Annotated in this window: 47 protein-coding genes and 1 riboswitch; of the genes, 27 read left to right on the top strand and 20 right to left on the bottom strand. The window is 67.6% G+C overall.

Annotated elements, in window-relative coordinates; genetic code table 11:
• Window positions 1-183 precede the first annotated feature (183 nt).
• Window positions 184-762, bottom strand: coding sequence for a M23 family metallopeptidase (locus tag RIF23_RS09925; RefSeq protein WP_310912175.1), 579 nt, complete (start codon window positions 760-762; stop codon window positions 184-186).
• A gap of 421 nt (window positions 763-1,183) precedes the next feature.
• Here RIF23_RS09925 and rpsB point away from each other — a divergent pair, with 421 nt between their 5' ends.
• From rpsB to RIF23_RS09900, 5 genes are all read left to right on the top strand, one after another.
• A complete protein-coding gene (gene rpsB / locus RIF23_RS09920; protein ID WP_310912174.1) occupies window positions 1,184-2,065 on the top strand; it encodes a 30S ribosomal protein S2 in 882 nt (293 codons plus the stop codon).
• Window positions 2,066-2,129: 64 nt separating this feature from the next.
• A complete protein-coding gene (gene tsf, locus RIF23_RS09915) occupies window positions 2,130-2,966 on the top strand; it encodes a translation elongation factor Ts (protein WP_310912173.1) in 837 nt (278 codons plus the stop codon).
• Between the two features lie 194 nt (window positions 2,967-3,160).
• Window positions 3,161-3,886, top strand: coding sequence for a UMP kinase (gene pyrH / locus RIF23_RS09910; protein ID WP_310912389.1), 726 nt, complete (start codon window positions 3,161-3,163; stop codon window positions 3,884-3,886).
• A gap of 77 nt (window positions 3,887-3,963) precedes the next feature.
• The gene (gene frr, locus RIF23_RS09905; protein ID WP_310912172.1) at window positions 3,964-4,521 is read left to right on the top strand and encodes a ribosome recycling factor; all 558 of its coding nucleotides are present in this window, start codon (window positions 3,964-3,966) and stop codon (window positions 4,519-4,521) included.
• Window positions 4,522-4,525: 4 nt separating this feature from the next.
• Complete coding sequence (locus RIF23_RS09900; RefSeq protein WP_310912171.1) at window positions 4,526-5,449, top strand: phosphatidate cytidylyltransferase; 924 nt, start codon at window positions 4,526-4,528, stop codon at window positions 5,447-5,449.
• A 133-nt stretch (window positions 5,450-5,582) separates the two neighbouring features.
• On the opposite strand, the gene RIF23_RS09895 is transcribed toward RIF23_RS09900, so the two are convergent.
• Window positions 5,583-6,662 carry a suppressor of fused domain protein gene (locus tag RIF23_RS09895; RefSeq protein WP_310912170.1) on the bottom strand — a complete coding sequence of 360 codons (1,080 nt, stop codon included), beginning with the start codon at window positions 6,660-6,662 and terminating at the stop codon, window positions 5,583-5,585.
• Between the two features lie 188 nt (window positions 6,663-6,850).
• On the opposite strand from RIF23_RS09895, the gene rlmN reads away from it, so the two are divergent.
• A complete protein-coding gene (gene rlmN, locus RIF23_RS09890; RefSeq protein ID WP_310912169.1) occupies window positions 6,851-7,966 on the top strand; it encodes a 23S rRNA (adenine(2503)-C(2))-methyltransferase RlmN in 1,116 nt (371 codons plus the stop codon).
• A 48-nt stretch (window positions 7,967-8,014) separates the two neighbouring features.
• Here the strand turns inward: rlmN and RIF23_RS09885 are convergent, their stop codons facing one another.
• Window positions 8,015-8,659: a TetR/AcrR family transcriptional regulator gene (locus tag RIF23_RS09885; RefSeq protein ID WP_310912168.1), complete on the bottom strand. Its 645-nt coding sequence runs from the start codon at window positions 8,657-8,659 to the stop codon at window positions 8,015-8,017.
• An 88-nt stretch (window positions 8,660-8,747) separates the two neighbouring features.
• Here RIF23_RS09885 and RIF23_RS09880 point away from each other — a divergent pair, with 88 nt between their 5' ends.
• From RIF23_RS09880 to RIF23_RS09870, 3 genes are all read left to right on the top strand, one after another.
• Complete coding sequence (locus tag RIF23_RS09880) at window positions 8,748-9,446, top strand: GAP family protein (protein WP_310912167.1); 699 nt, start codon at window positions 8,748-8,750, stop codon at window positions 9,444-9,446.
• Window positions 9,447-9,579: 133 nt separating this feature from the next.
• The gene (locus RIF23_RS09875; protein WP_310912166.1) at window positions 9,580-10,818 is read left to right on the top strand and encodes an FAD-dependent oxidoreductase; all 1,239 of its coding nucleotides are present in this window, start codon (window positions 9,580-9,582) and stop codon (window positions 10,816-10,818) included.
• 3 nt (window positions 10,819-10,821) lie between these two features.
• On the top strand, window positions 10,822-11,301 hold the full coding sequence (locus RIF23_RS09870; protein WP_310912165.1) for a VTT domain-containing protein: 480 nt from the start codon (window positions 10,822-10,824) through the stop codon (window positions 11,299-11,301).
• Between the two features lie 189 nt (window positions 11,302-11,490).
• Here RIF23_RS09870 and RIF23_RS09865 read toward each other — a convergent pair whose 3' ends face one another.
• Window positions 11,491-13,203 (bottom strand): PucR family transcriptional regulator, encoded by a 1,713-nt coding sequence (locus tag RIF23_RS09865; RefSeq protein WP_310912164.1) that lies wholly within the window; start codon window positions 13,201-13,203, stop codon window positions 11,491-11,493.
• Window positions 13,204-13,352: 149 nt separating this feature from the next.
• On the opposite strand from RIF23_RS09865, the gene RIF23_RS09860 reads away from it, so the two are divergent.
• Window positions 13,353-14,648, top strand: coding sequence for an aspartate aminotransferase family protein (locus tag RIF23_RS09860; protein ID WP_310912163.1), 1,296 nt, complete (start codon window positions 13,353-13,355; stop codon window positions 14,646-14,648).
• Between the two features lie 127 nt (window positions 14,649-14,775).
• Window positions 14,776-16,272 carry a CoA-acylating methylmalonate-semialdehyde dehydrogenase gene (locus tag RIF23_RS09855; RefSeq protein WP_310912161.1) on the top strand — a complete coding sequence of 499 codons (1,497 nt, stop codon included), beginning with the start codon at window positions 14,776-14,778 and terminating at the stop codon, window positions 16,270-16,272.
• A gap of 239 nt (window positions 16,273-16,511) precedes the next feature.
• Here the strand turns inward: RIF23_RS09855 and RIF23_RS09850 are convergent, their stop codons facing one another.
• The 6 genes from RIF23_RS09850 to RIF23_RS09825 all read right to left on the bottom strand — a co-directional run bounded on the left by RIF23_RS09850 (window position 16,512) and on the right by RIF23_RS09825 (window position 22,047).
• Window positions 16,512-16,760, bottom strand: a complete 249-nt coding sequence (locus tag RIF23_RS09850) for a hypothetical protein (protein WP_310912160.1) — start codon at window positions 16,758-16,760, stop codon at window positions 16,512-16,514.
• Window positions 16,761-17,060: 300 nt separating this feature from the next.
• Complete coding sequence (locus RIF23_RS09845; RefSeq protein WP_310912159.1) at window positions 17,061-17,891, bottom strand: carbon-nitrogen hydrolase family protein; 831 nt, start codon at window positions 17,889-17,891, stop codon at window positions 17,061-17,063.
• A 71-nt stretch (window positions 17,892-17,962) separates the two neighbouring features.
• The gene (locus RIF23_RS09840; protein WP_310912158.1) at window positions 17,963-18,787 is read right to left on the bottom strand and encodes an ABC transporter ATP-binding protein; all 825 of its coding nucleotides are present in this window, start codon (window positions 18,785-18,787) and stop codon (window positions 17,963-17,965) included.
• A 17-nt stretch (window positions 18,788-18,804) separates the two neighbouring features.
• Entirely contained in the window at window positions 18,805-19,866 is a 1,062-nt protein-coding gene (locus RIF23_RS09835; protein ID WP_310912388.1) for a FecCD family ABC transporter permease, read from the bottom strand.
• A 20-nt stretch (window positions 19,867-19,886) separates the two neighbouring features.
• Window positions 19,887-20,981 carry a FecCD family ABC transporter permease gene (locus RIF23_RS09830; RefSeq protein WP_310912157.1) on the bottom strand — a complete coding sequence of 365 codons (1,095 nt, stop codon included), beginning with the start codon at window positions 20,979-20,981 and terminating at the stop codon, window positions 19,887-19,889.
• Window positions 20,982-20,985: 4 nt separating this feature from the next.
• The gene (locus tag RIF23_RS09825; protein ID WP_310912156.1) at window positions 20,986-22,047 is read right to left on the bottom strand and encodes an ABC transporter substrate-binding protein; all 1,062 of its coding nucleotides are present in this window, start codon (window positions 22,045-22,047) and stop codon (window positions 20,986-20,988) included.
• Between the two features lie 26 nt (window positions 22,048-22,073).
• Window positions 22,074-22,255, bottom strand: a riboswitch (cobalamin riboswitch).
• Between the two features lie 209 nt (window positions 22,256-22,464).
• Here RIF23_RS09825 and RIF23_RS09820 point away from each other — a divergent pair.
• Together RIF23_RS09820 and RIF23_RS09815 are read left to right on the top strand one after the other, a co-directional pair.
• Window positions 22,465-23,136: a hypothetical protein gene (locus RIF23_RS09820; protein WP_310912155.1), complete on the top strand. Its 672-nt coding sequence runs from the start codon at window positions 22,465-22,467 to the stop codon at window positions 23,134-23,136.
• Window positions 23,137-23,268: 132 nt separating this feature from the next.
• Entirely contained in the window at window positions 23,269-24,855 is a 1,587-nt protein-coding gene (locus tag RIF23_RS09815; protein ID WP_310912154.1) for a serine/threonine-protein kinase, read from the top strand.
• 630 nt (window positions 24,856-25,485) lie between these two features.
• On the opposite strand, the gene RIF23_RS09810 is transcribed toward RIF23_RS09815, so the two are convergent.
• On the bottom strand, window positions 25,486-26,451 hold the full coding sequence (locus RIF23_RS09810) for a 3-methyladenine DNA glycosylase (RefSeq protein ID WP_310912153.1): 966 nt from the start codon (window positions 26,449-26,451) through the stop codon (window positions 25,486-25,488).
• Between the two features lie 488 nt (window positions 26,452-26,939).
• Between RIF23_RS09810 and RIF23_RS09805 the strand changes: the two genes are divergently transcribed.
• The 8 genes from RIF23_RS09805 to RIF23_RS09770 all read left to right on the top strand — a co-directional run bounded on the left by RIF23_RS09805 (window position 26,940) and on the right by RIF23_RS09770 (window position 38,162).
• Window positions 26,940-28,649 (top strand): ABC transporter substrate-binding protein, encoded by a 1,710-nt coding sequence (locus tag RIF23_RS09805; protein ID WP_310912152.1) that lies wholly within the window; start codon window positions 26,940-26,942, stop codon window positions 28,647-28,649.
• A 77-nt stretch (window positions 28,650-28,726) separates the two neighbouring features.
• Complete coding sequence (locus RIF23_RS09800; protein ID WP_310912151.1) at window positions 28,727-29,731, top strand: ABC transporter permease; 1,005 nt, start codon at window positions 28,727-28,729, stop codon at window positions 29,729-29,731.
• Window positions 29,731-30,687, top strand: coding sequence for an ABC transporter permease (locus tag RIF23_RS09795; RefSeq protein WP_310912150.1), 957 nt, complete (start codon window positions 29,731-29,733; stop codon window positions 30,685-30,687). The genes RIF23_RS09800 and RIF23_RS09795 overlap by 1 nt, the downstream gene beginning before the upstream one ends.
• Window positions 30,688-30,692: 5 nt before the next feature.
• Window positions 30,693-31,793 carry an ABC transporter ATP-binding protein gene (locus RIF23_RS09790; RefSeq protein ID WP_310912149.1) on the top strand — a complete coding sequence of 367 codons (1,101 nt, stop codon included), beginning with the start codon at window positions 30,693-30,695 and terminating at the stop codon, window positions 31,791-31,793.
• Window positions 31,790-32,851 (top strand): ABC transporter ATP-binding protein, encoded by a 1,062-nt coding sequence (locus RIF23_RS09785; RefSeq protein WP_310912148.1) that lies wholly within the window; start codon window positions 31,790-31,792, stop codon window positions 32,849-32,851. Before RIF23_RS09790 ends, RIF23_RS09785 begins: the two co-directional genes overlap by 4 nt.
• Before the next feature lie 562 nt (window positions 32,852-33,413).
• Complete coding sequence (locus RIF23_RS09780; RefSeq protein WP_310912147.1) at window positions 33,414-35,438, top strand: acyltransferase family protein; 2,025 nt, start codon at window positions 33,414-33,416, stop codon at window positions 35,436-35,438.
• 469 nt (window positions 35,439-35,907) lie between these two features.
• Window positions 35,908-36,954, top strand: coding sequence for a C40 family peptidase (locus RIF23_RS09775; protein ID WP_310912146.1), 1,047 nt, complete (start codon window positions 35,908-35,910; stop codon window positions 36,952-36,954).
• A gap of 167 nt (window positions 36,955-37,121) precedes the next feature.
• Complete coding sequence (locus tag RIF23_RS09770) at window positions 37,122-38,162, top strand: iron-siderophore ABC transporter substrate-binding protein (protein ID WP_310912145.1); 1,041 nt, start codon at window positions 37,122-37,124, stop codon at window positions 38,160-38,162.
• A gap of 243 nt (window positions 38,163-38,405) precedes the next feature.
• Here the strand turns inward: RIF23_RS09770 and RIF23_RS09765 are convergent, their stop codons facing one another.
• A complete protein-coding gene (locus tag RIF23_RS09765; protein ID WP_310912144.1) occupies window positions 38,406-38,882 on the bottom strand; it encodes an Hsp20/alpha crystallin family protein in 477 nt (158 codons plus the stop codon).
• A 128-nt stretch (window positions 38,883-39,010) separates the two neighbouring features.
• Here RIF23_RS09765 and RIF23_RS09760 point away from each other — a divergent pair, with 128 nt between their 5' ends.
• Window positions 39,011-39,970, top strand: coding sequence for a phosphotriesterase family protein (locus RIF23_RS09760; protein ID WP_310912143.1), 960 nt, complete (start codon window positions 39,011-39,013; stop codon window positions 39,968-39,970).
• Here the strand turns inward: RIF23_RS09760 and hrpA are convergent.
• The 4 genes from hrpA to RIF23_RS09740 form a co-directional block, all read right to left on the bottom strand.
• Window positions 39,967-43,974, bottom strand: a complete 4,008-nt coding sequence (gene hrpA, locus RIF23_RS09755) for an ATP-dependent RNA helicase HrpA (RefSeq protein WP_310912142.1) — start codon at window positions 43,972-43,974, stop codon at window positions 39,967-39,969. The two genes, RIF23_RS09760 and hrpA, sit on opposite strands and share 4 nt — an antisense overlap.
• A gap of 199 nt (window positions 43,975-44,173) precedes the next feature.
• Complete coding sequence (locus RIF23_RS09750; RefSeq protein WP_310912141.1) at window positions 44,174-46,273, bottom strand: TRAP transporter permease; 2,100 nt, start codon at window positions 46,271-46,273, stop codon at window positions 44,174-44,176.
• Window positions 46,270-46,860 carry a DUF1850 domain-containing protein gene (locus RIF23_RS09745; RefSeq protein ID WP_310912140.1) on the bottom strand — a complete coding sequence of 197 codons (591 nt, stop codon included), beginning with the start codon at window positions 46,858-46,860 and terminating at the stop codon, window positions 46,270-46,272. Before RIF23_RS09745 ends, RIF23_RS09750 begins: the two co-directional genes overlap by 4 nt.
• The gene (locus RIF23_RS09740) at window positions 46,835-47,851 is read right to left on the bottom strand and encodes a TAXI family TRAP transporter solute-binding subunit (protein ID WP_310912139.1); all 1,017 of its coding nucleotides are present in this window, start codon (window positions 47,849-47,851) and stop codon (window positions 46,835-46,837) included. Before RIF23_RS09740 ends, RIF23_RS09745 begins: the two co-directional genes overlap by 26 nt.
• A 236-nt stretch (window positions 47,852-48,087) precedes the next feature.
• Here RIF23_RS09740 and RIF23_RS09735 point away from each other — a divergent pair, with 236 nt between their 5' ends.
• Window positions 48,088-49,038 (top strand): TAXI family TRAP transporter solute-binding subunit, encoded by a 951-nt coding sequence (locus RIF23_RS09735; protein ID WP_310912138.1) that lies wholly within the window; start codon window positions 48,088-48,090, stop codon window positions 49,036-49,038.
• Between the two features lie 460 nt (window positions 49,039-49,498).
• Here the strand turns inward: RIF23_RS09735 and RIF23_RS09730 are convergent, their stop codons facing one another.
• Together RIF23_RS09730 and RIF23_RS09725 are read right to left on the bottom strand one after the other, a co-directional pair.
• On the bottom strand, window positions 49,499-50,908 hold the full coding sequence (locus RIF23_RS09730; RefSeq protein ID WP_310912137.1) for a sensor histidine kinase: 1,410 nt from the start codon (window positions 50,906-50,908) through the stop codon (window positions 49,499-49,501).
• 4 nt (window positions 50,909-50,912) lie between these two features.
• A complete protein-coding gene (locus tag RIF23_RS09725) occupies window positions 50,913-51,593 on the bottom strand; it encodes a response regulator transcription factor (RefSeq protein WP_310912136.1) in 681 nt (226 codons plus the stop codon).
• A 67-nt stretch (window positions 51,594-51,660) separates the two neighbouring features.
• On the opposite strand from RIF23_RS09725, the gene RIF23_RS09720 reads away from it, so the two are divergent.
• Both RIF23_RS09720 and RIF23_RS09715 read left to right on the top strand, forming a co-directional pair.
• Entirely contained in the window at window positions 51,661-52,641 is a 981-nt protein-coding gene (locus tag RIF23_RS09720) for a glutathione S-transferase family protein (RefSeq protein ID WP_310912135.1), read from the top strand.
• A 295-nt stretch (window positions 52,642-52,936) separates the two neighbouring features.
• Window positions 52,937-54,505, top strand: a complete 1,569-nt coding sequence (locus RIF23_RS09715; protein ID WP_310912134.1) for a hypothetical protein — start codon at window positions 52,937-52,939, stop codon at window positions 54,503-54,505.
• A 27-nt stretch (window positions 54,506-54,532) separates the two neighbouring features.
• Here RIF23_RS09715 and RIF23_RS09710 read toward each other — a convergent pair whose 3' ends face one another.
• Window positions 54,533-54,958, bottom strand: coding sequence for an SWIM zinc finger family protein (locus RIF23_RS09710; protein WP_310912133.1), 426 nt, complete (start codon window positions 54,956-54,958; stop codon window positions 54,533-54,535).
• A gap of 120 nt (window positions 54,959-55,078) precedes the next feature.
• Entirely contained in the window at window positions 55,079-56,494 is a 1,416-nt protein-coding gene (locus tag RIF23_RS09705) for a serine/threonine-protein kinase (RefSeq protein WP_310912132.1), read from the bottom strand.
• A 114-nt stretch (window positions 56,495-56,608) separates the two neighbouring features.
• Between RIF23_RS09705 and RIF23_RS09700 the strand changes: the two genes are divergently transcribed.
• Together RIF23_RS09700 and RIF23_RS09695 are read left to right on the top strand one after the other, a co-directional pair.
• Complete coding sequence (locus RIF23_RS09700) at window positions 56,609-56,944, top strand: nucleotide pyrophosphohydrolase (protein WP_310912131.1); 336 nt, start codon at window positions 56,609-56,611, stop codon at window positions 56,942-56,944.
• 81 nt (window positions 56,945-57,025) lie between these two features.
• Window positions 57,026-57,553, top strand: a complete 528-nt coding sequence (locus RIF23_RS09695; protein ID WP_310912130.1) for an O-acetyl-ADP-ribose deacetylase — start codon at window positions 57,026-57,028, stop codon at window positions 57,551-57,553.
• The last annotated feature ends 118 nt before the right edge of the window (window positions 57,554-57,671 follow it).

Raw genomic sequence — 57,671 nt, 5'->3', positions numbered from 1 at the left:
CGAACCAGCTCTGTTGGCGTTGGGTCCTGTTTCTTGAACCATTTCGGGCTCGCGTCTCCCAGGACGACGCCCGCTGCGCCGATGCGCGCACACAGCCAAACCAGGATGCCTTGCGCACATCGGCTTGCGAGACCTCGCCCTGGAGAGCCACTCCCTCATCCGAAAGTGTTCAAGAAACACTCCCTAGTGGTCCGGGACGGTCGTGGCTCGGGGCATGACGCCGGCCGAGCCGTGCGGAAGTGGCAACAGCCGCACCTCACCGTGGCCGAGCAGAACGAGCGGATCCAGGTAGATCCGCCCCCGCAGCAGCCCCCAGTGCAGGCAATTGGTCTCGGGACAGTGCCGCGGTCCGGCGGCGAGGGTCCCCAGCTGGTCTCCGGCGGCGACACGGTCGCCGCGGTTCAGCTCGGCCGCAGCCTCGACGGGCAGGTAGGTGGTACGCAGTTCCCCGTGCGTCACGGCAACCACCGGAGTCTCCGCGACCTGGCCCACATAGCTCACCCGGCCCGCGCCGGATGCACGGATCGCCGTCCCCGGAGAGGCGGCGAGATCAACGCCGCGGTGCCCCGTCAGCCACGGCTGCTGAGGCGGATCGAACGCACGCAGGATCTCGGGATCGCCCGGTACCGGCCAGACCCAGGTGTGGGACTCGGCGGCGGACCGCGTCGGGGTGAGGATGAGTACCGCGGACAGGACCAGCGTGAGGGCTCGTGGGGCGGCCCGGTCCCGGATTCGTAGGAGGATGGGAGACCACTTCACCATGAGGTGAGTCTGCGGTTCCGTCGAGGGTTGGGCCACCCGGATTCGGGTCGCTGTGGACGGGCGGTGGCACGCTCCGTCGCCGCACGTGGGCGCCTGCACACCGGGCGGGGCGGATGTGGGAAGGGTAGAGCAGGGCGCGCGCGGTGCCCACTGTGGCCCACAGTGGCCTTGTGTGGCCTTGTGTGGCCTTGACAGGTGCGCTGTTGCGCGCTAGTACGGCGCAGTCGCGCCGTTGATGCGGCTAGAATCTGGGGGTGGCCCTCAGGGGCGACACATCTCGCACGTCTCCACGCTTCCCCACGGGGTTGGGTCGGGCCTGCGGTCCACCGTGCCGCTGGCGGTACTGGTGGCGGCTCGGTCGGGACGTCAGGCAATAACCGGGGCGGGACACGCTCCCGCCGAACCAAGGAGGACAACTGTCATGGCCGCAGTCGTGACGATCCGGCAGCTGCTGGAGAGCGGTGTGCACTTCGGGCACCAGACCCGGCGTTGGAACCCGAAGATGCGGCGCTTCATCTTCACGGAGCGCAACGGCATCTACATCATCGATTTGCAGAAGTCGCTCGACTTCATTGACCGCGCCTACGAGTTCGTGAAGGAGACGGTGGCCCACGGCGGGACCATCCTCTTCGTCGGTACGAAGAAGCAGGCGCAGGAGGCGATTCACGAGCAGGCTCTGCGTTGTGGGATGCCCTACGTGAACCAGCGCTGGCTGGGTGGGATGCTCACGAACTTCACCACGGTGCACAAGCGGCTCCAGCGTCTCAAGGAGCTCGAGGAGATCGACTTCGACGACGTCGCCGCTTCCGGGATGACGAAGAAGGAGTTGCTCGGGCTGCGTCGCGAGAAGGACAAGCTGGAGCGCACCCTCGGCGGTATCCGCGACATGTCCAAGGTGCCCAGCGCCGTGTGGATCGTGGACACCAAGAAGGAGCACATCGCGATCAGCGAGGCCCGCAAGCTCAACATCCCGGTGGTCGCGATTCTCGACACCAACTGTGACCCGGACGAGGTCGACTACCCGATTCCGGGCAACGACGACGCCATCCGTAGCGTCAGCCTGCTGACCCGGGTCGTCGCCGATGCGGTCGCTGACGGTCTGCTCGCCCGGTCCGGGGCCGCAACCGGCAGTGAGTCCGACGCCGGTGCAAGCGCCGAGGAGCCGCTGGCGGAGTGGGAGCGCGAGCTGCTGGAGGGCGGTACTGCCGAGAGCACCGCTGGTGCGGAGGCCAGCGCTACCAGCACGGCACCCGAGACGCAGAGCGGAACCGAGTCCGCGGCAGAGCCCGCCACCGAGGCCTGACCGGGGCACACGCACCTCGTGGTGCCACAGACCTGCACACCCCAGACACGAGAAGACACGGAACATGGCGAACTTTACCGCCGCCGACGTCAAGAAGCTGCGTGAGCTCACCGGCGCCGGCATGATGGATTGTAAGAAGGCTCTCACCGAGGCCGAGGGCGATTTCGACAAGGCCGTGGAGTTCCTCCGCGTCAAGGGAGCCAAGGACGTTGGCAAGCGCCAGGAGCGTACCGCCGCCAACGGGCTCGTGGCCCTGCACACGGAGGGGGACACCTCCGCGGTGCTGCTGGAGCTGAACTGCGAGACGGACTTCGTCGCGAAGAACGACCAGTTCCAGCAACTGGCCGCCGAGCTGGCTTCGTTCGTGTCCCGCACGGACCCCGCGGACGTGGAGACCCTGCTCAGCGCCGATCACGGGGACGGCAAGACGGTTCAGCAGCTGATCGACGAGAACAGCGCGGTGATCGGGGAGAAGCTGGAGCTGCGCCGCTTCGCTCGGGTCGCCGGCCCCTACGTTGTCAGCTACCTGCACAAGTCGGACCCGGACCTGCCGCCGACCCTGGGCGTGCTCGTCGAACTCGACCAGGCCAACTCCGAGGTCGGTAGGGACGTTGCCCAGCAGGTCGCGGCGCTGGCTCCCAGGTACGTGAGTAAAGACGACGTGCCCGAGGACGTCGTTGCCAACGAGCGTCGGATCGCCGAGGCGACCGCCCGGGAGGAGGGCAAGCCGGAGCAGGCCCTGCCCAAGATCATCGAGGGGCGGGTCAACGGCTTCTTCAAGGACGCCACACTGCTCGGTCAGCCGTTCGTGAAGGACAATAAGCAGACGGTGCAGCAGGTTGTCGACGAGGCCGGGGTCACGGTCCGCCGGTTCGTCCGGTTCAAGGTCGGGGCCTCGTGATCCTCTGACATGATGGAGGTGCCGGGCGATCCCCGGCACCTCCGGTGGATCGGGCGCGTGCCGCGGCAGTTCTCGTCCCGGGCGCGCCGTGTCCGAGCTCGTCCGTACCGGGCGCCAATATGAGGAGGCCGACCACCGTGCCGGAGACTGACAAACCCACGGCACCTGTGCCCACCGCCGACACCGATTCCGGGATGCACGACGCCGGATGGCATCGTGTGGTGCTGAAGCTCTCCGGTGAGGCGTTCGCCGGTGGCGACGAGTTCGGTATTGACGGAGAGACGGTCGCTGGTATCGCCGAGTCCGTTGCCGCGGCTGTGGCCGAGGGAAACGAGGTCGCCGTCGTGGTGGGCGGCGGCAACATCGTGCGTGGCGCCGCTCTCTCCGGAGCGGGGATGGAGCGCGGCCGAGCCGACTATATGGGGATGCTCGGCACCGTCATCAACTGTCTGGCGCTGCAAGACTTTCTGGAGAACCTCGGGATCGACACCCGGGTACAGACCTCCATCCACATGAGTCAGGTCGCCGAACCGTATGTTCCCCGGCGTGCGATCCGACACCTGGAGAAGGGGCGGGTCGTGATCTTCGGTGCCGGCCTGGGAGCCCCGTTCTTCTCCACGGACACGACCGCCGCGCAGCGAGCACTGGAGATCGGGGCGCGCGCCGTACTCAAGGCGACGCAGGTGGACGGTGTCTACGACTCCGACCCGAGGCGAAACGCCAGCGCGGTCAAGTTCGACCGACTCAACTACAACGAGGTGCTCACCCGTGGACTCCAGGTCATGGACGCCACCGCTGTGAGCCTGTGCATGGACAACCATCTGCCCATCGTCGTGTTCGACCTGATGGGAACGGGCAACATCGTGCGCGCGGTACGTGGTGAGAAAATCGGCACATTGGTATCCACCGCGGAGAGCTGACGCGTCCTGACCTGTGCGCTCGGGTAGCACCCACGACAGCCCTCCACACCAGACCACGCCAAGTATGGGAGCCCGAAATGACCGAAGAGACCCTCCTCGAGGCAGCGGAAAAGATGGAGAAGGCTGTCGGGGTCGCCAAGGAGGACTTCGCCGGCATCCGTACCGGGCGTCCCTCCCCGGCCACCTTCAATCGGATCGTCGCCGAGTACTACGGCACCCCCACCCCGATCAACCAGCTGGCTTCCTTCCAGGTGCCCGAGCCGCGGATGGTGGTGATCTCGCCGTTCGACAAGTCCTCACTCCAGGCGATCGAACGCGCGATCCGCGACAGCGACCTCGGGGTGAATCCGGCCAATGATGGCAACATCATTCGGGTCGTGTTCCCGGAGCTGTCCGAGGACCGGCGTAAGGAGTACGTCAAGGTCGTGCGGAGCAAGGCCGAGGACGGGCGGGTATCCATCCGCAACATTCGCCGGCACGCCAAGGACACCATCGACAAGGCCGTAAAGGCCGGCGATATCAGTGAGGACGAGGGCCGGCGGGCGCAGGACGAGCTTGAGGAGCTCACGCATAAGCACGTCGCCGAGATCGACGAGCTTCTGCGGCACAAGGAGTCGGAACTCCTCGAGGTCTGATCCCGTGACGCACACCGACCCGACCTCCGGTAACGAGCCGGAGAGTTCTGAAGACACCCACGCCGGCCCGAGCGAGGGGGGCCAGCAGGATCGTAGGTTCGTCCTGCACAAGCCCGGTGGTGAGCCGGTGCGCGCGGGGAGGAACCTTCCCCTGGCCGTTGGCACGGGCCTGGCCCTGGGTGCCCTGGTGCTGGCATCTCTGTTCACCTACAAGGCCACGTTCGTCGCGATTCTCGTAGCGGCCCTCGCGGTGGGGCTGCGGGAACTGAACCGCGCCTTCTCCGCGCAGGGAACCCGCATCGCGCTGGTTCCCCTGGCGGTGGGTGGGACCGCCATGTTGGTGGGGGCCTACTTCGAGGGAACCGAATGGTTGTTCGGGGCCTTGGCCCTGACCGCGATCGCCGCGCTCACCTGGCGTTTGGGTGGGGGCGCGGACGGCTACGTGCGGGACGTGGGCGCGAGTCTGTTCACGATCGTCTACGTCCCATTGATGCTCGGGTTCTGGCTGCTCCTGCTGAACACGCCGGATGATGGGCGGGCCCGGCTGATCGCGTTCATCATCGTCACGATCGCCAGTGACATCGGCGGTTACTTCGCCGGAATCCTGTTCGGCCGACACAAGATGGCCCCTACCATCAGTCCGAACAAGACCTGGGAAGGTTTCGGCGGCTCACTGCTCGCGTGTGTACTGGCCGGGGTGCTGACCGTCATGCTGCTGTTGGACGGGCCCTCCTGGGTTGGCATGCTGTTGGGGGCCGCGGTGTGTCTCGCCGCGATTGTGGGCGATCTGATCGAGTCGTTGATCAAGCGGGACACCGGAGTCAAGGACATGGGCAGTTTCCTGCCCGGGCACGGCGGGCTGTTGGACCGTCTGGACTCGCTGTTGATCGCCGGTCCCGTGGCATGGCTGGTGCTGCTGTTGGTGTGAGCGGTCGACGTGGCGCGGCGGCGAGGATCACCGGGCACCGGTTCGTGGGGCCTGCTGGGTTGGTGTGTTGCCCCGACTACTGGGGGCCGGGGCCTCGGCGGCGATGTTTTCCGGAGCGCGGGGCCTGGCAGCACTACTCCAGGATCCAGCTGCGGCCTTCGGCGGCGAGTTTGTCGATCAGGGTCGCCGTGTCGTGCTCCCGGGCGAACTGGCGTTCCGGTTGCGTGATCGGCACTACCCACAACCAGCGGACCGGGTCACCGTGGAACCTCAGCCCGGAGACGTCTGGAGCTGGGGGACCGGCCAGGGCGTTCGGCTCCGCGACGAGGAGTACCGCGGCATAGTGCTCGTCCAGGGTGGAGCCGTCCGATCCCTGAAACCATTTCACACTGTGTCCCGGACCGAACCACGTCACCGCGCGCCATGGGAAGGCACCCAGCCAGCGGAACACCCGTGCGGCGATGTGTGCCTCCCGGGTGGTGGCCATGGCCAGCTCGATGCGGGCGTAGTCACTGACGTCGGCCATGTACCGGTCCAGGGTGGGCATGCGCTGGCCGGACATGCCCACGGTGCTGATCACGTTGTACGGGCGGTCGGGCGTAGCCGGCCGTTCGGAGACTCGCAGTAACGGGGGGTGGCCGTCGGACACGTCCCAGTAGTGTCCTCCCGCACCGACGGTCCTGGTGAGATGGTTGAATACCGTGCGCTGTACGGTCTTCCAGGCGCCCTCGGCCGCACGCCACTGCCAGTAGGCCTCGGCATGGACCACGCGTGGCCAGAGCTGTTCGATCACGTCGGCCAGCGCCCATGCGCCGGGGCCGCGCCCAACGGCCTCCCGGGCGTATCCGGGGAGACCGTCCCGGATTCCGGCCCATCCGGGAATGACGGCCAGGAGTCCATCGCCGTCGAGGAGGGCGAGTCCGTCACCCTCCTCGAACCACACCACGCGCAGCTGAGCGGGGTCGAACTGTGGTCGTCCCTGCGGATGGCGGGTGTGTCGTGCTGGCATGGCGGGGACATGTCCGAAGGTGTGTTCGGGATCAGCGGGTGGTGACTCCTCGGCGGCCGTGTGATTGGCCAACCACACCGGAGCACACACCTCGCCACGCGGATCCAGAAGATAGGCGGCCGTGATCCTGGCGTCGCACTCGACGATGACGCGGCGGCTGCGATACGGACTGGTTTCGTCGAGGAGGATCCTGGTCGGGCCCAATCGTCCCTCCTCCGCTGGGTCAGGTCGGCACCGCCTCGCCGCACGTAGTATTGGGGTGGGGGCACCCCAGAACGAGTGGCGGGAGAACGATCGTGCCGGCCACTGCTCGTAGGCCAATTATCGCCAATTGGCTGGGTTTTGTCGCCTCCACAGTGGCCCTGTAGTAATCACGTGATCTGGACGCATGCATGCCTGCTGAACTGACCTTCGCCGAGCCCCGGCGCGCAAAGCCCCCGCGGCACCTCGCCGACCTGGGGCCACAGGAGCTGGCCGCGGCCGTCACCGAGCTGGGAGAGAAGTCGTTTCGGGGCAAACAGCTTGCCCAGCACTACTACGGATCCCTGGAGTCCGACACCACCCGGATGACCGATCTGCCCACGGCGTCCAGAGAGCGGCTCGGCGACGAGCTGCTGCCTCCGTTGTTGACGCCTGTGCGGCATGTGACCTGTGATGACGGACAGACACGCAAGACGCTGTGGCGTGCCTTTGACAATGTCATGTTCGAGTCCGTGCTGATGCGCTATCCGGACCGCAACACCCTGTGTGTGTCCTCCCAGGCGGGCTGCGGTATGAATTGCCCGTTCTGCGCCACGGGACAGGCCGGCCTGACCCGAAATCTCTCCACCGCCGAGATCGTGGACCAGGTGGTTTCGGTCGCGCGGGACCTGGCCAACGGCGAGGTGGAGGGAGGACCTGGTCGGCTGAGCAACATCGTGTTTATGGGGATGGGGGAGCCGCTGGCGAACTACCAGCGCCTCCTGCGGGCGGTGCGACGTCTGACGGACCCGGTTCCCGGAGGGCTGGGCATGTCCCAGCGCAGTGTCACGGTGTCCACCGTCGGTCTGGTTCCGGCCATTGAGCGGTTGACCGCGGAGGATATGCGGGTGCGGCTGGCGGTGTCGCTGCACGCTCCGGATGACGAGTTGCGGGATGAACTCGTGCCGGTGAACACCCGCTGGAAGGTGAACGAGGTCCTGGATGCGGCCTGGCGCTACGCCGAGACCACCGGACGGCGGGTTTCGATCGAGTATGCGTTGATCCGGGACATCAATGATCAGGCCTGGCGTGCGGATACTTTGGGGCGACTACTCCGGGGCAGACTGGCGCACGTCAATCTCATTCCGTTGAACCCCACCCCGGGATCCAAGTGGACGGCGTCCCGCCCCGAGGATGAGCGGACTTTCCTACGCACCCTGGAGGGGCACGGAGTCCCGGTCACCATCCGGGACACACGTGGTCAGGAGATCGACGGCGCCTGCGGACAGCTCGCCGCGAGCCAGCAGGGACAGCCAACCGGGAGCTGACCGGGGAGCTCTCGGTTGCCCGCCAGGTTCCAGGGGCCGGTTCCAGGATCAATCCGCAGGAGGTGGTGGATCGTCCGGTGCCAGGATCGGGACCGTGGCGAGGAAGTCGCGGAGGGCCCGGCGGGCCTGTGCGGGAGTTCGGCGTGGATCATACATGAGCTGGGTGGCCAGACCGTCGACGAAGACGTGCAGGAACTCGGCCCACTGTTCCACGCGGGGGTCCGGGTGCGGGCGCTCCGGGTTGGCGAGATTCGGATAGCCGCACAGGTGTGTGGCGAGTTGTCGCCACATCCCGCGCAGAGAGTCCGAGAGGTCCGTGATCGCCAGGGCAGCCTCGGAGCGTGTCTCTTCGCCCGCGGCTGCCCACAGGGCGAATTCGGTCCTGCGCTGCTCGTCCAGGGGAAGCAGTTCCTCGGCGAGCAGGGCGGCCCCCTCGACCAGGCTCGCGGCCGCCTGCGCCTCAGCCACCTGTCCCTTGATCCGTTCGACGATGGCCTGGGCGTAGTGGCGAATCGTAAAGGTCACCAGGTGACCACGACTGGGGAAGTAATGGCGTAGCGCACCGGCGGACCAGCCGGCTTCTGTTGCCACACTGCGGATCGAGATGGCCTGGGCTCCATCGCGCGCGGCGACTCGCCAAGCCGCGGCCGCCAGGTCCAGGCGGCGCTGTTCGTGGTCGACGACCTTCGGCATGCACCCTTTCTAGCACACGTGTGTTTTCTTATTTCGCACGATCGTGTTAAGTTATTTCGCACGATCGTGTTAAAAAGAGGAGACAATCATGCAGCTCGATGTGCTCCTGCCCGTGACCGCCCTGGCGCTGCTGGACACCCTGAGTCCGGCGACGATCGGTGTCACGCTGGTCCTCCTGCTCAGCGGGCGGGCGCGCATCGCGTTTCCCCTGCTCGCCTACCTGGCCACCGTGGCCGTGTGCTACCTCGCCCTCGGGATTGCTCTCATGTCGGGCCTCGATCTCGTCGTGACCCGCCTGGGCCCGGTTGCGGACCATCGGGCGGTGTTGTGGCTCCAGGCCGTTCTCGGTATCGCGCTGCTGACCCACAGTTGTGTCAAGCCGACCCAGCGCCGGGACGCACCGGCCCGGTGGGAATCCCGGGAGTTGCACATTCCCATCATGGTGAGCCTCGGCCTGGGAACCTTCCTGCTGGAGGGGGCTACGGTGTTGCCCTACCTGGCCGCGGTCGGGATCATGACGGCTGCCGGGTTGTCGCCACTCCAGTGGCTTCCCCTGCTGGCCGGCTACGTGACGATCATGCTCCTGCCCCCGATCGTCATGTACCTCGGTCACCGTCTGCTCGGCTCCCGGTTGCGGCCGCGCATGGAGCGCTGGCGCCACCAGCTGTCCGAAGGGGCGATGGAGGGCCTGGCCTGGCTGGTCGGAATCGCGGGATTCCTCCTGCTCGCGAATGCGGTGAACCGGTTGGGACTGCTCGACGGCTCGCTGGGACTCCCGTTCGAGTGACAGCTGTCGCTTCCGGCAGGCCTGGACCCAGGGGTGCCCGCCGCGGCGGCTGCGCGACAATGGTGTGGGGAGGCAGGGATGTTGCGACGCTGGACAGAGTCGAGCCGCAGCGGGCGGATCACGAGAGGGAGTCATGACAGCCACGGCCGAGTACACCGTTGACACTGTCGTGGTCGGCCTGGGTGCGATGGGTGCCCAAACCCTGTGGCGACTCGCGCAGCGCGGCGTGGACGTACTCGGTATCGACGCCTTCGACCCCGGGCATGCGCACGGGTCGAGTCACGGGGAATCCCGAATTATCCGCACGGCCTACCTGGAGGGGACGGCGTATGTACCGCTGGCCCAGGCCGCCTGGAAGGGCTGGGACGAGCTCGGACGGGAGAGCGAAACGCAGGTCGCCCGCCGTTGTGGTTCGGTCATGATTGGTCCCCCGGATTCGCGCGTCGTGTCTGGGGCCGCCGAGTCGGCACGGCAGCACGAGCTGGCGCACCGGCGCTACACACCCGCACAGTTGAGTGCCGAGTTTCCCGGGCACGTCGTCGTGAAGAACGAGGAAGGTCTCTACGAGGGCGACGGTGGGGTGGTTTTCCCGGAGACAGCGATCCGTGCGGCCGTGCGGTTGGCCCAGTACAACGGAGCCCGCGTCTGGACCGGGACACGGGTCAGGGGGATCATCCCGGACGCGAGCCAACCCCGTGTGTGGGTGACGGACCGCGAGGGCAGCGCTGCCGGGACCGGAGACCGCGCTCCCACGGACGGAGCGGCCAGGGAACAGACCATCCGGGCACGCTGCGTCGTCGTCACGGCGGGGGCTTGGCTGCCCCAGCTCCTGCCGGACCTGGCCCGGCGTCTGGGTGGTCTCGGGGTGGAGCGGCGCGTTCTCGCGTGGTTCCCGGTAACCGAACCGGACTGGCACGACCCGGAACATACGCCGGTGTTCGTTCGTGCGGAGTCCGACGGCACCGCCTGGTACGGCTTTCCCAGCCTCGACGGGGGCCGCACCGTCAAGATCGGGGTGCACGCTGACGGGGCGAGCGGCCCCGGGGTTCAGCGGGGAGAGCGCGTGGACCCGGACATCGGCCCCCGGCCCGCCGACGCGGCGGATGCCCAGCGGCTCGCACGTCTCGCCGAGCGACTCCGGGGGATTGACCCGACCCCGTCCAGGCTCACCACCTGTATGTACACCATGACCCAGGACCAGCATTTCCTCATTGGTCCGCACCCCCGCGTTCCCGGCCTGCTCCTGGGCGGAGGCTTCTCCGGACACGGCTACAAGTTCGCGTCCGCCGTCGGCCGTGCACTGGCCGACCTCGCACAGCAGGGGACGACCACAGTCCCGATCCACCCGTTCCGGCCCGACCGTCTCGGTTAGCCCATGGTGGAGACTGCGATTGCGTTCCTGGTCGCCCTGGCCGGTTCCCTGGTGCCCATCATCAGTATCGAGATCTATCTCCTCGGTGCGTCCGCACTGCATCCCGATGGTCAGCTGGTGGCGATGGTCGTCGCGGCCGCTGTGGCCCAGACGGTCGGCAAACTCGTCTACTACTACCTGGGCAGTGGTGTTCTGCACCTGCCCTGGCTGAAGCGGCAGGCGGACCGCGCCACACGTTCCGGTGCCCGGTCCCGGCGACTGGAGGGATGGCAGGACCAGGCGCATCGTCGGCCGGTATGGGCAGCCGGAATCATGTTCAGTAGTTCGTTCGTGAGTGTCCCGCCGTACATGGTCATGTGCGTACTGGCCGGGACGACGCGGATGCGCGTGTCCCACTTTCTGCTCGCCAGCCTGGTGGGACGACTCGCCCGCTTCACGCTGGTGGTTTTCGTGCCCGCCGCCGGAGCAACCTGGCTTACCTAGAGCGGTGGTGCGGCGGGTGTTCAGTCCCGACTTGGGCCGGTGTGCGGGGATTGGAAAGAAGAGGCCCCTTGGGGCGGCGGTCATGCCTCTCGGGGGCGAAGCATGACCACCGCGCAAGGGGGACGCCCAGAGAAGGCGTCCGGATTCAGCCTATTATGAATGTCCCGGGAAGGTAGAGGGGGGATCGCCCTAGTTTTCTCGCCCCCTGGATGGTGGTGCCTCCGTCGCGAGTGTTTCCCGGGAATGGGGTTGACTTCCCTCCTCCCGCATCGCGTCGAGGGCCAGGAGGGCGATGTGCAGGGACAGGCAGGTCTCCACCGAGTCCAGGTCAGCATCCAGCACGTGCTGGATGCGCCGCAGCCGATCGTAGAAGGCGGGGCGGGACAGGTGGGCGTGGGTCGCGGCCACGGCCTTGTTCCGTCCGCAGTCCAGATAGTGCCGCAGCATGGTCGTGAGGTCGGTCCCGTGGCGGGCGTCGTGGCTGAGCAGCGGTCCCAGCTCGCGCTCGACATAGGTCTGTAGGCGCTCGTCGTCGCGGAACAGGTGCACGAGACCGCGCACATGGAGGTCGGGTAGGCGATGGAATGCCCGTTCGTCGCGTTGGCTCAGGGCGACGTCAGCGACCTGGCGTGCCTCCAGAAAGGAACGGCGCACCGTTCGGATGGACTCCGTGGTGGATCCCACCCCAATCACGGTGGTTCCCGGGGTGTCGTTCGGGGCCCCCGGACTGGACGGGCTTCCGTCACTGCGCGCATGCTGGCGGATGCGATGGGCCAGCTGGGTCAGCACCGTGTCCACATCCGGTGTGGTGGGGAGGGCGAGCAGGATGCCCACGCGGCCGTCGTCGAGCGACCCCACCAGGGCGGCCAGCCGCAGTTCCCGGCAGGAGCGTGCGGCGGCTTCGGCCGTGTCGGCGAGGCGGGCCTGGGCCGCGAGCCCGGTGTCGGCCTCTCGGATGCGGATCACCATGCCCACCAGCGGGCGTCCACTCAGGGGCACGCCTACGGCACGGGCACGCACGAGGGCTTCTTCGGGGTCGGCGTAGGCGCGATCGATGATTCCGGTGATGATGGTGCGGTGGGTCTGGCGCTCCAAGCTCTCCTGGTGGCGTTCCAGGAGCCGCCCCAGCGCGAGGGTGGTGGCCGCCCGCTCCACCAGCATCGTCTGGGTCGGCGAGGGCTGCGCCCCACAGACCAGAATCAACCGACCCCAGTCCTGACCGCGGGCGCCCACCATGGTGACCAGCCAGCCGGTTCCGGCGTCGTGTGTGGTGCGTGCGGACACCCGAATCCCACGGGAACGGGTCTCCCAGGCGGCCAGGAGTGAACGTGGGTCCTCCCCCGCACTTTCGCATACCAGGACCTGGTGGGTGAGATTTTCCAGAATGACCGGACACCCGGACAGCTCGGCCACGGTACGCAACACCCGCTCCGGTGGGGCTCCCTCCACGGACAGCTCGGTGAACACCCGGTGCAGTCGCTCGGACTCCTGCAACTCGGTCATCTGTTCGCTGATGATGCGGCTGTGCACCGCCTCGGTGATCTCCACGAAGCGCGCTTCCCGTTCCAGGGTGATGACCGGTAGGTGTGCCTCCGCCGCAGCGGTCACCAGTGCCTGTGGGAGCGCGCTGTGGTACTTGCGCCCCAGCTCCACGGCGATCCCGATCACGCCCACGTCGGCGAGATCGGCCACGTAGCGGCGGAGCGCCGCAGGGTCGTCCGGCATGGCGATTCCCGTGGTCAGTACCAGCTCACCACCCCTCAGAAGGTGGGCCAGATCGGTGACCTCGGCAATGTGCACCCAGCGCACCGGGGAGTTCACATGTTCTGCTCCGACGATGATCCGGGGGCGGGCACGGCGCAGTACCGGCAGTTCCAGGACGTCGGAGAGGCTGGGCAGCATGGGGTGATTTTACAGTGCTGCCGGTTTTCGCCGGTAGAAGCTTACACAGTGTTGGATGTTGTTGGATGTTGACAGAGTGTCAAACCAGGAGGCGGACGACGACAGTATGGCTCTGGCGGAGAGCGCGCCGCAGCCACGACACTGAGGGCATGTCTGAACTGCTCGAACGCCATCGCCGGGTGATGCCCGCCTGGCAGTCCCTGCTGTACGAGAACCCCATTGAGATCGTCAGCGGCAAGGGCAGTCGCGTCACCGACGACTCGGGGCGTAACTACCTCGACTTCTTCTGCGGCATCGTCACCACCATGGTGGGATATGACATCCCCGAGATACGCGAGGCTGTGGAGCGGCAGCTGGCCCGCGGTGTCGTCCACACCTCCACGCTGTACCTGCTCCGCGGTCAGGTGGAACTCGCCGAGAAGATCGCCCGGATCAGCGGGATCCCCGACGCCAAAGTGTTCTTCACCAACTCCGGCACCGAGGCCAACGAGACCGCACTGCTGCTCGCTACCCACGAGCGTGGTTCGGACCAGGTTCTGGCTCTGCGTAACAGCTACCACGGGCGTTCCTTCGGTACGATCGCCGTCACCGGAAACCGAGGCTGGACCAATTCGGCGCTGTCTCCCCTCAACGTCCACTACCTGCACGGAACCGACCGGGATTTGCCCGCGTTCCGCGGCATGAGCGACGACGCCTACATCGAGGCCTGTGTGGCCGATCTGCGGGAGGTACTGGCCACAGCCACGGCCCCCAACGTGTCCTGCCTCATCGCCGAGCCCGTCCAGGGGGTTGGCGGCTTCACCATGCCGCCCGACGGGCTGTACGCCGCCTACAAGGAGGTACTGGATGAGCACGGGATCCTGTTCGTGTCCGACGAGGTTCAGACCGGCTGGGGACGAACTGGCCGGAGTTTCTGGGGGATTGGAGCGCACGGAGTAACCCCGGACGTGATCACCGTCGCCAAGGGGCTCGGCAACGGTTTCGCGATCGGGGGTGTGGTTGCCCGGGGCGACCTTATGGACGGGCTCACCGCCAACGGCGTGTCCACCTTCGGGGGAAATCCCGTCGCCACCGCGGCCGCTAACGCCACCCTGGACTATGTGCTCAACCACGACCTACAGGCGAACGCGGACCACGTCGGATCGGTGATCCTGACCGAACTGCGACGACGCACCGCGGAGCTGGACATCGTGGGGGAGGTGCGCGGTCGGGGGCTGATGTTCGCCGTGGACCTGGTCAACCCCCGGGATGGTGGGCCCAGCCCGGACCTGGTGGCCCGGGCCCTCGAGGAGACACGAAACCGGGGCCTGCTGGTGGGCAAGGGCGGACTGCGTGGGGGGACACTCCGGATGTCACCACCGCTGACCCTCAGCGAGGACGACGCCCGTACCGGAGTGGACCTGCTGGTGGGTGCACTCGACGCCGTCGCTGCCGAGCAGGCCTAACGTTCCGGCCGGAACGGAGCCGGTGACTGAGGTGAGCACAGCACCAGCCACGGTTCGCCGGCGCTCCCACGGAGCCTGCCGGCGAGCCGTGGCGGTCAGAACGTGGATGGAGAAAGGTGGCCAGGCCGTGGGACGTCATGTGTCGCACTGGATCAACGGAGGCCCGGCGACGGGCGGCGGGCGCGAGAAGGACCTGTACAATCCGGCCACCGGCACGGTGAGCGGTGCCGTCCAGCTCGGCGGGGCCGCGGAGGTGGATACGGCAGTTGCCGCCGCCCGGTCGGCCTTCCCCGGATGGCGGGACACTCCGCTGGGGCGACGCTCCGCAATCCTGTTCCGGTTCCGGGAACTGGTCCGAGCACACCGGCGGGAACTCGCCGAGACCATCAGCGCCGAGCATGGCAAGGTGATCTCGGACGCCGAGGGGGAGGTGGCCCGGGGGCTGGAGGTCGTGGAGTTCGCCTGCGGGATCCCGCACCTGCTGAAGGGAGGGTTTTCGGAGAACGTCTCCACGGGCGTGGACGCGTACTCGATTCACCAGCCGCTGGGCGTGGTCGCGGGCGTGACCCCGTTCAACTTCCCGGCGATGGTCCCCATGTGGATGTTCCCGATCGCGATTGCCTGTGGGAACACCTTCGTCCTCAAGCCCAGTGAGAAGGTTCCCTCCGTGACCCTGCGGCTGGCCGAACTCTGGGCCGAGGCGGGACTGCCGCAGGGCGTCTTCAACGTGGTGCAGGGGGACCGTGACGCGGTGGACGCGATTCTGGAGCACCCGGACATCTCCGCGGTGAGTTTCGTGGGCTCCACCCCGGTGGCCCGGGACGTCTACACCGCCGCCGCGGGGCGGGGGAAGAGAGTACAGGCGTTGGGGGGCGCCAAGAACCACATGGTGGTCCTCCCGGACTCGGATCTGGACCTGGCCGCGGACGCGGCGGTCTCCGCGGGGTTCGGCTCCGCGGGGGAGCGCTGCATGGCGGTCTCCGTGGTCGTGGCGGTGGATCCCGTGGGGGACGGCCTGGTCGAACGTGTCCGCCAGCGGCTGGAGCGGCTCCGGGTGGGTCCCGGCGATGACGAGCGCAGCGAGATGGGGCCGCTGGTCACCGACGATCACCGTGCTCGGGTGGCCTCCTATCTCGACGTGGCCGTCACGGAGGGTGCGACCCTGGTGCGTGACGGTCGCAACCATCCGGTGCTGGGCCAGCCACAGGGTGGCTTCTGGTTGGGGCCATGCCTCCTGGACCATGTCACTTCCGACATGTCCTGCTACCGCGACGAGATTTTCGGCCCCGTGTTGTCGGTGGTGCGCGCCTCCTCCTACAGCCAGGCCCTGGACCTGGTGAACAGCAGCCCCTACGGCAACGGAACCGCGATCTTCACCAGGGACGGCGGTGCGGCGCGCAGGTTCCAGAACGAGGTGCAGGTGGGCATGGTCGGGATCAACGTGCCGATCCCCGTGCCAATGGCTTTCTACTCCTTTGGGGGCTGGAAGCAGTCGATGTTCGGGGACAGCCATGCGCACGGGACTGAGGGGGTGCACTTCTACACCCGGACCAAGGCCGTGACCTCGCGATGGCCCGACCCCACTCCCGACGGGGTGAGCCTCGGGTTTCCCACGACCGGCTGACGGTCTACGCGGCCGGTGAATCTACGGCCAGCGAGTTTTTCATACTTCCGGTCATGTTCAGGTCACGCGCAGTATCGTGAGTGCGGGTCGGCTGCGTGGGAGCGCAGGTCGTCCCAGTCGGATCGTGAGTCCACCATGGAGGCGCGCACTTCCTCTCCCCTCACGGAAGCCCGCGCGTCGAGCGCTCCGGACCCAGCCTCCCCCTGGGTCCGGAGCGCCGTGCCGGCCGGGATCCGAGGTCAGTGCACAGCGAGCGAGCGGCGTGCTGGCCGTGGCGTGGCCACACCCGCGAGTGTGGCACAGTCGCGGCACACGTAGAGCGGAGCGTCCTCCGCGGACTCGACCAGCGGGACCTGCGGTAGCGGCCACCGAGCGTGACAGATACCGCAGGCCTCACCGATGGCTTGCTCTGCGGTCAGGGCCTCGGACGCGCACGGGTCGTCGGCCGGGTGCGGATGGACCATCGGTTCGGTGCTGAGTCCGCGCAACGTCCTTGCTCCCCCCGTGGTTGAGGACAGATTGGCGGGCCGTCGATAATCGGCTTCGGCTGAACCAGCGACATCGGCAGGCCAGAGAGATGTATAACCCGTTTCCGTGACTGTATGTATATCTATAACAACAATGAGTAGTCAAGTTTTGGTTCGGCACACCGGACGCGGTCGGAACAGTCCGTATATCGGAAACGCTGGGTAATGGACCGAAAGCGACACCCGTGGCCACGCACCGACCAGCGATGACCCTTTCGGCTGCTGCGCCGGGAGCGACTGTCCGGTATCACATGACCGTCGTTAGGGTGTGACCGAAAATCGCCGCAGGGAGACGGCGGGATTGCGTGTGCGGACCTCGGTCACCCGCTCAATGCTCAGCTCGGCGGCCGCGACGGCGGTGCGTTCACCCAGCTCCGCGACAACCACCCCCATCGGGTCCACGATCATGCTGGTGCCGGATCCGGTCGGGGCGTTCTGACCGGCCGCTGCCACGTAGATGGTGTTCTCGATGGCCCGCGCGCGAACCAGGGTGCTCCAGTGATACTCCTTGAGCGGCCCGGGGACCCACTGCGCGCCCACCAGCACAACCTCCGCCCCGGCGTCGACGATTCGGCGGGTGACCTCCGGGAACCGCAGGTCGTAGCAGGTCTGGAGCCCAAAGGTGAGCGAGTTCGCGTCGGCTGGGGCCGCGGGATCGGCGTGGGGAACCGTGAAGGTGTGCGGTGCCGCCACATCGCCCGGCCGCACCACCGCCGACTCTGTTACTCCGAAAGCATCGTAGAGGTGGAGCTTACGGTACTCGGCGAGGATCTCGCCGCTCGGCCCCACTGCGATCTGGGTATTGGCGAAACGTTCCGGATCACTGGGCAGTGCCTCGTTCATCCCGGCCACAACCACCAGCCCGTAGCGCTGTGCGAGCTCGGACAGCCCCCGGCCGAAGGGGCCGTCCAGCGGTTCGGCCGCGGCGACGAACCGTTGGTCCATCCGCGGTGCGGTGAACATCGCGTACTCCGGCAGAACCACCACCCGGGCACCACGAGCCGCGGCGTCCGCGACCGCCCACTCCGCGGTGGCCAGGTTGGTGACCTTGTCCTGGCCCGGAGCGTACTGGGCGACAGCGACCTGAACCATAGAACAACCCCAACATCCACTCGGTGTCGGCGCCGAGCATAGTGGTCCCGCGCGGAGGTCCTGATGGCGCCTCAGCCCCGGTGGGGGTGGGTGTCCTTCGGACGCGGCAGGACCAGCGGCGTCCCGGACAACGGATCCTCGATCACCTCGCAGTCCAGCCCGAACACCTCCGACACGGCCTGCGGGGTGATGACCTCCTCCGGGGTTCCGGCCGCGACGATCTGACCGGAACGCATGGCGATCAGGTGGTCGGCGTAGCGGCAGGCGAGGTTCAGGTCGTGCAGCACCAGAACGATGGTCCGGCCCCGTTCCTGGTTCAGCTCCCGCAGCAGGTCCAGCACCTCCACCTGGTGGGCCAGGTCAAGGAAGGTGGTCGGTTCGTCGAGCAGCATCGTCTCGGTGCCCTGCGCCAGCGCCAGGGCGATCCACACCCGCTGGCGCTGACCCCCGGAGAGCTCGTCCACGGAGCGGTGTGCCAGGTCCTGGACACCGGTGGCCTCCAACGCGGAAGCCACAGCTGCCTCGTCCTCCTCGGACCATTGCCGAAACCACCGTTGGTGTGGATGACGCCCACGCCCCACCAGATCGGCGACGGTGATGCCCTCCGGGGCGAGGGGTTGCTGCGGCAGCATGCCCAGCCGGGTGGCAAGCTCGGCCGCGGGCACCGTGGCGATGTCCGTGCCGTCCAGGGTCACCGTGCCCGAACTCGGCTTCAGGAGCCGGGCTACCCCCCGCAGTAGTGTGGACTTGCCACAGCCGTTCGCGCCAACAATGGTGGTGATCCGCTGTGCCGGCAGGTGCACCGACAGGTGGTCCACGATCGGGGTGTCGCCGTAGCGCAGACTGAGCTCCTGTGCGGCGATCCGGGGTGCTGCGGTCGTCGTGTTCACAGTCATGGTTGCGGAGTCCAAGGTCAACCACCTCGTCCAATCCGGTTGGTCCGGGCCAGGAGATAGAGCATGTAGGGACCACCCAGGGCGCCGGTGATCACTCCCGCGGGAAGCTCGGTGCCGCCGAAGGCCGTGCGTGCGATGAGATCCGCGCCGATCACCAGCACAGCCCCACAGGCCGCCGCTGGCAGCAGTCCCACAACACGTTCGTGGAGCAGGCGGCGCACGATCTGCGGTGCGACCAGGGCGACGAAGGTGACCGGACCGGCGACGGCGACCGACATGGCCGACAGCCCCGCGGCGGTGAACAGCAGTCCGGCGCGAGCCAGCTGCACCCGACCGCCCAGGGCACGGGCGGTGTCGTCCCCCAGCTGCAACAGCCGGATCTGCCGCGCCATGGCGAAGGCCAGCGGGGCGAACACGAGTAGTCCGATCCCGATGGTGACCGCGTGCGGCCAGCCGCGGCCGGACAGGCTGCCGGTGAGCCAGAACATGGCGCGGGCCGCGGTGTCCAGGTCGGTGCGGGTCATTAGGTAGGAGGTGACCGACGTCAGCATCGCGGTGACACCGATCCCGATGAGCACCAGTCGATAGCCGGAGACGCCTTGCTTATAGGCCAGCAGGTACAGCAGCACCGCGGTGGTGACAGCGCCGAGGAGGGCACCCGAGGCGATCGTGAGCGCGGTTCCGCCGACCACGACGATCGTGCTCACCGCCGCCGTGCTGGCCCCGGCATTGATCCCGATGATGTCCGGACTCACCAGGGGGTTGTGCGCCAGACGTTGCAGCAGCATCCCGGACATCGCCAGGGCCGCGCCCACCCCGAGCCCGGTGAGGACCCGGGGTAGGCGCAGATCCACGACGATGTGCGTCACCAGCGGGCTTGCCTGCCCGGTCAGCGCGGCCGGCACGTCGCGCAGCCGCATGTCGAAGTCGCCGAGGGTGATCGACAACATCGCCAGGAACAGGGCCAAACCCGTAAACACGCCCCCCACCAGCACCGCCGGTCCGTAGATACGCAGGGAGACGCCTCGGGGGCCGAGGACGCGGGTGCCCGCCGGCAGGAGCTCGCTGCGGCGCACCATGGGGGACGACAGACGTGTACTCACAGTGACGCCAACTTTCGCCGTCGCACCAGGTAGATGAAGAACGGTGCCCCCACCAACGCGGTCACGATCCCCACCTGGAGCTCCTCGGGACGCGCCACGATCCGACCCAGAATGTCCGCGGCCAGCAGGAGGAGGGGAGCCAGTACCGCCGTCCACGGAAGGATCCAACGATAGTCCGGACCGGCGATGGCACGCGCGACATGGGGTACGGCCAGGCCGACGAAGCCGATCGGTCCCGCTGCCGCCGTCGCCGTACCGGCCAACAGCACCACCGCCAGCCCACCCAGCGCCCGGGTGAGCCAGATGCGACTGCCCAGGCTGCGCGCCATCTCGTCACCGAGCGCGAGCGTGTTCAGCGTGCGGGTCAGGCCAATCGCCACCAGTGCTCCGAGGGCGATCAGCGGGGTCGCGTACAGGAGGGTTGCGGTGTCGGCTCCGGCGAGGGAGCCGACCGTCCAGAACCGATACTCGTTAAGTGCAGTCCGGTCGGTCAGGATGATCGCCGAGGTTACCGAGCCAAGCATGGCACTGACCGCAGCACCAGCGACCGCCAGTTTCACCGGACTGGCACCGCCCTGACCGAGCGAGGCCACGGTGTAGACGAGGACCGCGGCGAGGGCAGCCCCCAGGAATGCGAACCAGACGTAGCCGATCAGCGCGCCGGTGCCCAGGACGGTGATCGCCAGAACGGCGGCGACGGCGGCCCCAGCATTGATGCCCAGAATGCCCGGGCCACCCAGGGGGTTGCGGGTGATGCCCTGGACCAGGACACCGGCCATACCCAGGGCCATACCCACCACCAGACCGACCAGGGTGCGTGGCACCCGCAGATGCAGGATCACCAGGTCGGTGTTGGAGCCGGTGTAGGAGAAGTAGGCCGCGTGCACATCGGCGAGGGCGAGGGTCTGGTTGCCGTACAGCAGCGAGGCGAGTGTGGTGGCGCCCAGGGCGCACACCGCGACGAACAGCCCGGCGGTGCGGGACCAGCTGCCCTGCAACATCCCGGCCCCCTCGGCCGCGGCCTGGAGCCGGGCGCGGAGGGCGGCCAGGATGGGGGCGGACGCAGCCGGGGCGGGTGCGTGCGAAGCCATGGCGTTACTCGTAGAGCTCCGGGTGCACCATCTCGGCGATCTCCGCCACCACGGGCGCACTACGCACCCCGGCGGAGCGGTCGGCGAACGTGAATTCCAGGACCTGGTCTTCCTCCACTGCGGTGACGTTGGCCAGGGCCGGGTCGTTGCGGATCTCGGCGACGCCGTCGGCCGCGTCGGCGGCGGTCATCTCCGCGTCGCAGCACACATCCACCAGGATGTAGTCCGGATCCCGCTCGATCAGTTCCTCGGTGCTCACGTCGATGTTGCGGGCCTCGTCCAGGTCCGCGAAGGGGTTCTCGGCGCCGGCGTGTTCCAACAGCACCGTGGAGAAGTCCGGTTCCCCGGTGACCCGGAAGCCCTCGTCATCGGGACGGCCGATGACCACCGAGGGAGTGTCCTCCGCCTCCGCAACGATCTCCTCGGTTTCGGAGACCGTCTCCTGCATCTCGGTGACGACCTCCTCGGCCCGCTCCTCCACACCGAAGATCGTGCCGAGGTCGTGCAGGTCCGCGTAGATACTGTCCATCGTCACCGTGCTGGGGTCGATGGACTCGTCGGTGCCGCCGTCCTCGGAGGGGCACAGCGGGCTGAAGATCCAGCTCTCGATGCCCAGCTCCCGCAGCTCGGTGCGGGTGCCGAAACTGCCGTCTCCACCGTCGGCAAACACCCCGTTGAACCCGGACAGCACGAAGTCCGGATCGTGGTTCAGTAGCTCCTCGCGGCTGGGGATGTTCGCATAGTACTCCTGGGCTTCCTGAGCTTCGGCGTACTCCGGCAGGACCTCGGCGTCCAGGTAGGCCGTGCCCACCAGCCGGTCGCTGATGCCCAGCGCGTGGGCCATCTCGATCGCGGGCTGGTAGGCGGCGAACACGCGCTCCGGGGCCTCGTCGGCGGGAACCTCGATGTCGCAGTTCTGGATCGTGTCGCCGGCGGCTTGGCCACCCTCGTCCGTGGTGCCGCCGTCCCCGCCATCCGTGGGGCTACATGCGCCGAGGGCAAGGGTGAGGCCGAGAATCGGAGCGAGAGTGCGCACACCTCGGGTGCGCGCGTCGATATGAGTCATGGGGACCCAACCATCCTTCGTGGTCGTACCGTCGCTGGGTCGTAGCCGGTCTCCTGGCTCCCGGAGTCGGGACTCGGGTCCCCGCACGGCACCGCCTTCCCGGATCTCCAGACCCAGTGGCGCGTGGTGCCGTGCCCTCCGGTCACAGTGGCGAGGACCGCGCCGGTTTCACACCGGCTTCCCGTGCACTACGACCCGTGCAGTTTTTCCGATGATCGCACACCGCCGTCGGTGGTTCGGGCGCAGGGGAGCACAGGCACCTACTGGTACACCACGGAGATCCGTTGTGAACTGCGGATATTGCGGGCTGGTATCAGTGCGGTCCCGATTGGTGCAACGGAGGGACGCGTCTGTCCATACTCGCTAGTCTGGACCGGCTTCTGGCTGTACTCCTGACATTCCCCCAGGGAGTCAACCATGACGGACCATGCTCCCCCGGAACGCACGGCGGGGGCCGGCCGGACGCGCCGGCACCGGCGTCGTCGGCGCATCTGGACTGGCGCCGTGTTACTGGTGTCGGTGCTGGTGGCGGCGGGCCTGGGTGGCACGCTCTACTGGGAGCGGAACCTACGCCCGGTCACGACCGAGTACGAGTACCACGAGGGAGAGCAGTTCCTGGTGCGTCATCCGGCGGGCTGGGAGCTTGCCACTCGTGACAGTGGGCAGGACCGGACCGGGGTCGAGATCGAACAGCGCCAGGACACCGACGCGTTGGCCATGGCGGTGCTGCCCTGGGCCGAGCACGAGGACGGCCCGGACGCCTCAATGCAGCTGGCCGGATTCGCCGAGGATATGTCCACCGCGAACGTGTACGCAGACTACAGCTACACCGAACTCGATCCGGAGCGGTTTCGGGAATGGCCCAGCCACTGGGACGTGGCGGCAATCGAGGCGAGCGTCACCTACACCGACGCCTATCTGGACCGGCATCTGGATGTCGAGGAGTCCGACTGGTTCGAGATCTGGCTCCAGGTGCACGTGGACAACCGGGTGTCCTACACCCTGACCTGGGCCGGGCCGCAGCCCGAACGCATCCGCTACGACGAGGTGATCCACGGCACTATGGGGTCGTTCCAACACGATCCGTGATGCCTGTCCGGCCGCCATTGCGGTGACTGGTCGCCCGAATCCCCACAGCCACGGCGCTGCCGCTTTCGCTACCCTGGTGGCCGTTCTGTCCCGCGGAGCGTCGAGGCTTCGTCCCCTGAATGAGGCGATGTGATGGTAGCGGACCAGGCGGCGCGGATCGTTGCAGGCCGGTACGAGCTGGTGGAGGCCCTGGGGCGGGGCGGAATGGGCATGGTTTGGCGAGCCCGGGACGTGGAACTGGGGCGGGAGGTCGCCCTCAAGGAAGTGCGTCTGCCCATGGAGCTTGCCGAAGCCGAACGGACCGAGGCGCATGCCCGAGTCCGGAGAGAGGCCCGCACCGCGGCCCGGCTGTCCGATGAGCCGGGGGTCACCACCGTGTACGACGTGGTCGAGGCACAGGGACATCCCTGGGTGGTCATGCAACTGGTGCGAGGCTCCTCGCTCCAGCATCTGCTGCGGGAACACGGCCCCATGCCGCCTGCCCGGGTTACCCAGATCGCCCGCACCCTGCTGGAGGCGCTGCGGGCCGCGCACGCGTGTGGCGTGGTGCACCGGGACATCAAACCCGCGAACGTGATGCTGTCCCGGGACGGCCGGGTGCTGCTGACCGATTTCGGGATCGCCACCATCGTCGGGGAGACCGCGGTCACCCGCACCGGTGCATTGGTGGGCTCGCCCGAGTACATGGCCCCCGAACGCCTGGAGGGCACCGGGACGGCGGAGCCACCCTCGGATCTGTGGAGTCTGGGGGCGACGCTGTACACCACGGTGCAGGGTCAGTCCCTGTTCGCCCGGGATTCTGTCGCCTCCACGGTCGCCGCGATCATGTCCGCGCCGGTATCCCCACCGAGCCGGGGCGCGGAGCTGACCCCGTTGATTATGGCATTGCTGGAGCGGGACCCCGCCCGCCGGCCGAGTGCGGACGAGGCTCTGAGCCTGCTTGCGCAGGCCGAGTCGCAGCCGAGCGCCGGGTGGTCGTCGGGAGCGCAGCCGGGAATGGCCGAGACCAGGGCGGCTCCGCCAGCCCCACCATCGGCCTCACCGGTGGCAGCACCGGAGCCGCGGTCGTTGGCACGGCGGTTCCGCGGGCCGATCATCGCTGCCACCGCAGCGATGGTGGCGGTGATCGTCGTCGGAGTCAGCCTGTTCTGGTGGAGTAACCGTTCGGTGACCACCGAGTACGACTGGCACCGCACCGACGGATTCTCGCTGCGCTATCCCGAGGAGTGGTCCGTCGAGGAGTCCGAGGACGCTCCGGACACCATCGTCCACCCCGAGGAAGCGCTGGGCATGGGCATCGCGGTCGGCGGATACATTCCGGATGAGGACGAGGCCACCGCATCGGACGAGCTCACCCGACTGACCGGTCCCTCGGAGGAACGTCACGACTACCGCCAGGTTGGCCTGGACCTCTCCGACATCGCGGAGAACTGGCCGGATGACTATGAGGTGGGCGCGGTGGAGGAGACCTACACCCTGGGCGAGGACTACGTCGCGGACCAGATCGAACCGGACCTGGACGATGGGGAGTTCGCTGCCTACGAGCCAGAGCGGTTCCGAGTCCAGTTGCAGATCCACGTGCCGGGCGAGGAGTCCACACATCCGTTGTCCGAGGACCTCCGCGCCTACTGGCTCAGCTGGACCGGGCCGCAGAGCGAGCGCGACGGCTACGACGAAGTGATCGTCGAGGTGCTCGGGTCGTTCCAGCCGAACACCTAGTGTCCTGCTTGGACAGTTCGTTTTGGGAGGCGTTCGCAGTAGGCCGTGAGGTTGGGCCTGGTCTGACGACGTTCCCCCCCGTCCCCGGTCCCGCTGGCCGTCGTGCGCAGGGCCATGAGGCCCGGCAGAGCATCCCCCACACACCTTGGTCCCCCATGCCCCTGGCAATCGTGCGGGGGAGTGCGTTGCCCCGGTAGCGGGATGCCGCCCACGGCCACCGCAGCCCCACGCACACTGGCCGCCGTGGCGGAAAGTGCGCTCTTCCCGGGCGGCGGGAGGTGCCCCACCGCCCCCGCACCCCGCTGGCCGTCGTGCGGGGGAGCGCCCCAGAAAACAGGACAACACCGGTGACCCCCGTGGCGCGACGCCGCCGGCGGCCGACACGGCGCGCACGCGCAACCAACCACCGCCACCACCCCCCGGACGAACCCGGGGCGAGGACGTCTCCTGCCCTCCGACGGATGGTGACACCTAGGGAGTCTCTCTGGCCTCGCCCGGGGCGGATCGGCGCGCATCAGCGCAGCCAGCAGCACCCATGCGGCATCCGGGGAGAGTTCCCGGTTCCCGGCCTGCGACCATGCCCACCGAGACGGCCCGACCCGCACCCCACAGCCACTCCACGAACCACACTTAGCCGGCTTCGGTGCCGACCGCATCGGGGTGTCCGAGGAGCTGCCGACACACGGCGAGAAGGCGGTTGCGCACCACTCGGCCCCGCTCGGCGAACTCCCGCTGTGCCGCCACGTACTGCGCCTTGCCCTCGGCGGTCTCGATGCGCACCGGTGTGTACCCCCAGGCACTCAGGTCGTAGGGGGAGGCGCGCATGTCCAGTTCCCGCACATCCCGCGCCAGTTCGAAACACTCCAGCACCAGTTCGCTGGGAACCGCGGGCGTGAGTTTATAGGCCCACTTGTAGCAGTCCATGGTGGCATGGAGACATCCGGGCTGCTCCTGGGAGATCTGTCCGGTCCGGGTGGGCCGCAGTTGGTTGCGCGGCACCGCGTCGTCGGTGAAGAACCGGTAGGCGTCGTAGTGGGAGCAGCGAATGCGGTGGGATTCCACCACGGCGTCCGTGCCGGCACTACCAAGGCGTAGCGGCACTCCCTGGTGCCGGACGTTCCCGGGGCTCGTGCGGTACACCATGGCCCACTCGTGTAGGCCGAAGCACCCCAGGTTGGCTGATCGGGCCTCGGTCGCCTCCAGGAGTGCGGCCACGAACCGCACGGTTGCACCACGCTCCGCGGTGAAGGTGGCCACGTCCAGACCCACCGGGGGTGCGTGGTCAGCCAGCTGGTCCAGGTGGTCGGTGTAGTAGCGCCAACCCCGGTGTGGGGGCTCGCCGTCCGTGGGGTGCGCGAGCAGCGTGCCCACACCGGGGTGCCAACGACGGAGCTGCGCGGGGCGGTGACTGTAATAGGTGAACAGGAAGTCCTGAACCGGATGTCGCTCCCCCCGGCGCCGACGGTGGAGGTGCTCGCTCACGAGCGCGTCCACGCGGTCCTGGTGGCGGGATTCGCGCTCGCGCCAGGTGTTGGCGGCCAGGATCGTCGTGGTGGCCTGGTTCTGGTGCACGGTGGCGCTGGTATCCGAGGTCATGATGTCTCCAGCCTAGGACGCGCAGGACATGGGACGTCGCGGGCGTGGGCGGGTGCTGCGCTGATCCACGCCCCACATCGTTCCTGTCGCGCCAGTGGTCCCCATGGGGCAGCCCGCCGGGGCAGCGGCGAATCGTCGGGTGGCGTGCTCTGGGGTGGTCCCGTTCCCGGTGCGGATCCGGTCCGGGAGCGGACCGTTCTCGAGATTCGATAGTCCAACGGTCGATCGATGATCGATTAAACGGCCGATCGTGTTGTGCGATATTCGAGCAGAATTGCAGTGACGGCGATGTTTCTCCTGTGTTTTCCCGGGGTGTGCGTTTCGATAATAGAACAGCGGATTGTCGGGTGATGGACATAGAAAGAGAACAGTTCGATTAATCCCCTGTTATAAAGCGCGTTCCCCGCGTCAGAAGCACTTATGGTCCCCACATTGGCACTCGTTCGATCGGGAGCCCGCCATCCCTGACAACCCTCCGGATGAGGTGGATGATGCGTAAGCACAGGAGACCCCTGTTAGTACTCACCGCGGTGGCATCCGCCCTAGCCCTGGTCGCCACCGGCTGTGCGAGTGAACGGGAGGACGGCGCAGCCGAGGAACGTAACGAGTCGGAACCGTTCATCTTCGCCGGAGCCGGGGATATGCGCTCCCTGGATCCGATTCTGGCCAGTGACGGCGAAACGTTCCGGGTGGCGCGGCAGGCCTACGAGACCCTCCTGCGGCATGAGCCGGGCGGAACCGAGATTGTTCCGGGGCTCGCGCACGACTGGGAGCAGAGTGACGACGGAACGGAGTGGACCTTCTTCCTTGAGGAGGACGTGACATTCCACGACGGTGAGGAGTTCAACGCCGACGCCGTCTGCGCGAATTTCGAGCGCTGGTACAACTTCGAGGGGATCTACCAGAGTCAGTCCGTCAGCTACTACTGGACCACCCTCTTCGGCGGCTTCGCCGACAACGACGAAGATCTGGACCTTCCCGACCCGAACTTCGCCGGGTGCACCCCCGAGGACGAGCACACCGTGACCATCGAGGTCGAAGAGTACTCCCCGGACTATCCAGGTGCCTTCAGCATGATCGCGCTGGGCATGATGAGCCCCGCCGCCATCGAGGAGATGGAGGGCGAGGACATCGAGGGCGACCCGGACGACCCGGCCTATCCGGAGTACAGCCAGGAGGTCGGTACGGTCGCGGGCACTGGACCCTACGAGTTCGTGGACTGGGACCACGACGCCCGGGAAGTCGAGATGCAGCGTTTCGACGACTACTGGGACGAGGACCGCGCCGCCCAGATCCAGACGATCATCTTCCAGACCATCGAGGATGAGAACGCCCGGATGCAGGCACTCCAGAGTGGCGACATCCACGGCTACGACCTGGTGGCCCCAGCCGATGTGCAGAACCTCCAGGACGAGGGCTTCGAGGTCCCCGAACGCGGCGTGTTCAACATCCTCTACCTGGCGTTCGTGCAGGATGACGCCGGATTCGAGGAGCGGGAGGACGCGGCCGAGGCCCTGTCCGACCCGGACGTACGACGAGCTCTGGCCCACGCGGTGGACCGGCAGAACATCGTGGACAGCCTGCTGCCCGAGGGCGGCGAGGTCGCCACCCAGTTCATGCCGGACACACTGGACGGCTGGTCCGACGATGTGCCGACCTACGACCACGATCCCGAGCTGGCCGAGGAGCTACTCGCCGACGCCGGATACGAGGACCTGACCCTGGACTTCTGCTATCCGACGGAGGTCACCCGCCCCTACATGCCCTCCCCCCAGGACATCTTCGAATTCATCACACATGACCTGGAAGAGGTGGGAATCGAGGTCGAACCGGACTCCTACGAATGGACCCAGTACATTCCACACACCGAGTCCGGTGGATGCAGCCTGTACCTGCTGGGCTGGACCGGTGACTTTAACGAGGCCTACAACTTCCTTGGCACGTGGTTCGCCGACTACCGGCCAGCCTGGGGCCATGACAGTGACGCCATCTTCGACACGCTCGACGAGGCCGCGGCCGAACCCAACGCCGAGGACCGCGTCGCCCTGTACGAGGAGGCCAACGAGGTGATCATGGAGGAGCTGCCGGGGCTTCCGATCTCCAGCTCACCCCCCTCCATCGCCTTTGCCCCCGACATCGATCCACCAACGGTGAGTCCGCTCACCCAGGAGGAGTTCGCGGAGACCTCCTTCGAGTAACACGACGAGGGTGCCGCCCGGGGTGGGGTCAACCCCCGGCCCGGGCGGCTTCCGTTGGACGATGAGAGGCGGCTCGGGTGCTGCGGTTCGTTGTTCGCCGACTGCTCCAGCTGATTCCCACGCTGTTCGGGCTGTCGGTGCTGTTGTTCGCCTGGATCCGGCTCCTGCCCGGTGGGCCGGAGGTTGCCCTCCTTCCGGAGAACGCCACCGAGGAGCAGCGCCAAGCCCTACGGCAGTCCATGGGACTGGATGACCCCATCCTGGTTCAGTACGGCCGCTTCCTGGGTGACATCGCCCAGGGCGACCTCGGAGTTTCCACCCAGACCAACCGGCCGGTCCTGGACGAATTCCTGACCAAGTTCCCGGCCACAGCGGAGCTGGCCATCACGGCGATGATCATCGCCGTCGCGGTGGGCATCCCCCTGGGGTACTTCGCCGCGCGCCGTCGCGGTGGGCTGTTGGACATGGCCGCGGTGACGGGATCCTTGGTTGGGATCTGTACCCCCGTGTTCTTCCTCGCCTTCGTGCTCAAGGTGGTTTTCTCCGAACAGCTGGGGATCTTCCCGTCCCTGTCCCGCCAGACCCCGGGAATCGACGCGACCTCGATCACCGGGTTCCACGTCCTGGACGGGGTGTTGACGGGGGAGTGGGATGCCGCCTGGGACGCGATCATGCATCTGGTGCTTCCCGGAATCGCTCTGGCGAGCATTCCGCTCGCCGTGATCACCCGAATGACCCGCGCGAGCGTGCTCGAGGTCCTGGACGAGGACTACGTACGCACCGCCAACGCCAAAGGGCTCCACCACAGCACTGTGCGCGGCCGCCACGTGCTCCGCAACGCGATGTTGCCGGTGGTGACCGCTGTCGGCTATCTGGCCGGCGCCCTGCTGGCGGGCGCCGTACTCACCGAGAGCGTCTTCAACTTCGGCGGGATCGGGCAGTTCCTCTACCAGGCCACCCAGGAACGTGACTATCCCGTTCTGCTTGGATTCATCCTGCTCATCGCGACTGTCTACGTACTGATCAACATGCTGGTCGATATCTCCTACGGCCTGCTGGACCCGAGAGTGCGGGTGCGCTGATGTCGAAGAAGTCCGACCGGATCGACCGACTGGCCGAACTCACCGCGGCACGCGCGGAAGACTCCGAGGGCCACAGCGTCTGGCGCGAGTCGTTCCACCGACTCCGGCGCAGCCCGATGGCGATTGTGGGCGCCAGTGTGGTTGTGGTTTTCGTTCTGGTCGCGCTGCTCGGCGACATCATCGCGCCTCATGATCCGATCAGCCAGAGTTGGCGGGACGAGGTTTTTCCCAACCGCAACGAGTTCGTGGGTCCCCGACCCGAGAACCTGCTGGGGTTGGACAATATGGGCCGAGACCAGTTCTCCCGGATGGTGATTGGAGCCCGCCAGTCCCTGCTGGTCGGGGTTGTCGCCACCGTGCTGGGGTTGTCTGCCGGAGCGGTCCTCGGGGGAGTAGCTGGGGCGGCCGCCGGACTCGGCGGTGTCTGGGGCGCACGGCTGGATGCCGTAATCATGCGTGTCGTCGATGTCATGCTCGCCCTGCCCACCCTGCTGCTGGCCGTGACCGTGGCAGCGCTACTCGGACCCAGCCTGGTCACGGTCATGATCGCGGTGGGGGTTGCCCAGGTCCCCATATTCGCGCGGTTGTTGCGCGGATCAATGCTGGCCCAGGCCAACCGGGACTACGTCCTCGCGGCCAGCGCCGTCGGGGTCCGTACCCGTCGAATCGTCGTCGCCCATATCCTCCCCAACTCGCTGGGACCGGTGATCGTCCAGGCCACACTGGTGCTGGGCATCGCCATCATCGACGCCGCGGCCCTGTCCTACCTCGGATTGGGCAACCCCGACCCGGCCGTGCCGGAGTGGGGGACCATGCTCGCCGACGCCCAACGCTTCCTGAGTGGGGCCCCGGAACTCGCGGTCTATCCCGCCCTGGCGATCATCATCACCGCACTGGGATTCACCCTGCTGGGCGAGGCCATGCGGGAGTCCCTGGACCCGAAACTGCGGAAGTGAGCCCTATGCCACTGTTGACCGTCGACGACTTGTCCGTGACGTTCACCCAACGTGGAGAGCGGGACGTGCACGCGGTGGACGGGGTGTCCTTCACCGTCGATGAGGGGCAGGTCGTCGGGCTCGTGGGGGAGTCCGGATGCGGAAAGAGTGTCACCTCCCTGGCGTTGATGGGGTTGCTGCCCAGCCGTGGAGTCCGGGTGGGCGGCGCTGCCCACCTACGCCTGAACGGCGGCTCGGGCGCCGGAACTCCCGACGACACCATCCCCGACCAGGAGCAGCAGGGCAGCGTCGACCTGCTGGCCGCGGACGCCCGCCGGATGCGGGACCTGCGGGGTTCCCAGATCGCGATGGTGTTCCAGGACCCACTGTCCTCCCTGAATCCGGTGGTGCCGCTGGGGCTTCAGGTCACCGAGATCCTGACTCGGCACCAGGGGCTTCGGGGTGAGGCGGCGCGCACGAAAGCCGCCGAACTGCTGGAACGTGTGGGGATTCCCGATCCCAGGCGCCGGCTGCGGGAGTATCCACATCAACAGTCCGGTGGCATCCGACAGCGCGCCCTTATCGCCATGGCCGTGGCCTGCCGCCCCCGACTCATGATCGCCGACGAACCCACCACCGCCCTGGACGTCACCATCCAGGCCCAGATCCTGGAGCTACTCAAGGATCTGGTGCACAACGAGGGCACCGCCCTGTTGATGATTACGCACGACCTGGGGGTGGTGGCCGGGCTGTGTGACGGGATCAACGTCCTGTACGCGGGGCGGGTGGTGGAGGCGGGCCCCCGCTCTGCACTGTTCGCTGCCCCCACGCACCCGTATTCGGTGGGACTGTTGCACTCGATTCCGCGTCTCGACGCCCCGCGCGGCGAACCACTAACCCCGATCCGTGGCTCCATCAACGACAACATCGCCTGGAACGACGGCTGCGCCTTCGCGCCGCGGTGCGACCGCTACACCGAAGCGTGTCTCGAGGGTCCTCCGGAGCTTCGCCACAGATCCGGGGAACACCTCCATCGGTGTGTGCATCCGGTTGGGGAGGGCCACCAGGAGGGGCCGGCCTCCGGAGCTGGGCCGGCCGCGACGTCCACAATGGAGGGCTCCGGATGAGTCAGTTGATGAGTGCGGACACGGGTACGAACGAGGCCGCGGCCGGAGGATCGAGCTTGCTGGAGGTGCACGATCTGAAGGTGCACTTCCCGATCCGCAGCGGCATCCTGGTTGATCGCACGATCGGACATGTGCGCGCGGTGGACGGCGTGTCGCTCACCGTCGAGCGCGGCAGCACCTACGGCCTGGTTGGCGAGTCCGGATGTGGCAAGACCACACTGGGGCGGGCCGTGCTGCGCCTGGTCGACATCACCGACGGCCAGGTGTGGTTTGACGGAACCGATCTCGCGCATCTCGGCTCCGAGCAGATGCGCCGGCAGCGGCGGAACCTCCAGATGGTGTTCCAGGACCCCCTGGGCAGCCTCAACCCGAGACAGAATATTCAGTCGATCCTGACCGAGGGGCTTCAGGTCCACGGGCTGTCGACCGACCGCCAGGACACACGGCGGCGCATCGTGCAGGCCTTGGACGATGTCGGAATGTCCGGGCGGGCACTGAGCCGCTATCCGCACGAGTTTTCCGGTGGCCAGCGACAACGCATCGGGATCGCTCGCGCCCTGGTCCTGGAACCGGAACTGATCATCTGCGACGAGCCCGTGTCCGCCCTGGACGTGTCCATCCAGGCGCAGGTCCTCAATCTTCTGGAAGAACTGCAACGTGAGCGGGGGCTGACCTACCTGGTCATTGCCCACGATCTCGCCGTGGTGCGGCACGTTAGTGACACTGTTGGGGTGATGTACCTCGGATCACTGGTCGAGGAGGCGGACTCCGACACCCTGTACGCACAGCCCCGGCACCCCTACACCCGAGCCCTGATGTCCGCGGTTCCGGTCCCCGACCCAACGGTTGAGGACTCCCGGGAGCGGATCCTGCTGCACGGGGATCTTCCATCCCCCTCGAATCCGCCAGCGGGATGCCGGTTCCACACCCGATGCCCCTGGAGCCAGCCCCAGCGCTGTGCCGAGGAGCGGCCCGAGCTGCGAACGATCGCACCCGGACACAGGGTGGCGTGTCACTTCGCCGAGGAGATCGCCGAGGGGACCCTCCAGCGGAACTGATGCCTCGGACCACGCGGCGTGCGGGCGCCCGTGGCCGGAGAATGCTCCAGGAGGCCGGGCCACCCGTCGGCCCCCGCCCCGTCGGCCGTGGTTGGGGGAGTGCCCCTGGGGGCGACGCCGCCCACGGCCGACCTCCACCAGGTGGCAAGAAAAATACCCGGCCCCCACCACCCTCGGAATGATCCTGGTCGTGGCACCGGCCCACCCGCACGCGCCGTGTCGGCCGCCGGCGGCGTCGCGCCCTGGGGGCGCTCCCCCGCACGACGGCCAGCGGGGGTGGGGGTGGTCGTGGGGGATATTCCCGTGGTGGAGGCGCGGACGGGTCGTTGTGGGAATGTCAACGGACTGGCGTAATCGCGCTCACATCCATACCAACTCGGTATCAACCAGGGTCCGATTCCCCTGGATCGGCCCGTGGGGTCTCGCGGTTGACGCATCCTGTACCGGGTTGAGCTTCCCCGCTGGCGTTCCCGGGTCTGGCCGCCAGCTCGACCTGCCCTAGCTTCCTACCCTCCAAGGTATCGCAGTGTCGGCTACGTTCAGTAACAGCACGAAGCAGGTTGTGAACGATACCTATCGTCCGGAGATTGAGGGTCTGCGCGCGCTCGCCGTCACTCTGGTCGCGGTTTTTCACGTCTGGTTCGGCACCGTGTCCGGCGGTGTCGACGTGTTTCTCCTGCTGACTGGCTTTCTGATCACTGGCTCGCTGGTGCGGATGGCCGAACGTTCCTCCGGGTTGTCCGTGCGGTCCGTGGCCACCTTCTGGGTCCGGTTGGCCAAACGACTCGTTCCCGTGGCAGCGGTCGTGCTCGGAGCGGTCCTCCTGCTCACCTATCTCGTCCTGCCCCGGTCCCGGTGGTCGGATGTCATCGCGGAGGTTATTGCGGCGGGTACGTACCAGGTGAACTGGCATCTGGCGCAGGAGTCGGTCGACTACATGGCCAGGGGCGAGACGGTCAGCCCGGTCCAGCACTTCTGGTCCCTGTCGGTGCAGGGTCAGTTCTATCTGCTGTGGCCCGTCCTGGTGGGCCTGGTCGCGCTGGTGGCGCACCGGCGGGGGTGGAGCCTGCGCCGCGCGGTGCTCGGCATACTGGCGGTGGTCACCGCGGCATCGTTCACCTATTCCGTCTGGCGCACCGGTACCGAGCCGCAGCTCGCCTACTTCGACACCGGCGCGCGGCTGTGGGAGTTGGGGTTGGGCGGTCTGTTGGCGTTGCTGCTTCCCCACGTACGGCTTCCGGTATGGATGCGCGTTCCCATGGGATGGCTGGGCGTGACAGCACTGGTGCTGTGCGGCGTGGTCGTGGGCGGCACGGTGCCGTTTCCCGGGTATATCGCCCTGTGGCCGGTCGGTGCCGGCATCCTGGTCATTCTGGCAGGAGTGACCGGAAGCCGGTTCGGTGTGGACCGGGTGCTGACCCTGCGGCCCGTGATCTGGTTCGGGTCGCTGGCCTATCCGTTGTTCCTGTGGCACTGGCCCGTGCTGGTCTTCTACCTGGATGTCACCGAACGGGTGCGTCCGAGTCTGGTTGGTGGCGGGTACGTGCTCGCCACATCGTTCGTACTGGCGCTGGTGACCCGATGGGTGATCGAGGGTGGGGTCACCCGGATCACCGTCGCCCGCCCCTCGCCCCGGGTGGTCCTGGCCGCGTGTGCCGCCTTCCTGCTGCCGGTCCTGGTCGCGGGATCGCTGTGGAACAGTCATCTCGAGGAACAGCATCGGATGCGCGCCGAGCTGAGCTCCGATCCGCACAGCTATCCGGGGGCGGGCATTTTGGTGGACGAGCGTACGGTGGAGGAGTTGCCCGAACTCCCGCCATACCCGGATACCGGGAACGCGGCTCGAGTCACCTGGGCTGACCTGGACGGATGCATCGTTGGGTCCGGTGACGACGATTTCGTCACCTGCGAGTTCGGTGCGGCTGCGGAGGAGGCGCAATACAGTATCGCCCTGGTTGGCCATTCACACGCGCGGCACTGGTTTCGGGCCGTTGAGGGCATGGCCGAACGCAATGGCTGGCACCTGACGGTGATGACCAAGAACGCCTGTGACTTCTCCGTGGCGCCCCTCACCCGGGACGGCGACCCCTACCCCGGATGTAGCGACTGGAACGAGCAGGCCATGGACGAGCTCGCCGAGCGTGATCCGGATGTCGTGTTCACCACCGGGACACGTACCGCGTTCGGTGAGGCCCAGGAGGAGATCCCCGCCGGTGTGCTCGAACGCTGGGACGAGCTCGCGTCGATGGGCATCGACGTGGTGGCCATCCGGGACACCCCTCGGCCCGACGAAGACGTCCCCGAGTGTGTCGACCGCAACGGGGCTGCGGCGTGTGTCTGGGATCTCGACGAACTCCAGCCGGAGGTCTCCCCGCTCGACGAGGCCGAGCTACCGCCGAACGTGGCGACCATGGATCTCACCGAGTACGTGTGTCCGGACGGTCAGTGCCCCGCCGTCATTGGAAACCAGCTCGTCTACTACGACGGTGATCACTTCACCTACTCCTTCTCCGCTTCTCTCTCCCAGGTCATGGAGCCGTACTGGCTGGAGGTTACGGGCTGGGAGGCCACGCCGGTCGTCGGTTGAGCAGCTGTGCCGCTATTGGGGCACGCCTGACCTGTGACAAGTGACACATCGGATGGGGTGGGCGTGTGCCACGTCCATCGTGAGTACCGAGGTGGAACCGCCGTGTCCGTGGGTGCTTTTCGGGCTGCGGCTACTCTCGGTTCGGCTCTGCGGGGTTCGGATGTTCGTCCCGAAATATAACGAGCCGGTAGCGAAGACGAAACAGATCACCTAGAGTCCATCTCTGAGCCGGAACGTGGTGTTTGCCCTGGTCGGAGGGGCAGCGTCCGGTTTCCGCCGAATCCTGCCCACAAGCTGATCTGTGCAACCCCACGGGCAGGAGCCGCAACGACGGTGCTCACTGGCCTCCCCCACGGCAGTGCCGTGCCAGTAACACCGGTATCCGTGACCCACGGCAACCGAGGTGTGTCCTCGTGTGGTGGGTGCTGGTGGCGGTAGGCGGGGTGTGGGAGAAAGGCAGTCCGCTCTCGTGGATCGACGTGATCAGCGGTCAACGCGGATCGGCGGTGTGCGCCGGCTCACCGCGATCGGCACCGTGGCGGTTGGAGCGATTCTGGTTCCAGCCGGACCGCTTGCCGGTGTCGCGCACGCTGACCCCAGCGAGGAGGAGATCCGGGAACAGATCCAGGATCTGGAACAGGAACTCTCCGCGCTCAACGAGGACTACAACCAGGCCCAAGAGGACCACGAGGCCGCAGAGTCGCGTCTGGAACAGATCGAACAGGACCTGGCGGCCGCTGAGGAAGCTGTCGACGATCGCTCTGGTGAGGTTCGACGGATCGCGAACGCCGCCTACACCGGCGCTGAGTACAGCACACTGTCGGTGTTCCTGGACGGCCAGGCCGAGGATTCGGGAGGGCTTCTGCATCAGCTCTCCGACCTGACCTTCCTCGCGGGAAACCAACAGCACGGCCTGGGGGACTACCTGGCCGAGCGCGAACGCCTCGACGGGCTCTACGACGACGTGGCCGAAACCGAGGAGGAGGCGGCCGCGGCCCTCGCGGACGCGGAGGAGGCCTACGAGGAGGGCGAGGCGGCCCTTGCCGAGCAGGAGGCTCTTCTTGAGGAGGTCGGGGGCGACGAGTCACCCGGCCAAGCCCAGGCCACAGACAGTGACGGTGGTGGAGGATCCTCAGCTCCGGACGCTGCATCCGGAGATGTGCAGGCGGTACTGGACTTCGCCTACGACCAGATCGGTAAGCCCTACGTCTGGGGTGGGACCGGACCGGACGGCTACGACTGCTCCGGGCTGACCCAGGCTGCCTGGGCCCAGGCGGGGGTCGATCTTCCGCGGGTGTCCCAGGACCAGTTCCATGCCGGGACGTCGGTGTCCCGCGACGAAGTTCAGCCGGGGGACCTGCTGTTCTTCTACGACTCCTCCGCGCCGACGCACGTGGGGATCTACGCCGGGGACGGAAAGATGGTCCACGGATCCAACCCCTCGAAACCCATCGAGGAAGTTGACCTGGCGGCCTACTGGGACGGCGTCTTCGTTGGGGCGGTGCGTCCGAGCTAGGCACGGTCTGCGCGTCATGGCTGTACAGCGGCGGTGTGGGCTGGCCCGCGCCGCCGCTACGTGGTTGACCGAGGCTGCTGACCCCGGCCACCCCATTCCTGATAATGTAGGCATGGCTTGCCTAAATCAGGCAAGCCTTCCCTTTGTCTGGAGAGGTTGGGGTTCGAATGAGTGCTGGTCGGTCCGCGCGGCACACCCCCGCGGGTTGGACATGCGGCATCGCTCTCGGGGGCATCGTGATCCTCACCGGATGTGGCGACGGCGCGGGTGGCGCAGCCGACGAGAACGGCGGAGCCGGCGGGGAGGGCTTTCCCGTCACGGTCGAGCACGCGTTCGGCAGCACCGAGATTCCCGCGGAGCCCGAGACCGTGGTCACCCTGGGCTGGGCCGATGCCGACACCGCACTGGCCCTGGGACATCCCCCGGCCGGAGTGGCCGAGGGGACCTACGGTGGCGACGAGGACGGTCATCATCCCTGGACCCGCGCCGAGTACGAGGAGCAGGGGGAGGAGCTTCCCGAACTGATCAACATCGACGAGGGTGTGCAGATCGAGGAGGTGGGCGCCCTGGCCCCGGACCTGATCCTGGGCATCCAGTCCGGACTCACCGAGCAGGAGTACGACGACCTGTCCCAGATCGCACCGACGGTTCCCTACCCGGACGAGCCCTGGCTGACCGAATGGCAGGAGATGACCCGGATGGTGGGCGCGTCACTCGGCAAACCCGAGGAAGCAGAAGAGCTGGTCTCGGAGACCGAAGACCTCGTCACGGACCTCGCCGTGGACAACCCACAGTTCAACGACCTCAGCTATGCCACGGGAACCCTCGTTGAGGGCCAGCAGTTCGGCTTCTTCATCGGTGACGACGTACGCCCACAGCTCATGGAGGAACTCGGATTCACCCCGTCCGATATCTCCGAGGAACTCGCGGTCGAGGACGAGGGCTTCTACGGCACCCTGAGCCTGGAAAACGCCGACCAGATCGACGCCGACGTTCTGGTCATGTGGTACGAGAGCGCCGAGCAACAGGAACAGGCCGAAGAGAACGCGGTGTTCCAACAGATCCCCGCCGTCGAGGACGGACGCTACCTCGGCATCGTCGACCGTCCAGCCTCCACTGCCATCTCCACCCCAAGCCCGGTCAGTATCCCGTGGGTCCTTCCCGACTTCGTCGCCGACCTTCAGGAGCTGACCCAGGAGGCCGACTGACCCGCCGCAGTTGCCCGGGTACTGTGCAGGGGCTCACCACCGCGGGAGCTCCGTCGTTCGACGCCGTGTGCGGGACCGGCACGCACAACACACCCATGGTCGCCATGGTGACCTGCGGCTCTGCCGGGGTGGTTCCCGCAGCCCCTGTGGAACCACCCCGGCCCCTACCGACTACGCCCACGGCCCGCCCCGACGGATAGGGACGGGCCGCGCTCCGGAAGCAGACTGGAGCCCGGGAGTGCCTCAGCCCTCGGTGATCTCCACGCTACGGGAACGCTCCGTGGAACCCTTGGGAATGCGGACACTCAACACGCCGTCCTTCAGCGTGGCACTGATCTGGCTGGCATCCGCCGCAGCTGGCAGCGTGGCACGGTAGAAGAACTGGCCGCTGCGGCGCCGCATCGCCTCCGGACGGTCGTCCTCGCTACTCACCTCTCCCTTGATGAGGAGCTCCTGGTCCTGGACCTCGACATCGACGTCCTCGCGTCGGATCCCGGGTAGCTCCGCGCGGACCAGGTAGGCATCCTCGACCTCCTCGGCTTCCACGGCCGGGACCCACTGGCGGGCCTGGGCCTCCCCCTGCTCCGAGCCCCCGTCGTCGATCAGGCTCACCATCCGGTTCCAGAGGTCATCCAGGTCGGTGAACGGGTCCCACCTGGGGCTGCCTCGGCGCCGCGGGTACTGGGAGCTGCGGGCCGGACGCTGCATCGGAAGAGCCATCGTTGTCCCCCTGTATCGTCTCGGTGGCTCTCGTCCTGCCGTTGGGGTAGCTACCCGTGCTGGGCGGCTGTACCGCCGCTGCGGCCAAGGATTTACGAACGCTTGGGCCGGTGCTTAAGCTTGCGTCGATGGATCCGATCGTCCGTACCGTGACGGGGGACCTCCCGCCGGGCCAGCTGCGGCGCACCGACATGCACGAGGCCCTGCTGCGGCGCAGCCCGCTCCGGCCCGAGGACGCCCTGGATGATGTCGATCTTTCCGGGACCGAGGCTCGCGATCTCGCCGGCGCGGGCATCGACAGTATCGTCGAACTCACCCCGCCGGGCCTGGGCCGCGCCCCCTCGGGGCTTGCCGCGATTGCCCAGTACAGTGGTCTGGCCGTGATCGCGGCCAGTGGCACCCACCGCGCGGAACACTATCCCGAGGAGCACTGGATCCGCGCCCTGGACGAGGATAAGCTCGCCGACCTCATCGCACGGGACATCACGCACGGCTGCATCGGTGAGGACGGGGAGCCCGCCCAGCCTCCGGGGGTGGAAGACGGCCCGGAGCTGCGGGCGGGAGTGATTCGGGTCGGCCTGGGCTACTGGCGCATAGGGGCCCTGGAACGGCGATTCCTCGCGGCGGCGGCGCTCGCCCAGCGCCTCACCGGCGCGGCCATCATCTGCACCCTCAGTCAGGCGACGTCCGCTGTGGAGGCCCTGGAGACGATGACCGCGCACGGTGTCCGACCGGACCGGATCGCACTGAGCCGGATCGACCACTGCCCGGATGCCGTACTGCACGCCGAGCTTGCCGCCGCAGGCGCCTACGTGTGCTACACGGGCGCGGGTCACCATGTCTGGCCCGACGCCCACATTCTCGACTGCCTGCTCTCGCTCGTGGAGCGGGGCCATGCCAGCCGCATCCTGGTGGGTGGGGCCCGCGGTGGGGCCGCGCGGTACACCGCCTACGGAGGGATGCCAGGGTTGTCCTACCTGCCCCGGCGGTTTCTGCCACGACTCCGCTCCGTGGCGGGTTCGGCCGTCACCGATACCATCCTGGAGCGTAACCCGGCACGGCTGCTCACGCTTGCCGAGCCTGGCTAGGAAATCGCAGCCATAGCCCTACGCACACGCTTCTCCGAGACCGGATAGGCCGTCCCCAGATGTTGGGCGAAGAAGCTGACCCGCAGTTCCTCCAGCATCCATCCCAACTCGACCACGTCCGGCTCTGCGCGTCGCTCGGGCGAGAGCCGCTGGCACAGTTCGTTCCGGGCCCGGTGGAGCTCCTCCACCGTGGCCAGGTGGAGCTGATCTCGGCGGGGCTGCTCCTGTACCCGGGTCAGTCGGTAGTCCAGCGCCCGCAGGTAGCGCAGCAGATCCGCGAGTCGATCGGGACCGGCCTCGGTCACGAACCCCGGATAGACGAGCCGCGACAGCTGCGACTTCGCGTCGGTCAGGGACGGCAGGACGGCCATGCTCTTCGTGGTCGTGATGGTGCGTTCGATCGAGTTGGCCAGCGCCAGAATCTGCCCCACCTGTCGCACAATCGTGGCCGTCGTGTCGGTCAGGTCCTCGCGCACGGCGTCGCGCAGCCGCCCGAATGCGGCAGCGTCCCACACCGGACCGCCTGCCGTGCCGAGGAGCGTGTCCACGGCCGCGGCGAGACAGTCGTTGAGGAGCCGGGGAACGCCACCGTGCGGGTTATGGCCCAGGGCGAGCTTGGTCTGGTTGTCCAGTCCCCGCACCACGGTGGGAAGGGGGGAGGCGAGTGTCCGCAGCAGCAGCTGACGGGTACCCCGCCACATTTCCTGCCGCTGGGCCACCTCCGTGTCGAGTACGCGCACCGCCACCGTGCCCTCGGGATCGGGCACGTCCCGGTCGGCGTCCCCCTCCGGAACCAGAGCGGGGTAGCCGCGGACCGTCTGTCCGCCCCGGGTCCGTTCGAAGGTCCGGGGCAGGGTGTCCATATCCCAGTCGGTGAGCCCTTCGCGTTCGATGCCCGGGGCCGCAGCCGCGAGCTCGCTGCGGGTGTCGGGCTCCAGTTCCCGGCGGAGCTGGGCGAGGTCCTTGCCCTGGGCACGGACCGTTCCCTGCTCGTCGACGATTCGAAACGTCATTCGGAGGTGTTCGGGGACCCGGGACCAGTCCCAGCTGTCCTCGGGAATCCGGGTTCCCGACATCCGGGAGAGTTCCCGCCCCAGGGCCGTGCTGAGCGGTTCGCCCCCCGGGCTTAGCCGTGCCAGAGCTGCCGCGGCATGGTCGGGAACGGGAACCAGGTTGCGGCGCAGCGATTTTGGTAGCGCCCGGATCAGTGCCGTGACGATCTCCAACCGTAGCCCGGGAACCTGCCAATCGAACCCGTCCGCGCTCACCTGGTTCAGTTGGTGCAGCGGAATGTGGGCCGTCACCCCGTCCGCGGTGTCGTCCGCGTCGTCCTCCCGAGCAGGGTCGAACCGGTAGGTCAGCGGGATCCGCACCTCACCCTGGGGCCACACGTCCGGGTAGTCCTCGGTGCGGACGTCCGCGGCCTCCTCGGTGCGCAGCAGTTCGGTGGGGAAGGTCAACAGGTCCGGGTCCGTGCGCCGTACCCGCTTCCACCAGCTGTCAAAGTGCGCGGCCGAGACCACCTCGGCGCCGATGCGGCGCTCGTAGAATTCGAAGAGGGTGTCGTCGTCGACACGCAGATCCCGGCGGCGGGTCCGATGCTCCAGCTCCTCGACCTCGGCCAGGAGACGTCGGTTGTCGTGGAAGAACTGGTGCCTTGTCTCCCAGTCCCCCTCGACGAGCGCATGGCGGATGAACAACTCGCGGCTGACGTGCGGGTCGATGCGTCCATAGTCGACCTTGCGTCCGCTGACCAGGGGGATACCGAACAGCGTGACGCGCTCGTAGGCGACGACCGCGCCGCGCCGCTTCTCCCAGTGGGGCTCCGCATAGGTGCGTTTGACCAGATGGGCTGCCTGTTCCTCCACCCACTCGGGCTCGATCCGGGCTACAAGGCGGCCCCACAGTCGGGATGTCTCCACCAGTTCGGCGGCCATGACCCACCGTGGCTGGCGCTTGAACAACCCGGACCCGGGGAAGATCGCGAATTTGGCCCCGCGCGCACCCAGGTACTCGTTCTTGTCCGGATCCTTAAGCCCGATGTGGGACAGCAGTCCGCTCAACAAGGCCCGGTGGACCCGTGCGGGATCGGCGGGCGCCGCATCGGCCCGCGGGACGGTGAGCCCGAGCTGCTTGGCCAGCTGCCGCAGCTGCGCCGCGACATCCTGCCATTCTCGGATGCGGAGGTAATTGAGGTACTCGTCCCGGCACATTCGGCGGAACTGGTTCCCAGACAGCTCCCCTTGGCGCTGACGGACGTGAGACCACAGGTTCAGGTAGGCCAGGAAGTCGGAGTCCTTCTCGGCGAACCGGGCGTGGGCCTCGTCCGCGGCCTGCTGCGCCGCCACCGGACGCTCGCGGGGGTCCTGAATGGACAGCGCCGCGGTGATGATGATGACCTCTCCCAGGCAACCCGCCTCGTCTCCAGCGAGGAGCATCCGGCCCAGCCTGGGGTCCATCGGCAATTGGGCCAGCTTGCGTCCCACCTCGGTGAGCTGGGCGGGGCCACTACGCTGCTGCCCGGCCAGTGCTCCCAGCTCCTGGAGCAGCCGGATCCCGTCAGTGATGCTGCGCCGGTCCGGGGGTTCGAGGAAAGGGAAGTCCGCGACATCACCGAGATCGGCGGCAGCCATCTGGAGGATCACCGACGCCAGATTGGTCCGCAGGATCTCCGGGTCGGTGAACTCCGGGCGGGTCTCGAAGTCCTCCTCGGAGTACAGCCGAATACAGATTCCCGGTGCCACCCGGCCGCAGCGCCCCTTGCGCTGATTGGCCGAGGCCTGTGAGATCGGCTCGATGGGCAGGCGCTGCACCTTGGTGCGGTGGCTGTACCGTGAGATCCGCGCCGTACCAGGGTCGATGACGTAGGTGATGCCGGGCACCGTCAGTGAGGTCTCGGCCACGTTCGTCGCCAACACAATGCGCCGTCGCTGGTGAGGTTCGAACACACGGCGCTGTTCGGCCATGGACAGCCGTGCGTACAGCGGCAGGACCTCGGGGGGAGCGGAGCGCATCCGCAGGTGCTTCTCCAGCGCCTCCGCGGTGTCTCTGATCTCGCGTTCCCCGGACAGGAACACCAGAATGTCGCCCGGTCCCTCTGCGCACAGCTCGTCGACGGCCGCGCAGATGCCCTGGGTCTGGTCCTGCTCGACCGGATCGTCCTCGTCGTCCTTCGCGGGCTCGACCAGCGGACGGTACCGGACTTCCACCGGATAGGTTCGCCCCGACACTTCGACCACGGGTGCATCATCGAAGTGTCGGGAGAAGCGCTGCGGGTCGATCGTCGCCGAGGTGATGATGACTTTGAGGTCTGGACGGCGCGGCAGGAGCTGTTTGAGATAGCCCAGGATGAAATCGATGTTGAGGCTGCGCTCGTGCGCCTCGTCGATGATGAGTGTGTCGTAGCGTTCCAGGAGTCGGTCGCGCTGGATCTCCGCCAGGAGAATCCCGTCCGTCATGACCTTGACCAACGTGGAGTCCGATACCTGTTCGGTGAATCGCACCTGGTATCCGATCACCGATCCCAGTTCGGTGCCCAGCTCGTCGGCGATCCGGTTTGCCACCGTGCGTGCCGCGAGCCGCCGCGGTTGGGTGTGTCCCACCGTGCCCAGGACCCCGCGTCCCAGTTCGAGGCACATCTTGGGTAGCTGGGTGGTCTTGCCTGAACCGGTGTCTCCGGCCACCACAACGACTTGGTGATCGCGGATCGCGTCCAGCAGTTGGGTGCGGGCCGCGCTGACGGGCAGCTCCTCCGGGTAGTCCACCTCTGGCAGCGCCGTACGGCGCCGCTGGAGACGCTGTTCGGCGGAAGCGACGGCGGTTGCGATTTCCGCGACGACCGAGGAGCGTTTGGCGTTGGATCGGATCTTGCGTGTGCCGTCCAGGCGCCGGCGAAGTCGACGGCGTTCGGACACGGTCAGGGCGTCGATCCGGGAACGCAGGTCGGTGAGTGTGCTCTGGTCCGATTCAGCGGCCAGTGCGCTGGAGCTGGGCGAGTCAGACATACCCTGTCAAGGATAGCCAGCCCCACCAAGCCCTTTTTCGTGTGGGGGCAGTGCCTGCCCGCCCGTCGGGAGGGGGAGGGGCGGGCAGGCACAGTCGGTTCTGGGACGGCCGTCCTCAGGAGTGGCGGGTGTGCCTTTCCGGAAAGGGCGGACCCGGTGGATCGCGTTGGTGACCAGTTCACGAACCACGAAGTGGGCATCATTGATGCTCTCGCCGTCGGTGATGCGTGGGGGGTGGGGATGTGTGGTTCGGAGTGTCTCCGGTGCCGCGGGTCCGGATGGAAGCACGCCACAACAGCAGCTGCACACCCGTGAGCAGGAGGATGAGCGTTACGCCGGCTGCCTGGGTCCACCACACCGGAACGAAGGTCAGCACCGCCGCCCCGGCGAAGGCGATCCGTTCCACGATCAGGGTTCGGGTGAACAGGAATCCGGTCAGCGCAACCACTGCGGCAAACAGTGCAACACAGCCGGTGAGGACCGTCCACAGGACCAGGGGTAGGGGGCCGTTCAGCAACAGCGGTCCGTAGGCCATCAGGACGGGAATCAGGTACAGCCCGCCCGCGAACTGGAGTGCCGCGACGGCCGTCCGCATCGGGTTGGATCCAGCGATCCCGGACGCGGAGAACGCCGCCAGCGCGACTGGGGGAGTCACATTGGACGTATTGCTGTACCAGTAGACGATCATGTGGGCGACCAGCAGGCCGACGCCGAGTTCCTGGAGGGCGGGCACCGCCAGGACACTGAGCACGATGTAGGCGGCGGTGACCGGCAGCCCCATACCGAGCACCAATGAGGCCAGCGCCACCATGGCCAGCGTGAGCAGCAGGACCCCACCCCCGGCTCCGAGAATGAATCCGGTGACCTTGAGGCCGACGCCGGTCAGCGTCACCATGCCGACGATGATGCCGGCCGTGGCGCAGGCGATGGAGACGGCGACCGTGTTCCGTGCGGCCAACACGAACACCTCGGCGAGTTGGGTGAGGTTGAGACGGGTGGCGGCGCGGAGCATTGCCACCCCGAGTAGGACGACGCTGGCGTAGAGCCCGGCCCGCAGGGGGGTCACGTAGTTGAGGAGCAGTGTGACGAGGAAGACGAACGGGACGAGGAAGTGCCAGCCGTCCCGCAGGGTGGTGACCAGGCCGGGCAGGTCCTTGGCGCCGAGTCCATGGATGCCGCGTTTGCGTGCGATCAGGTCCACGAAGAGGAAGACCACCACGAAGTACATGATCGCTGGAATGATGGCGACCTTCAGGATGTCCGTGTAGGGAATTCCGGTGAACTCCGCCATGACAAACGCTCCGGCCCCCATGATCGGGGGGAGGACCTGTCCTCCGGTAGACGCGGCGGCCTCGACCCCGCCCGCTTCGTGGCGCCGGTACCCCACGCGTTTCATCAGCGGGATCGTGAACGCACCGGTGGTGACGGTGTTGGCGATGGCGCTTCCGGAGATGGACCCCATCAGGGCGCTACCGACCACGGCTCCCTTGGCGGGTCCCCCGGCGTAACGTCCGGTGAGTGCATAGGCCAGCCCGATGAAGAAGTTTCCCCCGCCGGTCTTTTGGAGCAGGGCCCCGAAGAACACGAAGATGAACACGAAGGTTGCCGCCACCCCCAGCGCGATCCCGTACACCCCTTCGAGGTTCAGGTAGGAGTGCGCAACGATGCGCTGGTAGGTAAATCCGTCGTGGCGCAACTCGCCGGGCAGCAGGGGACCGATCCATGCGTAGACGAGGAAGGTCACCGCCAGGAGAGACATGAACAGGCCGATCGTGCGTCGACACGCCTCCAGCAGCAGCACCAGCAGCAGCGCACCCATGAGCAGGTCAATCCCGGTGGGTTGCCCCACACGTTGCAGGATCGCCTCGAAGTTGATCGCCGGGTAGACCCCCACGATGAGCGCAGTGGTGACCAGCACCAGGTCGGTGACGCCCATCGGCCAGGAGCGGGCCCAGGACCCGCGGCCGGCGGGGCGGATCAGGAACACGAGAGCCAGAACGAACGCAAGGTGGTAGACCCGCATCCGGTAGGCGTCCAGGTTCGGTACCTGGATGACTCCGAACAGGTCCAGCCCACCCACCGCGACACTGAGTTGGTAGCCGCAGAAGGCGACGGAGAGGGCGAGCACGACGATGGCCATCGCGGAGCCGGAGGTTCCGCTGCCCCACCGTTCGTGGCCCAGTTGTGTCCACAGGGGACGGTTCCCGCTGTCCTCGGCCTGGACCGTTGTCGGGGAGGGCGGGCCGTGGGCCCCGTCTCCGGTCGTCGGGGGGCGGTGGTTGTCGTCGACCTCGGTCATCGGTTTTCCGCTTCCTCAGCTTGGTTCGAGGGGTGGGCACACGGGTGCGTGCCGAGCCATCCGTCCAGGAGGCGAAGGGTGGACACGCGTTGCGCACGCACGGTCAGAGACTCGCCTGCCCAACATTCCGAGAGCCCCAGCTCGCCCCCGGGGTGGTGCAGTCGGTGGTTGACCTCCGCGGAGCCGGCACGTAGGTGCAGCTCACCGATAGGGCGGTCGATATTCGAGACCACCCACCACTCGCCGTCCGCGTGGCCTGTCCCATGGCCGGCGATATGGCCGAGACCGGCACCGAACTCGCGCACCCGGGTGGCTTCCAGGTGCAGCTGACCCTCGCGGAGGGTGTAGGTGTCCCGTACCGGAAGCCCGTCGAGGGAGTGGGTCCAGGACACGGTAACCGCGTCCTGGGGCCCGAGCGGGACTGCCGCGGCTCGGGCCCCCGCCCCCTCGACGGACAGCGCGGGCCACAGGGGGATCCACGCCCCGGCCGCGACCATCGCGAGTGCCATGGCCGCGGCGATTCGGCGGATCCGGCGGGACGGCGCGGCGAGGATGCCGCGGTCAGGGCCGCAGTTCGTCGGGGACATCGAGGTCATGGTCCTCGGCGTAGCCGATCGCGCCCGAGTGCAGCGGGATCGGGCTCTCCAGCATCGTCTCCGGGGTGAAGTACGGCTCGCCGGGCTCGTAGGTCTGCACCGCGACCTCGGAGTGCTCGTAGAAGGCTGTCACGATCTGCTCGGCCAGCTCGTCGGGGAAATCCTCCGCGACAACGAGCACGTTCCACAGCGCCATGGTCTCGACGTCCTCGTCCACGGTCTCGTAGACGCCCGCCTCGATCGTGTGTGGTGCATAGAAGGGGTGTTCGTCCACAATCGAGTCCCGTTCGTCCGCACACATCGAGATCAGTTCGATCGGGTCGGTGGTTTCCAGCTCCTGGAGGCTGGCGTGTCCCTCACCCACCGACCAGGACCCGGCATCGAGCTGGTCCTCGCGCAGTGCGTTCGCCGTCTCGGCGTAGCCGAGATTCTGTTCGTCGACGTCCGCACGGTCCAGCCCAACCCCGTCGAAGATCAGCTGGGTCGCGAGCTCGTTGCCGCTTCCAGGGGCCCCGAAGGAGAAGCGGGTTCCCTCGACGTCCGAGAAGCACTCCATACCGAGGTCATCATTGATCGACTCCAGGGTCACCGTGTGGTACACGTTCGGGTACAACACGGTGAGGGCACGTGCCTCGATCGGATCGCCGTCGAACTCCTCGCCCTCCCCGTGCAGGGCCTGGTAGGCCGCGTCACCCTGCACGATGGCGAGGTCACTGTCTCCGGACTCGATAAGCCGCATATTCTCCACCGAGGCGCCGGTGGACTCGACGCTGGCGCTCAGGTCGGACACCTCGTCGCCGATGATCTCCGCCAGCGCGCCGCCCACGGGATAGTAAACACCCGCCGATCCACCGGTGGCGATCGACAGGGAGTCCCGTTCGTCAGGATCCACGGTGTCTGCGGGCTGGGTGCAGGCGGCCAGCAACACCAGCGTCAGCGGCGCGGCCACTGCCGCGGCACGGGGGCCACACGTCGTCGGCATAGGGGATGCTCCTTGCAGTCTCGGAACTCGAACTGTTGTGTCCACTCCGAGCAGCGCCCCGAGATCGGGGACACATCTCGCGGTGACTCAGTTCACTCAGGGGAAACATAGGGGTAACGTTCCCCTCGCACCCAGACATGTCCGTCCGATTTGAGCAAGACCTGAGGTCTGCGGGGTCGCCGGGTAGGCTTCGAGACATGCTCTGGCCCCGGTCCCGACGTGCCCGCGGATGGTGGGTGGCCACAGTCGGAGTCCTGTCCGCCCTGGTGCTCGCCATCGCCTCGACCGCCTGGTGGCGGCCCACAGCCGAGCTCGACGCCCTGGTGATCGCAACCGGCGGCAGCGGAGGTGTGTACTACCCCTACGGACAGGGGGTCGCCGAAATGGCGAGGTCTGACTCCGCGCCCGACGCCGAGGTCCTGGAGACGGCTGCCAGCATCGAGAATCTCCGCCTGGTTGACCGTGGCGATGCCGACCTCGCCTTCACCCTGGCCGACGCCGCCGCCCTGGCTGTCACGGGCGCGGACCCCTACAACGATCCCTTGCCCGTGTCCGCGCTGGCCCGCCCTTACGACAATCGGACCCACCTGGTCGTTCGTGCGGACGTCCCGGTGGATACCGCATCCGAGCTCGACGGGCGCCGCGTGTCGGTCGGGGCGCTCGGTTCGGGGACCGAGATGATCGCCGAACGTGTGCTGGAGCTCTCCGGACTCGACCCGCACGAGGACATCGAGCGGTCCCAGCTGTCGGTCGACTCCTCGGCACAGGCCATCATCGACGACCGTATCGACGCCTTCTTCTGGTCGGGTGGTCTCCCCACGCGTGCCGTGGTGGACCTCGCAGACCACACCGACATCCGCCTCGTGGATCTCGCCGAGCTGGTACCGATGCTTCGGGAGGAGCACGGCGAGGTTTACACCGAGGCCACGGTGCCCAGCCAGACCTATCCCGGTGTTCCGGAGGTGCGCACGATCGGGGTGCCAAACCTGCTGGTGGTTCGTACGGATATGGCGCAGGACCAGGCGTACGGGCTGACGCGGCTCCTGTTCGAGCACCGTGGTCGCCTGGCCGAGGAACACCATCAGGTTGCCCTCCAGCTCAACCCCAGACAGGCGATCTCAACCCGCCCCCTGGACCTACACCCGGGAGCGGCCAGCTACTACCGGGAGCAGAAAGAGGCGCACTAGTGGCCTGATTGGTTCGTTCGTTTGTATTTGTGGGAGGTGTGTTCCTGGGTCGAAACTGCCGCCGCTGGAGCCACGCGATGACGAGCGTGCCGAGCGTCAGCGGTGCGTCAGGCGTCGCAAGGGCGCACAAGATCTGGCCCTGCGGGCACACGGATCGTGCTCGCCTGATGTGTGAACCAGGACCTCCGAGGACATCTTCGACAGCACCCGCTCCACCCCGTGGCCACCATCCGTCGGTGGGCAGGAGACGTCCCCGCCCCGGGTTCGTCCAGGGGGTGGTGGCGGTGGTTGGTTGTGCGTGCGCGCCGTGTCGGCCGCCAGCGGCGTCGCGCGCCACGGGGGTCACCGGTGGTGTCCTGTTTTCCGGGGCGCTCCCCCGCACGACGGCCAGCGGGACCGGGGATGGGGTGGACGTCGCCAGGCCAGGCCCAACCTCGCTCCCACCCCAAGAAACAGGACCCTAGCCCTCCCCAGCCCGCTGCGCCGCGGACCGGGTGCGGTCCGCGGCGGGCAGGTCCAGACAGGCGTCAATGCCGCGCGGCCGGGCCGGCGTCAGCCGGAGCCCGCCCCCGGACATCTCCACCAGGGTGGCCACAAGGGACAGGCCCAGGCCCGCCCCGTCCACGCCCTCGCCGGACTGCCAGAACGGGGTCCCAGCCGTGCGCAGCTGTTCGCGATCCAGGCCGGGGCCGTCGTCCACCACGTGAACCTCCACGCGGCCCCCGCGCGGCAGCCCCACGTGCACGGCGATCGACACGCCCCACCCCCCGAACTTCAGCGCATTGTCGATCAGGACATCCAGGGCCTGGTCCAGGGTCCCCGCACCACACCACACGTCGGACCCTGGGGACCCGCACGCCCGGAGCCGGGCCCCGGCCCGCTCGGCGACCGGCACCCACGCAGCGACGCGAGCCTCGGCAACCGCCCGCGCATCAACCTGCTCGGCCTGCGGGGCAGCGCCACCACTGCGCGCCAGTGTCAGCAGCCCGTCACAGATGCGGGTCAGGCGATCGACCTCGTCCAGGGCCAGCGCATGCGCCTCCTCCGCCCCGGAACGCATCTGCCCGGAGAGCGAATCGACCCGCAGCCGCAGTGCCGCCAGGGGATTGCGTACCTGGTGACTCGCATAGGCGACGAAGAGGCGCTGACGTTCCAGCAGCGTGGTGATCGTGTCCGCCATCTGATTGAAGGATTGGCTGAGCTGACGCAACTCCGGGGGGCCATCAGCCACCGGAACCCGCGTGGCGAGTTCACCGCCACCGATCGACCGGCTGGCCTGGTCCAGCTCCCGCACCGGGCGCAGTACCCACCGGGCGAGCGGAGCGGCGGCAGCGATGCCGACCCCCAGCGCCAGCACGACGCCCAACCCGATCCCCAGCCACTGCACCAGTGTGCTGCGCTGGAGAGCGCCCACGGGCGACACGGTGACCACGGCGCCGATCACCTCTCCGGACAACACCACCGGTTCCACCACCGTCAAGGGGGAACCATGCCATGGGATGGGATAGACCGTCTCGCCCGGGCCGACCCGGTTTCCGGCCAGCCCGGCCTGAATCTCCCGGGACGTGTCCTCCGCGCTCACGTCCGGACGTGGATCGGAGGCGACCACGATCTGGCCGTCGTCGTCGACAACCGCCGCCTCGATGCCGTACAGCTCGTGGTAGATGTCCAGTTCGCCGCGCAGCGCCTCGGTGTCCCCACTGGCGAGCGCCGGACCGGCCAGACTCGCCAGCCGCACGGCGTCGTTGGATCGGTCCAGCACCATGTCCGCTGAGCTTCGCGCCGCCAGGGTCCCTGCCAGCGGGATTGCCAGTCCCAAACAGGTCACCACCAGCAGCGACACATAGACGATCAGCAGGCGGCGTCGCACGGGCTCAGTCCCCGCGATCCGTCCCGGAGGTGTCGCTGCGATCGAGCAGCTGGTAGCCGACCCCCCGCACCGTCTGGATCAACCCAGGCTCGCCGAGCTTCTGCCGCAGGGTACCGACATGAACCTCAAGGGTGCGCAGCGTGCCCTGCCAGTCCGTATGCCACACCTCGATCAGTAGTCGCTGTTTGGATACCACCGTTCCCGGCTCCCGTGCCAGGGCAGCCAACAGTCCAAACTCCTTACGCGTCAGAACGATGGGGTGACCTGCCCGGCTCACCTGGTGACTGTCCAGATCAACGTGCAGGTCACCGACCTGCACGACAGGTGTCCCGTCGGCGCGTACCCGTCGTAGCACCGCCTCCATGCGGGCCCGCAACTCGGCGATGGAGAACGGCTTGACCACATAGTCGTCGGCCCCGGCACGGAGACCACCGACCCGGTCACCCTCCTTCCCCCGTGCGGTGACGGCGATGATGGCAACGTTTCCACGTTCCCGCAGGCGCCGGCACACCTCGATACCGTCCACGTCCGGCAGTCCCAGGTCGAGCAGCACAATGTCGGCCGCGACAGCGTCGAGCGCCGCCCGGCCCGTGGTGACATGACGCACCTCATAGCCGTGGCCCCGGAGCGCTCCAGTGAGTGCGTCCGCGAACCGGGCGTCGTCCTCGACGAGCAGCACCCGCATTGATCCAATCCTTCCACGCCGCAGACCAGACTATCCCTGTCGCGGCCGCACACCATATGCTCGCGGCATGGCGACACAGTCGGAGCATCAGCAGCGCGACCAGGGAGAATTCGTTCGCGCGAGGAATCGGTTCGCCGCGCGTATCACCGCCGACGGAGCCGACGGGTGGCCCGTGCAGCCACAGCGGTACCGACTCGTGGTCAGTCTCGCCTGCCCGTGGGCCAGCCGGGCCGTGATCGTCCGCCGGTTGTTGGGACTCGAGGATGCGATCTCTCTCGCGGTGGCCGACCCGATCCAGGACGAACGGAGCTGGCGGTTCACCCTCGATCCCGGTGGTGTCGACCCGGTTCTCGGAATCGCCTACCTCGCCGAGGCCTACGCAACAGCCGACCCCACCTACACCGGCGGAATCAGTGTGCCCGCGATCGTGGACGTGCCCACGGGGCAGCTTGTCACCAACGACTACCCCCAGATCACGCTGGACATGATCACCGAGTGGCGTGCCCATCACCGGCCCGGTGCTCCCGACCTGTATCCCGAACACCTTCGTGCCGAGATCGACGCGGTCAACGCCGAGGTGTTCGCCGATGTCAACAACGGTGTCTACCGGGCCGGATTCGCCACGACCCAGCATGCCTACTCCCGCGCCTATACCCGGCTGTTCCAGCGACTGGACGCCCTGGCACAGCGTCTGGAATCCCAGCGTTACCTGATCGGCGAGACCATCACCGAAGCGGATGTGCGACTGTTCACCACCCTGGTCCGGTTCGACGCGGTCTATCACGGGCACTTCAAGTGCAACCGCAGCAAGCTCACCGAGATGCCGGTGCTGTGGGCTTATGCCCGGGATCTCTACCAGACGCCGGGGTTCTTCGACACCGTGAGTTTCGACCACATCAAGCGGCACTACTATCAGGTCCACACCGGGATCAACCCCACTGGCATCGTTCCCGAAGGCCCGGACCTTAGTGGATGGGACGAGCCGCACGGACGCGAGCGTCTCGGCGGGCGCCCGTTCGGGGACGGAACTCCGCCCGACAGCCCCTGATATCCGTGTGACCGGGTGGTTGTGCTGGCTAGCCCGCTGGCCAGACGGTGCATCGTGGCGGTGGGGAGATTCCGGGGCCGGCCGGATACCGATGAGCTGTGCCCGAGGGTGCGCTGGTGCCTCTGGATCCTGCGGACGGCCCGTGCGGCGACCCGGTTGCGCTGGCTCCCTGACCCGGGGCGGGAGTGTTCCGGTACTGGTCCCACCCCGCGACCGCCGCCGCGGCGGCCCGCAGAGCCCACGGGGCAGCGGCGAGCGCGTGGTGCGGGCCTGTGGGCAGTAGGGTGTATCCGCTATGCCCCCAGCCTCCGCCCCAGAATCCCGAACCCCGGCCACACAGGCGATACGGCGTTCAGTCACCACGGTGCGCCTCGGCGGCGATGCCCTGCCCCTGTGGTGGAAGATCCTGGCCAACCTCATCGTGGTCATCCTCGGTCTGGCGGCACTGTCGATCCTCCTCTCCCTGCCCGCCCACGGCTGGGAGGTGGAGTCGCAACTGCTCCGCGAGGCCCTGTGGGACGGCCAGCCGCATGCGCCCGCGGTGGCCGTACTGCTCGCGGTGGCCGCATTCGCGCTGATCCCCTTGGTTGTGCGTTTCCCGCGGGGGTGGGCCCACCGCGAGGTGCGCATCGACTCCACGGGAATGGAGTTTGTTAAGCACCGGCGATGGTGGTTTCGTGGCCGCAGTGGCCGGGTCGACTGGGCCGAGGTGCAGCTCATCAGCGCATGGCAGGTCCCCCACTGGGAGCCGCGCCTGGGGCGGGATTCCCAGCGGGTGCTCACACCCGTCCTGGATATCTACCTGCACCAACGAGAGCTCTACCTGCCGGACTGGGTGGGGGTGCGGACGGTGCGCCGGTGGCTTCCCGAGGGCGTGGACGCACCCGCGACCCGACTGCGGGTCGGCGGGCCCAGTAAGGCAGCGCAGCAGAGTCTACGAGCCCTGGCTGTCGCCCTGGGACGTGCGCGGCCCGAGTTGTTCTACCGGGGGATGGCGATCGACCAGTGGTACACCCCGCCGACGAACCGGACGATTCCGCTTCCGGTGGCGCTGGCCGAGGGAAGCGACACCGAGACCGTGCCGCTTCGTCGAGGGGAGCCGCCGCGGCCGGTATGGCTCTGCCACACCATGCCGTGGACGCGGTGGGCGCTCGGAGTGTGTCTCTTTGTGGCGGTCCTCGCCCTCGCCGTGGCGGTGGTCCTCCACCCCACGGATGCGTCCTGGCCCACGGCTGTTGCCGCGCTGGTGGCACTGGGGCTGCTGCCGGCCCTGGTCTCATGGGTGGCGTTCGCGCCGTGGAAACTCGCGCAGCAGGGGGTTGGTGTCGACGAGGACGGTATCTACGTACTGCGGATCCCCCTGTGGTGGGCCGGTCGTCGCGTCTGGTTCGTCGCATCCTGGGAACAGGTTCAGGCGGCCGTCGCCCGGCAGGTACCGGCACCGGCCGGGCGCGGCAGAACTCGCCGTGTCGTGGATCTGTACCTGCACGCAGCAGTGCCCGAGCGGTTGGGCCACCGCATCACGGTGACCCAGCACTCTCGTCCCGACGGTCCACAGATGGGCAGCCGCGTGGCTTTTCCCGCGACGCGGCTACGCCTGGACTACTCGCGCCTGCGGGAACGGTGGACCCTGCGCTGGGGGCGGGGGTGGCGTGGGACCCCTCAGGTGCGGCGCTTCTCCCGGCACCAGCTGCGGCCCACCCTGTACACATTCCGCCCGGAGCTCTGTTCCGGTTTCGATGACCTGCTCGCCGACCTGGAGCCTGGAACGCGGTGGGTCAACCGTTGGTTCGGGCTGTCCGAAAGCCTGGTGCCCCGGAGCGAAGCCGACCGCGCGGCCGGACGGGACAACGGGAACGGTTGATGGGAGATCGCAGGAGCGGCCCTAGCGTCAGTCGGGCCGATCCACCGCCCACCACAGGGAGAGGGCCAGATGCTCGTCCGTGGCGGCGGCGTCCACGAGCAGGTCCACCAGCTCGCCGTGGTCCAGTTCGCTGAGGGCCGTGCGCAGCTCCTCTTCGTCGTCTGCGTCCTCGGGGTCCTCGTCGATACTCGTCCCCCTGAGTTTGGCCAGCCCGACGGCCACCAGATGTTTGCAGAAGTTGCCCTCCTCGGCATGCGGACAGGTGCAGTCTCCCGCCAGACCGTCACCCACCCCCAGGCGGACGCGGTAGGGCTCCCGACCGTGCACGATAGCGTGCAGCTCACCGCCGCGTACCCGGAGGTTGGCGACGGAGGTCACATAGTCCGCACCACGCTCGAACGAGGTGGCTCCGGCCTGGGACAGCAGGTCATCGGCGGTGTAGGCGGCGGCCATGGGGCAACTCCAGAGGGGCGGGTCGGACGAGTGAGCATACGTTAGCGCGCTGCGTACGGGTGGGTGGAGGGCCTGTGCTCCAGTGCCGGGGCGCGGTGCTCGGTCACTGCGGCCGAGACGTCAGCGCACATTGCGCAGTAGAAATCGGCAGGACGGTGGCTGGAGCACGTAGACCAACACGAATACGGCGATCAGGGCCCGGCCATAGTTGAAGTCGTATCCGGATCCGACATCGATCAGCACAATGACCAGTTGGATCACGGCCACACCGATGGTGGTGGCGAATAGGCCGCCACCGCCGGTTGAGGCGCGGAGTCCCAGGGCGAGCAGGACCACAGCCTCGACGAACCACACGGCGGTCAGGGGAAGTTCTCCAACATGCCAGATGGTCTCCGTCCCGAGTGCGTAGAGCCAGTGGAACGCGTACCAGCCCGCGCCGAGGAACAGAAGCGCCCGCAGCGCGTGCATGGTTCCGGGAAGGTCCGGCGGGACCATCTGCGGAGTGTGCTCCGGGGCGGACGATCCGGATGCGCTGTTGGGGCCTGGGCGCATCAGTGGAGCCGGGGTCGGGGGACGGGCTGGGGACTGTGGCCGCGGCGCGAGTTCCCGATCGTCGCTCGGATGCCCGCGTGTTGGCCTGGCGAGGGGCTGCTGTGGTGGTACCGATCCGGGCATGGTGCGGGTGGGTGGAATCGGCGGCTCGTCGAGCGTGTGGCCTGTTCTGCGCAGTTGTTCCAGCGCCTGGCTGGCGGTCATGCGCTGTTGTGGGGCGCGGGTGAGGAGCCCGGTGATCACTGGAGCGAGGTCGCCCGCGCTCTTCGGAACGGGAATCGCGGCGGTGAGTACCGCGGTGATCACCCCGGGGACGGTTTCCCGGTGGAACGGCGACTGACCCGCACAGGCCGCGTACAGCGTCGCGCCCAGACTCCACAGGTCCGAGGCCGGCAGCGCCTGTTCGTTCTCCAGCCGTTCGGGCGCCATGTACTCCGGAGAGCCGATCATCGTTCCGGTCCGGGTCAGCGCCGTTCCGCCGTCGACGGTGGCGATCCCGAAATCCGTGAGGATCGCCCGTCCATCGTCGGTCACCAGGATGTTGGCAGGTTTCACATCCCGATGCACGACTCCGGCCTGGTGTGCGGTATGCAGAGCCTCAAGCAGCGTTCCGGCCAGTGCACGTACGCGCGCGGGGGGTAGGGGGCCGGTCGTGTCCAGATGCTCCTGCAAGGTGCGTCCGGCAACGAGCTCCATCACAATCCACGGGCTTGCGCCATGATCCAGGATGTCGTGGATTGTGATGACACCGGGATGCGGCATCTGGGCCGCGGTTTGCGCCTCCCGTCGGATCCGGGCGTGGGCCTCCTCGTGTTCCACTGCGGAGAGGTGGTCGGGGAGTCGCACCTGCTTGATCGCGACGTCTCGGCTCAGGGAGCGGTCACGGGCATGCCACACCACGCCCATCCCGCCGCGGCCCAGCTCGCGCATCAGCTCGTAGCGGTTCGCAATCACCGCCCCCGAGGCGTATTCGGAGTTGGCCATGCATCGCCCTCTCACTGGGGTACAGCGCACTGTGACACCCTACAGACCCGAGCTCACTCGGCGTTCTCGGACTCCGCCGCACGACCGGCATGCGCGCGTGCTACACCTGGGTTGATGAGCATGGCACCGCTACAGCAGCTGTTGGCCGAGTTCGCCGACCGACGGGGCTGGGGCCCCTATCACGTTCCGAAGAACCTGGCCATGGCACTGGCCGGGGAGGCCGGTGAGCTGGTCGCCGAGTTCCAGTGGCTCACCCCGGAAGAGTCGGCGCGCGTCATGAGGGACCCCGAGGCCGCGGACGCGGTCCGCATGGAGATGGCGGACGTGTTCAGCTATCTGCTGCGTCTGGCTGATGTGTTGGACGTGGATCTGGAGCGGGCACTGCGGGAGAAGGTGGCCCGTAACGAGTATCGCTTCCCGGCGCCCCAGAGCCCGACACTGGAGCGGTGACTCCACGGGAACGCCCAGGGTGTACCGGCCGGAGGCGTTACGGTGGAACTGCCGATGACCCGGGCGACGAGGAGTTGGAACGTGGAGATTCGGCTGGTTCAGGGGGACATCACCACCCAGCAGGTGGACGCCGTGGTGAATGCGGCGAACTCGTCGTTACTGGGGGGTGGCGGTGTCGACGGGGCGATTCACCGGCACGGCGGGCCGCAGATCCTGGCCGAGTGCCGACAGCTTCGGGCCTCCCGGTATCCGGATGGGCTGCCGCCAGGACAGGCCGTGGCCACAACCGCGGGGGAGCTTCCGACGCGATGGGTCATTCACACGGTCGGTCCGGTGTACTCCGTAACCGAGGACCGTTCCGCCACACTGGCCGCGTGTCACACGTCGGCCCTTGCCCTCGCCGAGGAGCTGGGGGCCCGCAGTATCGCCTTTCCGGCGATCTCCACCGGCGCGTTCGGCTGGCCCAGGGATGACGCCGCGCGGATCGCTGTCGCTGCTGTGCACCAGGCACGGAGTTCAGCGTCCCTGGTGCGTGAGTGTCGCTTTGTGCTGATGGACACCGCCACCTACGCCGTTTTCGAACAGGCGCGTTCCGCATCCGATGCGTGAGCACCCGAAACACATCGCTTGGGGCGGGGGGCTGGTCGTGCCCCGCTGGGCCGTCGGTGCACATCAGGCCCCGCCCCGGGGCGCGCTGCCCGATGCCCCAGGGCGGGCCCATGCGACC

Source organism: Lipingzhangella rawalii (assembly GCF_031628175.1).
Taxonomy (GTDB): Bacteria; Actinomycetota; Actinomycetes; order Streptosporangiales; family Streptosporangiaceae; genus Lipingzhangella_A; species Lipingzhangella_A rawalii.
Note: the sequence above shows the minus strand (reverse complement) of the source record. Positions and strands in the feature narration are given on the sequence as shown.

Excerpts from the sequence above, each read along its gene's own strand:
- RIF23_RS09925 (WP_310912175.1), bottom strand. The coding sequence starts at position 762 with ATGGTGAAGTGGTCTCCCATCCTCCTACGAATCCGGGACCGGGCCGCC.
- rpsB (WP_310912174.1), top strand. The coding sequence starts at position 1,184 with ATGGCCGCAGTCGTGACGATCCGGCAGCTGCTGGAGAGCGGTGTGCAC.
- tsf (WP_310912173.1), top strand. The coding sequence starts at position 2,130 with ATGGCGAACTTTACCGCCGCCGACGTCAAGAAGCTGCGTGAGCTCACC.
- pyrH (WP_310912389.1), top strand. The coding sequence starts at position 3,161 with ATGCACGACGCCGGATGGCATCGTGTGGTGCTGAAGCTCTCCGGTGAG.
- frr (WP_310912172.1), top strand. The coding sequence starts at position 3,964 with ATGACCGAAGAGACCCTCCTCGAGGCAGCGGAAAAGATGGAGAAGGCT.
- rlmN (WP_310912169.1), top strand. The coding sequence starts at position 6,851 with ATGCCTGCTGAACTGACCTTCGCCGAGCCCCGGCGCGCAAAGCCCCCG.
- RIF23_RS09885 (WP_310912168.1), bottom strand. The coding sequence starts at position 8,659 with ATGCCGAAGGTCGTCGACCACGAACAGCGCCGCCTGGACCTGGCGGCC.
- RIF23_RS09880 (WP_310912167.1), top strand. The coding sequence starts at position 8,748 with ATGCAGCTCGATGTGCTCCTGCCCGTGACCGCCCTGGCGCTGCTGGAC.
- RIF23_RS09875 (WP_310912166.1), top strand. The coding sequence starts at position 9,580 with ATGACAGCCACGGCCGAGTACACCGTTGACACTGTCGTGGTCGGCCTG.
- RIF23_RS09870 (WP_310912165.1), top strand. The coding sequence starts at position 10,822 with ATGGTGGAGACTGCGATTGCGTTCCTGGTCGCCCTGGCCGGTTCCCTG.
- RIF23_RS09865 (WP_310912164.1), bottom strand. The coding sequence starts at position 13,203 with ATGCTGCCCAGCCTCTCCGACGTCCTGGAACTGCCGGTACTGCGCCGT.
- RIF23_RS09860 (WP_310912163.1), top strand. The coding sequence starts at position 13,353 with ATGTCTGAACTGCTCGAACGCCATCGCCGGGTGATGCCCGCCTGGCAG.
- RIF23_RS09845 (WP_310912159.1), bottom strand. The coding sequence starts at position 17,891 with ATGGTTCAGGTCGCTGTCGCCCAGTACGCTCCGGGCCAGGACAAGGTC.
- RIF23_RS09840 (WP_310912158.1), bottom strand. The coding sequence starts at position 18,787 with ATGACTGTGAACACGACGACCGCAGCACCCCGGATCGCCGCACAGGAG.
- RIF23_RS09835 (WP_310912388.1), bottom strand. The coding sequence starts at position 19,866 with ATGGTGCGCCGCAGCGAGCTCCTGCCGGCGGGCACCCGCGTCCTCGGC.
- RIF23_RS09830 (WP_310912157.1), bottom strand. The coding sequence starts at position 20,981 with ATGGCTTCGCACGCACCCGCCCCGGCTGCGTCCGCCCCCATCCTGGCC.
- RIF23_RS09825 (WP_310912156.1), bottom strand. The coding sequence starts at position 22,047 with ATGACTCATATCGACGCGCGCACCCGAGGTGTGCGCACTCTCGCTCCG.
- RIF23_RS09820 (WP_310912155.1), top strand. The coding sequence starts at position 22,465 with ATGACGGACCATGCTCCCCCGGAACGCACGGCGGGGGCCGGCCGGACG.
- RIF23_RS09815 (WP_310912154.1), top strand. The coding sequence starts at position 23,269 with ATGGTAGCGGACCAGGCGGCGCGGATCGTTGCAGGCCGGTACGAGCTG.
- RIF23_RS09810 (WP_310912153.1), bottom strand. The coding sequence starts at position 26,451 with ATGACCTCGGATACCAGCGCCACCGTGCACCAGAACCAGGCCACCACG.
- RIF23_RS09805 (WP_310912152.1), top strand. The coding sequence starts at position 26,940 with ATGATGCGTAAGCACAGGAGACCCCTGTTAGTACTCACCGCGGTGGCA.
- RIF23_RS09795 (WP_310912150.1), top strand. The coding sequence starts at position 29,731 with ATGTCGAAGAAGTCCGACCGGATCGACCGACTGGCCGAACTCACCGCG.
- RIF23_RS09790 (WP_310912149.1), top strand. The coding sequence starts at position 30,693 with ATGCCACTGTTGACCGTCGACGACTTGTCCGTGACGTTCACCCAACGT.
- RIF23_RS09785 (WP_310912148.1), top strand. The coding sequence starts at position 31,790 with ATGAGTCAGTTGATGAGTGCGGACACGGGTACGAACGAGGCCGCGGCC.
- RIF23_RS09770 (WP_310912145.1), top strand. The coding sequence starts at position 37,122 with ATGAGTGCTGGTCGGTCCGCGCGGCACACCCCCGCGGGTTGGACATGC.
- RIF23_RS09765 (WP_310912144.1), bottom strand. The coding sequence starts at position 38,882 with ATGGCTCTTCCGATGCAGCGTCCGGCCCGCAGCTCCCAGTACCCGCGG.
- RIF23_RS09760 (WP_310912143.1), top strand. The coding sequence starts at position 39,011 with ATGGATCCGATCGTCCGTACCGTGACGGGGGACCTCCCGCCGGGCCAG.
- hrpA (WP_310912142.1), bottom strand. The coding sequence starts at position 43,974 with ATGTCTGACTCGCCCAGCTCCAGCGCACTGGCCGCTGAATCGGACCAG.
- RIF23_RS09750 (WP_310912141.1), bottom strand. The coding sequence starts at position 46,273 with ATGACCGAGGTCGACGACAACCACCGCCCCCCGACGACCGGAGACGGG.
- RIF23_RS09745 (WP_310912140.1), bottom strand. The coding sequence starts at position 46,860 with ATGTCCCCGACGAACTGCGGCCCTGACCGCGGCATCCTCGCCGCGCCG.
- RIF23_RS09740 (WP_310912139.1), bottom strand. The coding sequence starts at position 47,851 with ATGCCGACGACGTGTGGCCCCCGTGCCGCGGCAGTGGCCGCGCCGCTG.
- RIF23_RS09725 (WP_310912136.1), bottom strand. The coding sequence starts at position 51,593 with ATGCGGGTGCTGCTCGTCGAGGACGACGCCCGGTTCGCGGACGCACTC.
- RIF23_RS09720 (WP_310912135.1), top strand. The coding sequence starts at position 51,661 with ATGGCGACACAGTCGGAGCATCAGCAGCGCGACCAGGGAGAATTCGTT.
- RIF23_RS09715 (WP_310912134.1), top strand. The coding sequence starts at position 52,937 with ATGCCCCCAGCCTCCGCCCCAGAATCCCGAACCCCGGCCACACAGGCG.
- RIF23_RS09710 (WP_310912133.1), bottom strand. The coding sequence starts at position 54,958 with ATGGCCGCCGCCTACACCGCCGATGACCTGCTGTCCCAGGCCGGAGCC.
- RIF23_RS09705 (WP_310912132.1), bottom strand. The coding sequence starts at position 56,494 with ATGGCCAACTCCGAATACGCCTCGGGGGCGGTGATTGCGAACCGCTAC.
- RIF23_RS09700 (WP_310912131.1), top strand. The coding sequence starts at position 56,609 with ATGAGCATGGCACCGCTACAGCAGCTGTTGGCCGAGTTCGCCGACCGA.